General features: G+C 54.4%; 48 protein-coding genes (2 of these 48 only partly in view). 25 read left to right on the top strand and 23 right to left on the bottom strand.

Annotated features, from left to right (window positions below; genetic code table 11):
* Positions 1–392, top strand: partial view of a 1,6-anhydro-N-acetylmuramyl-L-alanine amidase AmpD gene (ampD, locus tag F3J30_RS16160; RefSeq protein WP_166717891.1) — the 3' portion only. It extends 172 nt beyond the left edge of the window; 392 of the gene's 564 nt are visible here — the last part of the coding sequence; its start codon lies off the left edge, out of view; the stop codon is at positions 390–392.
* Positions 389–1,243, top strand: a complete 855-nt coding sequence (ampE, locus tag F3J30_RS16165; protein ID WP_014068917.1) for a beta-lactamase regulator AmpE — start codon at positions 389–391, stop codon at positions 1,241–1,243. Before ampD ends, ampE begins: the two co-directional genes overlap by 4 nt.
* A gap of 21 nt (positions 1,244–1,264) precedes the next feature.
* On the opposite strand, the gene F3J30_RS16170 is transcribed toward ampE, so the two are convergent.
* From F3J30_RS16170 to aroP, 3 genes are all read right to left on the bottom strand, one after another.
* On the bottom strand, positions 1,265–2,215 hold the full coding sequence (locus F3J30_RS16170) for a family 43 glycosylhydrolase (RefSeq protein WP_166717892.1): 951 nt from the start codon (positions 2,213–2,215) through the stop codon (positions 1,265–1,267).
* Positions 2,216–2,233: 18 nt separating this feature from the next.
* Positions 2,234–3,631 (bottom strand): MFS transporter, encoded by a 1,398-nt coding sequence (locus F3J30_RS16175; RefSeq protein WP_014068919.1) that lies wholly within the window; start codon positions 3,629–3,631, stop codon positions 2,234–2,236.
* A gap of 167 nt (positions 3,632–3,798) precedes the next feature.
* Positions 3,799–5,169: an aromatic amino acid transporter AroP gene (aroP, locus tag F3J30_RS16180; RefSeq protein ID WP_014068920.1), complete on the bottom strand. Its 1,371-nt coding sequence runs from the start codon at positions 5,167–5,169 to the stop codon at positions 3,799–3,801.
* A 537-nt stretch (positions 5,170–5,706) separates the two neighbouring features.
* Here aroP and pdhR point away from each other — a divergent pair.
* The 5 genes from pdhR to traT all read left to right on the top strand — a co-directional run bounded on the left by pdhR (position 5,707) and on the right by traT (position 13,702).
* The gene (pdhR, locus tag F3J30_RS16185) at positions 5,707–6,471 is read left to right on the top strand and encodes a pyruvate dehydrogenase complex transcriptional repressor PdhR (RefSeq protein WP_014068921.1); all 765 of its coding nucleotides are present in this window, start codon (positions 5,707–5,709) and stop codon (positions 6,469–6,471) included.
* A gap of 129 nt (positions 6,472–6,600) precedes the next feature.
* Positions 6,601–9,264, top strand: coding sequence for a pyruvate dehydrogenase (acetyl-transferring), homodimeric type (gene aceE / locus F3J30_RS16190; RefSeq protein ID WP_014068922.1), 2,664 nt, complete (start codon positions 6,601–6,603; stop codon positions 9,262–9,264).
* A gap of 14 nt (positions 9,265–9,278) precedes the next feature.
* Positions 9,279–11,174, top strand: a complete 1,896-nt coding sequence (aceF, locus tag F3J30_RS16195; protein ID WP_014068923.1) for a pyruvate dehydrogenase complex dihydrolipoyllysine-residue acetyltransferase — start codon at positions 9,279–9,281, stop codon at positions 11,172–11,174.
* 175 nt (positions 11,175–11,349) lie between these two features.
* Positions 11,350–12,774 carry a dihydrolipoyl dehydrogenase gene (lpdA, locus tag F3J30_RS16200; protein WP_014068924.1) on the top strand — a complete coding sequence of 475 codons (1,425 nt, stop codon included), beginning with the start codon at positions 11,350–11,352 and terminating at the stop codon, positions 12,772–12,774.
* Positions 12,775–12,970: 196 nt separating this feature from the next.
* Entirely contained in the window at positions 12,971–13,702 is a 732-nt protein-coding gene (gene traT / locus F3J30_RS16205; protein ID WP_014068925.1) for a conjugal transfer complement resistance protein TraT, read from the top strand.
* Between the two features lie 61 nt (positions 13,703–13,763).
* Here the strand turns inward: traT and F3J30_RS16210 are convergent, their stop codons facing one another.
* Positions 13,764–14,558, bottom strand: coding sequence for a DUF2950 domain-containing protein (locus tag F3J30_RS16210; protein WP_166717893.1), 795 nt, complete (start codon positions 14,556–14,558; stop codon positions 13,764–13,766).
* Between the two features lie 10 nt (positions 14,559–14,568).
* A complete protein-coding gene (locus tag F3J30_RS16215; protein ID WP_166717894.1) occupies positions 14,569–16,161 on the bottom strand; it encodes a DUF3300 domain-containing protein in 1,593 nt (530 codons plus the stop codon).
* Positions 16,162–16,651: 490 nt separating this feature from the next.
* On the opposite strand from F3J30_RS16215, the gene acnB reads away from it, so the two are divergent.
* Together acnB and yacL are read left to right on the top strand one after the other, a co-directional pair.
* On the top strand, positions 16,652–19,249 hold the full coding sequence (gene acnB, locus F3J30_RS16220; RefSeq protein WP_166717895.1) for a bifunctional aconitate hydratase 2/2-methylisocitrate dehydratase: 2,598 nt from the start codon (positions 16,652–16,654) through the stop codon (positions 19,247–19,249).
* 190 nt (positions 19,250–19,439) lie between these two features.
* A complete protein-coding gene (gene yacL, locus F3J30_RS16225; RefSeq protein ID WP_014068929.1) occupies positions 19,440–19,802 on the top strand; it encodes a protein YacL in 363 nt (120 codons plus the stop codon).
* 31 nt (positions 19,803–19,833) lie between these two features.
* Here the strand turns inward: yacL and speD are convergent, their stop codons facing one another.
* The 3 genes from speD to F3J30_RS16240 form a co-directional block, all read right to left on the bottom strand.
* The gene (speD, locus tag F3J30_RS16230) at positions 19,834–20,628 is read right to left on the bottom strand and encodes an adenosylmethionine decarboxylase (protein WP_014068930.1); all 795 of its coding nucleotides are present in this window, start codon (positions 20,626–20,628) and stop codon (positions 19,834–19,836) included.
* Positions 20,629–21,498: a polyamine aminopropyltransferase gene (gene speE, locus F3J30_RS16235; RefSeq protein WP_014068931.1), complete on the bottom strand. Its 870-nt coding sequence runs from the start codon at positions 21,496–21,498 to the stop codon at positions 20,629–20,631.
* A gap of 114 nt (positions 21,499–21,612) precedes the next feature.
* Positions 21,613–21,960 (bottom strand): YacC family pilotin-like protein, encoded by a 348-nt coding sequence (locus F3J30_RS16240; protein ID WP_014882582.1) that lies wholly within the window; start codon positions 21,958–21,960, stop codon positions 21,613–21,615.
* Between the two features lie 145 nt (positions 21,961–22,105).
* On the opposite strand from F3J30_RS16240, the gene cueO reads away from it, so the two are divergent.
* Positions 22,106–23,674, top strand: a complete 1,569-nt coding sequence (gene cueO, locus F3J30_RS16245; RefSeq protein WP_166717896.1) for a multicopper oxidase CueO — start codon at positions 22,106–22,108, stop codon at positions 23,672–23,674.
* Positions 23,675–23,801: 127 nt separating this feature from the next.
* Here the strand turns inward: cueO and F3J30_RS16250 are convergent, their stop codons facing one another.
* Entirely contained in the window at positions 23,802–26,192 is a 2,391-nt protein-coding gene (locus tag F3J30_RS16250; RefSeq protein WP_166717897.1) for a glucose/quinate/shikimate family membrane-bound PQQ-dependent dehydrogenase, read from the bottom strand.
* A gap of 206 nt (positions 26,193–26,398) precedes the next feature.
* Here F3J30_RS16250 and hpt point away from each other — a divergent pair, with 206 nt between their 5' ends.
* Positions 26,399–26,935, top strand: coding sequence for a hypoxanthine phosphoribosyltransferase (gene hpt / locus F3J30_RS16255; RefSeq protein ID WP_014068935.1), 537 nt, complete (start codon positions 26,399–26,401; stop codon positions 26,933–26,935).
* 79 nt (positions 26,936–27,014) lie between these two features.
* Here hpt and can read toward each other — a convergent pair whose 3' ends face one another.
* The gene (can, locus tag F3J30_RS16260) at positions 27,015–27,677 is read right to left on the bottom strand and encodes a carbonate dehydratase (RefSeq protein ID WP_014068936.1); all 663 of its coding nucleotides are present in this window, start codon (positions 27,675–27,677) and stop codon (positions 27,015–27,017) included.
* 107 nt (positions 27,678–27,784) lie between these two features.
* Here can and F3J30_RS16265 point away from each other — a divergent pair, with 107 nt between their 5' ends.
* From F3J30_RS16265 to F3J30_RS16280, 4 genes are all read left to right on the top strand, one after another.
* A complete protein-coding gene (locus F3J30_RS16265; protein WP_166717898.1) occupies positions 27,785–28,711 on the top strand; it encodes an ABC transporter ATP-binding protein in 927 nt (308 codons plus the stop codon).
* Positions 28,708–29,478, top strand: coding sequence for an ABC transporter permease (locus tag F3J30_RS16270; RefSeq protein ID WP_166717899.1), 771 nt, complete (start codon positions 28,708–28,710; stop codon positions 29,476–29,478). Before F3J30_RS16265 ends, F3J30_RS16270 begins: the two co-directional genes overlap by 4 nt.
* A gap of 104 nt (positions 29,479–29,582) precedes the next feature.
* Positions 29,583–30,023 (top strand): PTS sugar transporter subunit IIA, encoded by a 441-nt coding sequence (locus F3J30_RS16275; RefSeq protein ID WP_166717900.1) that lies wholly within the window; start codon positions 29,583–29,585, stop codon positions 30,021–30,023.
* A 63-nt stretch (positions 30,024–30,086) separates the two neighbouring features.
* Positions 30,087–31,334 carry a polysaccharide deacetylase family protein gene (locus tag F3J30_RS16280; protein WP_166717901.1) on the top strand — a complete coding sequence of 416 codons (1,248 nt, stop codon included), beginning with the start codon at positions 30,087–30,089 and terminating at the stop codon, positions 31,332–31,334.
* Between the two features lie 6 nt (positions 31,335–31,340).
* Here the strand turns inward: F3J30_RS16280 and panD are convergent, their stop codons facing one another.
* The 9 genes from panD to thpR form a co-directional block, all read right to left on the bottom strand.
* The gene (gene panD, locus F3J30_RS16285) at positions 31,341–31,721 is read right to left on the bottom strand and encodes an aspartate 1-decarboxylase (protein WP_006810068.1); all 381 of its coding nucleotides are present in this window, start codon (positions 31,719–31,721) and stop codon (positions 31,341–31,343) included.
* A gap of 56 nt (positions 31,722–31,777) precedes the next feature.
* Positions 31,778–32,629 carry a pantoate--beta-alanine ligase gene (gene panC / locus F3J30_RS16290; RefSeq protein ID WP_014068941.1) on the bottom strand — a complete coding sequence of 284 codons (852 nt, stop codon included), beginning with the start codon at positions 32,627–32,629 and terminating at the stop codon, positions 31,778–31,780.
* A gap of 11 nt (positions 32,630–32,640) precedes the next feature.
* Complete coding sequence (gene panB / locus F3J30_RS16295; protein WP_014068942.1) at positions 32,641–33,432, bottom strand: 3-methyl-2-oxobutanoate hydroxymethyltransferase; 792 nt, start codon at positions 33,430–33,432, stop codon at positions 32,641–32,643.
* Positions 33,433–33,553: 121 nt separating this feature from the next.
* Positions 33,554–34,033: a 2-amino-4-hydroxy-6-hydroxymethyldihydropteridine diphosphokinase gene (gene folK / locus F3J30_RS16300; protein WP_166717902.1), complete on the bottom strand. Its 480-nt coding sequence runs from the start codon at positions 34,031–34,033 to the stop codon at positions 33,554–33,556.
* The gene (gene pcnB, locus F3J30_RS16305) at positions 34,030–35,427 is read right to left on the bottom strand and encodes a polynucleotide adenylyltransferase PcnB (protein ID WP_166717938.1); all 1,398 of its coding nucleotides are present in this window, start codon (positions 35,425–35,427) and stop codon (positions 34,030–34,032) included. The genes folK and pcnB overlap by 4 nt, the downstream gene beginning before the upstream one ends.
* Before the next feature lie 42 nt (positions 35,428–35,469).
* Positions 35,470–36,360, bottom strand: coding sequence for a tRNA glutamyl-Q(34) synthetase GluQRS (gene gluQRS, locus F3J30_RS16310; RefSeq protein ID WP_166717903.1), 891 nt, complete (start codon positions 36,358–36,360; stop codon positions 35,470–35,472).
* A gap of 57 nt (positions 36,361–36,417) precedes the next feature.
* Positions 36,418–36,873 carry an RNA polymerase-binding protein DksA gene (gene dksA / locus F3J30_RS16315; protein WP_001155232.1) on the bottom strand — a complete coding sequence of 152 codons (456 nt, stop codon included), beginning with the start codon at positions 36,871–36,873 and terminating at the stop codon, positions 36,418–36,420.
* Positions 36,874–37,050: 177 nt separating this feature from the next.
* Positions 37,051–37,755 (bottom strand): DNA/RNA nuclease SfsA, encoded by a 705-nt coding sequence (gene sfsA / locus F3J30_RS16320; RefSeq protein ID WP_166717904.1) that lies wholly within the window; start codon positions 37,753–37,755, stop codon positions 37,051–37,053.
* Positions 37,745–38,299, bottom strand: a complete 555-nt coding sequence (gene thpR, locus F3J30_RS16325; RefSeq protein WP_166717905.1) for an RNA 2',3'-cyclic phosphodiesterase — start codon at positions 38,297–38,299, stop codon at positions 37,745–37,747. The genes sfsA and thpR overlap by 11 nt, the downstream gene beginning before the upstream one ends.
* 73 nt (positions 38,300–38,372) lie before the next feature.
* Here thpR and hrpB point away from each other — a divergent pair, with 73 nt between their 5' ends.
* The 6 genes from hrpB (at position 38,373) to fhuB (ending at position 49,643) form a co-directional block, all read left to right on the top strand.
* Positions 38,373–40,802 (top strand): ATP-dependent helicase HrpB, encoded by a 2,430-nt coding sequence (gene hrpB, locus F3J30_RS16330; protein ID WP_166717906.1) that lies wholly within the window; start codon positions 38,373–38,375, stop codon positions 40,800–40,802.
* Between the two features lie 157 nt (positions 40,803–40,959).
* Positions 40,960–43,482, top strand: coding sequence for a bifunctional glycosyl transferase/transpeptidase (gene mrcB, locus F3J30_RS16335; RefSeq protein WP_166717907.1), 2,523 nt, complete (start codon positions 40,960–40,962; stop codon positions 43,480–43,482).
* A gap of 236 nt (positions 43,483–43,718) precedes the next feature.
* Entirely contained in the window at positions 43,719–45,929 is a 2,211-nt protein-coding gene (fhuA, locus tag F3J30_RS16340; RefSeq protein ID WP_166717908.1) for a ferrichrome porin FhuA, read from the top strand.
* Between the two features lie 50 nt (positions 45,930–45,979).
* Complete coding sequence (gene fhuC / locus F3J30_RS16345; protein ID WP_014068955.1) at positions 45,980–46,777, top strand: Fe3+-hydroxamate ABC transporter ATP-binding protein FhuC; 798 nt, start codon at positions 45,980–45,982, stop codon at positions 46,775–46,777.
* On the top strand, positions 46,777–47,664 hold the full coding sequence (fhuD, locus tag F3J30_RS16350; protein ID WP_166717909.1) for a Fe(3+)-hydroxamate ABC transporter substrate-binding protein FhuD: 888 nt from the start codon (positions 46,777–46,779) through the stop codon (positions 47,662–47,664). The genes fhuC and fhuD overlap by 1 nt, the downstream gene beginning before the upstream one ends.
* Positions 47,661–49,643, top strand: coding sequence for a Fe(3+)-hydroxamate ABC transporter permease FhuB (fhuB, locus tag F3J30_RS16355; protein ID WP_166717910.1), 1,983 nt, complete (start codon positions 47,661–47,663; stop codon positions 49,641–49,643). Before fhuD ends, fhuB begins: the two co-directional genes overlap by 4 nt.
* A gap of 95 nt (positions 49,644–49,738) precedes the next feature.
* Here fhuB and hemL read toward each other — a convergent pair whose 3' ends face one another.
* Positions 49,739–51,019, bottom strand: coding sequence for a glutamate-1-semialdehyde 2,1-aminomutase (gene hemL, locus F3J30_RS16360; RefSeq protein WP_166717911.1), 1,281 nt, complete (start codon positions 51,017–51,019; stop codon positions 49,739–49,741).
* A gap of 178 nt (positions 51,020–51,197) precedes the next feature.
* Between hemL and clcA the strand changes: the two genes are divergently transcribed.
* A complete protein-coding gene (clcA, locus tag F3J30_RS16365) occupies positions 51,198–52,598 on the top strand; it encodes a H(+)/Cl(-) exchange transporter ClcA (protein ID WP_166717912.1) in 1,401 nt (466 codons plus the stop codon).
* Between the two features lie 86 nt (positions 52,599–52,684).
* Positions 52,685–53,032, top strand: a complete 348-nt coding sequence (gene erpA, locus F3J30_RS16370; protein WP_014068960.1) for an iron-sulfur cluster insertion protein ErpA — start codon at positions 52,685–52,687, stop codon at positions 53,030–53,032.
* A gap of 37 nt (positions 53,033–53,069) precedes the next feature.
* Here erpA and F3J30_RS16375 read toward each other — a convergent pair whose 3' ends face one another.
* Genes F3J30_RS16375 through mtnN form a run of 3 tightly spaced genes read right to left on the bottom strand, consistent with a single transcriptional unit; the run spans position 53,070 to position 55,221 of the window.
* Entirely contained in the window at positions 53,070–53,693 is a 624-nt protein-coding gene (locus tag F3J30_RS16375) for a TRIC cation channel family protein (protein ID WP_014068961.1), read from the bottom strand.
* Between the two features lie 36 nt (positions 53,694–53,729).
* Positions 53,730–54,530, bottom strand: a complete 801-nt coding sequence (gene btuF, locus F3J30_RS16380; RefSeq protein ID WP_166717913.1) for a vitamin B12 ABC transporter substrate-binding protein BtuF — start codon at positions 54,528–54,530, stop codon at positions 53,730–53,732.
* Positions 54,523–55,221 (bottom strand): 5'-methylthioadenosine/S-adenosylhomocysteine nucleosidase, encoded by a 699-nt coding sequence (gene mtnN, locus F3J30_RS16385; RefSeq protein ID WP_166717914.1) that lies wholly within the window; start codon positions 55,219–55,221, stop codon positions 54,523–54,525. The genes btuF and mtnN overlap by 8 nt, the downstream gene beginning before the upstream one ends.
* An 82-nt stretch (positions 55,222–55,303) precedes the next feature.
* Here mtnN and dgt point away from each other — a divergent pair, with 82 nt between their 5' ends.
* Positions 55,304–56,818, top strand: coding sequence for a dGTPase (gene dgt / locus F3J30_RS16390; protein WP_166717915.1), 1,515 nt, complete (start codon positions 55,304–55,306; stop codon positions 56,816–56,818).
* A 131-nt stretch (positions 56,819–56,949) separates the two neighbouring features.
* Positions 56,950–57,671: the start of a serine endoprotease DegP gene (degP, locus tag F3J30_RS16395; protein WP_014068965.1), read on the top strand. Its footprint extends 724 nt past the window's final position; the window shows 722 of its 1,446 coding nt (coding positions 1–722); its start codon is at positions 56,950–56,952; the stop codon falls past the right edge of the window.

Below are 57,671 nucleotides of genomic sequence, written 5' to 3' on the forward strand. Positions count from 1 at the left end.
CCAATGCTCATCCCTTTTTTGCAGAAATCGCCCATCTGCGGGTATCGGCACATTGCCTGATCCGTCGTGATGGGGAGATTGTTCAGTATGTTCCTTTTGATAAGCGCGCCTGGCATGCGGGGGTGTCGGTTTATCACGGACGCGAACGCTGTAATGATTTTTCAATCGGGATTGAGCTGGAAGGCACGGATACCACGCCGTATACCGATGCGCAGTATCAGCAACTGGTTGCCGTGACGCAGACCCTTATCGGGTTGTATCCTGCGATAGTCGATAATATAACGGGGCACAGTGATATTGCTCCGGTAAGGAAAACGGACCCCGGCCCGGCATTCGACTGGTCGCTGTTTCACGCCATGCTTACCGCATCGTCAGATAAGGAGATAACATGACGCTGTTTACCATGCTGCTGGTTATCGTTGCGGAACGTCTGTTCAAGCTCGGTGAACACTGGCACCTGGATCACCGGCTGGAAGTCCTCTTCCGCCGTATCAAACACTTTTCTCTGCTCCGCACGCTGCTGATGACCGCTGGCGTGATGCTGATTACTTTCCTGCTATTGCGTTCGCTACACGGCCTCTTTTTCAATGTGCCGTTGCTGGTGGTGTGGATCCTGCTCGGCGTTTTGTGCATTGGCGCGGGCAAAGTCAGGATGCATTATCACGCCTATCTGAAGGCGGCATCCCGGGATGATGCCCATGCGCGAAGTGCAATGGCGAGCGAGCTCACCATGATCCACGGCGTTCCGCCTGATTGTGACGAGCGTGATTTTCTTCGTGAGCTGCAAAATGCCCTGCTGTGGATTAACTTCCGCTTTTATCTGGCGCCGCTTTTCTGGTTTGTAGTGGGCGGCCCGTGGGGACCAGTTTTGCTGATGGGCTATGCATTTTTACGCGCCTGGCAGACCTGGCTTGCCCGATACCTCACCCCACATGAGCGTCTGCAATCCGGGATTGATGCCATTTTGCATGTGCTGGACTGGATCCCGGTGCGGTTTGTGGGTGTGGTGTATGCGTTGATTGGGCACGGCGAAAAAGCGCTGCCAGCGTGGTTTGCCTCTTTGGCTGACCGCCACACTGCGCAGTATCAGGTGTTAACGCGTCTGGCGCAGTTCTCACTGGCGCGCGAGCCGCACACCGACAAGATAGAGACGCCTAAAGCGGCTGTGTCGATGGCGAAGAAAACATCCTTTGTGGTGGTGGTGGTTGTGGCGCTGCTGACTATTTACGGCACGCTGGTGTAGCCCAGCGCGCCGTCACTTCGGTTAAAGCGTATCAGCAGGCGGGATGCCAAAATCTGGCATCCCGTTTTTGTCCCAGTGGACAAGCTTCAGGCGGGTATGGCGATTGGGATCGTAAAGCGGATCGCCTTCAATTTCGGTGTAGTTACGTGCGTGATACACCAGCACATCTTCCCCATCCGGCGTTTGCGTAAAGCTGTTGTGCCCCGGCCCATACTGGCGATTCTCATAGCTGGTGGTGAATACCGGGCGTGGAGATTTCTGCCAGTTTGCCGGGTTTTGCGGATCGGCGTTCATATCGATCCACAATAGCCCCATGCAGTAGTTCTCATCGGTTGCGCTGGCGGAGTAGCTGATAAACAGCCTGTCATTGTGCACCAGTACCGCCGGGCCTTCGTTAACCCAAAATCCGCGACACTCCCAGTCATATTCCGGTTTGCTGAGCATTACCGGCTCACCTTTGAGCGTCCAGGGATTCTCCATTTCACACAGATAGAGGTTGGAGTTTCCGGAGATATCCGGGGCTTTTTGCGCCCACAGATACCAGCGTTTACCCTGATGAATAAAGGTGGTGGCGTCCAGCGCAAAGGTGTCGAACTGGCTTTTAATCTGCCCCTTTTCTTGCCATTTTCCGGTGAGGGGATCCGGGTCTGCGCACTCCAGGGCGAACATGCGATGCTGGAACATCCCGAGATTATCCAGCGCCTGGGTGTGCGTGGCGGCAAAATAGATGTACCACTTCCCGTCGATGTAATGCAGCTCCGGTGCCCAAATCAGCTGGCTCATCGGTCCGGTATCGGGTTTACGCCACACGACAACCTCGTCGGCGCTGCGTAACCCTTCCAGCGTGTCAGCGCGGCGGATTGCCAGCCTGTCGTACTCTGGCACCGAGGCAATAAAATAGTATTGCCCCTCATGATGCAAAATATAGGGATCGGCTCGTTGTTCGATAAACGGGTTGGGCCAGGTTTGCATTCGGCTTTCCTTATTTCGTCATTTCGTCTCAGCGGCTTTGAGTTCCTGATAATCGTTCAGCTCGCGGTAGTTATTGCGACGCTTCTCCAGGTCTTCCTGGATCTGCTTCATGGTTTCACGGTCAACTTTCAGCAGACGCACTACACCGGCGGTAATCAGATACCCGACGCCCGGAATCACCGTGAACAGCAGCACAATACCGTTGATGGCGTCTGCGCTTTGCGCTTTTGCCCCGGCGTTATAACCGTACCAGGAGAGCAGGAAGCCCACCATTGCACCAGCAATCGCCAGCCCCAGCTTGAGGAAGAAGATATTGCCGGAGAAGCTGATCCCGGTGATGCGTTTACCGGTTTTCCACTCGCCGTAATCGTCCACATCGGCCATCAGTGACCAGTGCAGCGGGGAAGGGATCTGGTGCAGGATATTCAGCAGGAAGTAGAGCACCACGATGGTGGTTGTTGCTTTCGGGTCGAAGAAGTAAAACGCGCAGGAGAAAATCGCCAGCACGATATTGGTCCAGAAGAAGACTTTCAGCTTACACCAGCGGTCGGTTAACACTTTCGCCAGCATACTGCCGAACATCATGCCGACCACGCCCAGGCTGATAAACAGGGTGGCGAAGTGGGTGCTTTGCCCCATCACCCAGGTCACATAATACATGGTAGCGGCCATGCGGATAAAGCCCGGGCAGACGTTGCAAAGCGTGAGCAGCAGAATGCGTACCCACTGGTCGTTCTTCCACACGTCTTTAAGATCGTTCTTCAGCTCGTCATTGGTCTGTACTGCCGGGCGGATGCGCTCGCGCACGGTTGAGAAGCTGAACAGGAACATGCAGGTGCCAATCAGCGCCAGCACGGTCATCGCCATCTGGTAGCCTTTAGCTTTGTTATCCCCACCGAACCAGTCGGCCATCGGCAACAAGGTGAGAGACAGCAGTAGCGTCGCGATACCCACCATGACGAAGCGATAAGACTGACAGGCAACGCGTTCTTTAGGATCGTTAGTAATCACACCACCCAGCGAGCAGTAAGGAATATTGATGGCGGTGTAGGTCAGCGACAGCAGGAAATAAGTGACAAAGGCATAGATAACTTTGCTGTTATAGCTCCAGTCTGGCGTGGTGAACATCAGGATACTGAACAGCGCATAGGGGAAGGCTATCCACAACAGCCATGGACGAAACCGACCATATTTACTGCGGGTACGGTCAGCGATAGCCCCCATAATAGGGTCTGTTACGGCATCAATAACGCGAACAGACAGCAGCAATACGCCGACCAGTGCAGGCGCCAGACCAAAAATATCTGTATAAAAATAGTTAACAAACAACATGATGGCGCCGAAGATGATATTACATCCCGCGTCTCCCATCCCATAGCCGATCTTTTCTTTTACTGACAGTTTGTTGTTATCCATTGACTGCTCTCCGGGTTTCGGTATGGAGAGAATTATTTGCTGGCAAAGGAATTTTTGCGTTGCAGTATAAGGTCGGTGATATGGATAAAATTGCTGTAGGCGGGAATTTGTGAGGAAGGTAACAACACTCTGCACGCCTGAAAAGACGTGCAGAGTGGAAGAGTAAATTAGTGTGCTTTCACCGCGTTGGCATTTTTCTGTTTAACCAGATAGCCCACGCCGAGGATCGCAATCCACACCGGGATCAGGTACACAGAAATCGCCATGCCCGGGGTGATTAACATGATAACCAGCACTGCCGCCATGAACAGCAGGCACACCCAGTTACCCAGCGGGTAAAGCAGGGCCGGGAAGCGAGTGGCCACACCTTGCTGCTGCTTGGCGCGGCGGAATTTGATGTGCGCCAGGCTGATCATTGCCCAGTTGATTACCAGAGCTGAAACCACCAGTGCCATCAGCAGACCGAAGGCAGATTCCGGGGCCAGGTAGTTAATCAGCACGCACAGTGCCGTCACAACAGCCGAGACGATAATGGTGTTTACCGGCACGCCGCGCTTGTCGACGTTGAGCAGTGCTTTCGGGGCGTTACCCTGCTGAGCCAGACCAAACAGCATACGGCTGTTGCAGTATACGCAACTGTTGTAAACGGACAGCGCAGCGGTCAGCACCACGATGTTCAGGGCGTTTGCCACGAAGGTATCGCCCAGCTCGTGGAAGATCAGTACAAACGGGCTGGTATCTGCGGTAACACGCGTCCACGGCAGCAGGGAGAGCAGCACGGCCAGTGAACCCACATAGAAGATCAGAATACGGTAGATAACCTGGTTAGTGGCTTTCGGGATGCTCTGCTCCGGGTTGTCGGCTTCAGCGGCAGTGATACCCACCAGCTCCAGCCCACCGAAGGAGAACATGATGATAGCCATCATCATGACCAGGCCGCTCATACCGTGCGGCAGGAATCCGCCCTGTTCCCACAGGTTACGTACGGTCGCCTGCGGGCCACCGTTACCGCTGAACAGCAGCCAGCCACCGAAGATGATCATGGCCACAACGGCGATGACTTTGATGATGGCAAACCAGAACTCCATCTCACCGAACACTTTTACGTTGGTCAGGTTGATGGCGTTAATGATGACGAAGAAGGCCGCAGCAGAAGCCCAGGTTGGGATCTCCGGGTACCAGAACTGAATGTACTTACCGACGGCGGTAAGCTCAGCCATGGCAACCAGAACGTACAGTACCCAGTAGTTCCAGCCGGAGGCGAAGCCCGCAAAGCTTCCCCAGTACTTATAAGCAAAGTGGCTGAATGACCCGGCTACCGGCTCTTCGACCACCATTTCGCCTAACTGACGCATGATCAGAAAGGCAATAAAACCCGCGATTGCGTAACCCAAAATAATGCCAGGGCCGGCAGACTGGATAACGGATGCGCTTCCCAGAAACAGGCCGGTACCGATAGCACCACCCAATGCGATGAGCTGAATGTGGCGGTTTTTAAGGCCACGCTTTAGCTGATCGCCGTGCTGTTGAGCTTCCATTTGAAACCTCGTGTGTGGTTGTTATGTTCACGCTGTGCGTGTGTAATTATGAACATCCGTTTTCTGTATTTAATTCTTTACGGTTAACGAGACCGAAAAAAGCGGAGATGACTTCCGTAAGCGCCAGAATAGTGGTAAGCGACCGTGAATGCACCTGCTTTATGAAGGGCTGATGACGAGTTGAATAAAAAGAAAGCATTTGTAAATTGGCCTGTAATTCCTTCCTACCCCAACCTATAGAATAAAAATGCTCCATAAGTGGGCGAATTTTCATTATTTGCGTTGTTGAATCGCTTCAGATTGCAAAACCCCTCGTTTCATTAAGGTTAAAACTGCCTCTTTATGGGTAATCAACTCATTTGTGCAAAGTTACATTTCTGAAACGTTATTTCTGTAAGGTTGTTAAAATGTGCAGGGTTTACTGATTTCAATCAAAACCAATATGGACAGAAGGTGAATACTTTGTTACTTTAGCGATACGAACTTGAAATTGGTAAGACCAATTGACTCCGGGCAAAAAGGCGTAAGACAGGGAATATGGCCTACAGCAAAATTCGCCAACCAAAACTATCCGATGTGATTGAGCAGCAGCTGGAGTTTTTAATCCTCGAAGGGACTCTGCGCCCTGGTGAAAAACTCCCGCCTGAACGCGAGCTGGCAAAACAGTTCGACGTTTCCCGTCCCTCGCTGCGTGAGGCAATTCAACGCCTCGAAGCAAAGGGCTTGCTGCTTCGTCGCCAGGGCGGCGGAACCTTTGTGCAAAACAGCCTGTGGCAGAGCTTCAGCGATCCGCTGGTAGAACTTCTCTCTGACCACCCAGAATCCCAGTTTGACCTGCTTGAGACCCGTCACGCGCTTGAAGGTATTGCGGCCTATTACGCCGCCCTTCGCAGCACTGATGAAGATCGCGTGCGTATCCGCGAACTGCATCAGGCCATTGAACGGGCACAGCAGTCCGGCGACTTAGACGCCGAGTCCGATGCCGTCGTCCAGTATCAAATTGCCGTCACCGAAGCGGCACATAATGTGGTGTTGCTACACTTGCTTCGCTGCATGGAGCCGATGCTGGCCCAGAATGTTCGTCAGAATTTTGAATTGTTGTATGCCCGTCGGGAAATGCTTCCGCTGGTCAGCAACCATCGCACCCGAGTATTCGAGGCGATAATGGCCGGGGAACCGGAGCAGGCGCGCGAAGCGTCGCACCGACATCTGGCTTTCATTGAGGAAATCTTGCTGGACCGCAGCCGTGAACAATCGCGTCGCGAACGTTCATTACGCCGCATACAGCAACGAAAGGATTAAGCGCCAGGTTTTTTTAGAGCGCGGCAACTAAACGCAGAACCTGTCTTATTGCGCTTTTAGTTTTCGAAAAAAGTGCAATGGGACAGGTTCCAGACAAATCAACGTATTAGATAGATAAGGAATACCCCCATGTCAGAACGTCTCCAAAATGACGTGGATCCGATCGAAACTCGCGACTGGCTACAGGCGATCGAATCGGTCATCCGTGAAGAAGGTGTTGAGCGTGCTCAGTATCTGATTGATCAGCTGCTTTCTGAAGCCCGTAAAGGCGGTGTGAAAGTGGCTTCAGGTGCAGGGGCTAACAACTACGTAAACACGATTGCCGTCGAAGACGAACCGGAATACCCGGGCAATCTGGATCTGGAACGTCGTATTCGTTCTGCAATCCGCTGGAACGCCATTATGACCGTTCTGCGCGCATCCAAGAAAGATCTGGAACTGGGCGGCCACATGGCTTCCTTCCAGTCTTCTGCAACCGTTTACGAAGTGTGCTTCAACCACTTCTTCCGTGCAGCTAACGAGAAAGACGGCGGCGATCTGGTGTACTTCCAGGGCCACATCTCTCCGGGCATCTATGCACGTGCATTCCTGGAAGGTCGTCTGACTGAAGAGCAGATGAACAACTTCCGTCAGGAAGTTCACGGTAAAGGTCTGTCTTCTTACCCGCACCCTAAACTGATGCCAGAATTCTGGCAGTTCCCGACCGTTTCTATGGGTCTGGGTCCAATCGGTGCGATCTACCAGGCTAAATTCCTGAAATATCTGGAACACCGTGGCCTGAAAGACACCTCTGAGCAAACCGTATACGCCTTCCTGGGCGACGGCGAAATGGATGAACCAGAATCTAAAGGTGCGATCACCATCGCGACCCGTGAGAAGCTGGACAACCTGTGCTTCATCATCAACTGTAACCTGCAACGTCTGGATGGTCCGGTAACCGGCAACGGCAAGATCATCAACGAACTGGAAGGCATCTTCAGCGGTGCTGGCTGGAACGTGATTAAAGTCATGTGGGGCGGTCGTTGGGATGAGCTGCTGCGTAAAGATACCAGCGGTAAACTGATCCAGCTGATGAACGAAACCGTTGACGGCGACTATCAGACCTTCAAATCCAAAGACGGTGCCTACGTTCGTGAGCACTTCTTCGGCAAATATCCTGAAACCGCAGCACTGGTTGCAGACTGGACTGATGAGCAGATCTGGGCCCTGAACCGTGGTGGTCACGATCCGAAGAAAGTCTACGCTGCACTGAAAAAAGCGCAGGAAACCAAAGGTAAAGCGACTGTAATCCTGGCCCACACCATCAAAGGTTACGGCATGGGTGATACCGCAGAAGGTAAAAACATCGCTCACCAGGTTAAGAAAATGAACATGGACGGCGTGCGTTATATCCGCGACCGTTTCAACGTTCCAGTAACCGATGAGCAGGTAGAAAACCTGTCTTACCTGACCTTCCCGGAAGGTTCTGAAGAGCACAAGTACCTGCACGAACGTCGTCAGGCGCTGAAAGGCTACCTGCCAGCTCGTCAGCCTAACTTCACCGAGAAACTGGAACTGCCAGCGCTGGAAGACTTCTCTCAGCTGCTGGAAGAGCAGAACAAAGAAATCTCTACCACTATCGCTTTCGTTCGTGCCCTGAACGTGATGCTGAAGAACAAGTCGATCAAAGATCGTCTGGTTCCAATCATTGCTGACGAAGCGCGTACTTTCGGTATGGAAGGTCTGTTCCGTCAGATCGGTATCTACAGCCCGAACGGCCAGCAGTACACCCCGCAGGACCGTGAGCAGGTTGCATACTACAAAGAAGACGAAAAAGGTCAGATCCTTCAGGAAGGTATCAACGAACTGGGTGCTGGCGCATCCTGGCTGGCTGCTGCGACCTCTTACAGCACCAACAACCTGCCAATGATCCCGTTCTACATCTACTACTCGATGTTCGGTTTCCAGCGTATCGGTGACCTGTGCTGGCAGGCAGGCGACCAACAGGCTCGCGGCTTCCTGGTAGGTGGTACTTCCGGTCGTACTACCCTGAACGGTGAAGGTCTGCAGCACGAAGATGGTCACAGCCACATTCAGTCTCTGACTATCCCTAACTGTATCTCTTACGACCCGTCTTACGCGTACGAAGTGGCTGTCATCATGCACGACGGTCTGACCCGTATGTACGGTGAAGCACAAGAGAACATTTACTACTACATCACCACGCTGAACGAAAACTACCACATGCCGGCAATGCCAGCAGGTGCCGAGGAAGGTATCCGTAAAGGTATCTATAAACTCGAAACCGTTGCAGGTAGCAAAGGCAAAGTTCAGCTGCTGGGCTCCGGTTCTATCCTGCGTCACGTACGTGAAGCAGCACAGATCCTGGCGAACGACTACGGTGTCGGTTCTGACGTGTACAGCGTAACCTCCTTCACTGAACTGGCGCGTGATGGCCAGGATTGTGAGCGCTGGAACATGCTGCACCCAATGGAAACTCCGCGCGTTCCGTACATCGCTCAGGTGATGAACGACGCTCCAGCGGTCGCTTCTACTGACTATATGAAACTGTTCGCTGAGCAGGTTCGTACTTACGTACCAGCTGATGATTATCGCGTACTGGGTACTGATGGCTTCGGTCGTTCTGACAGCCGCGAAAACCTGCGTCACCACTTCGAAGTTGATGCTTCTTACGTGGTTGTAGCAGCACTGGGCGAACTGGCTAAACGTGGCGAAATCGATAAGAAAGTGGTTGCGGATGCAATTACCAAATTCAACATCGATGCAGAAAAAGTTAACCCGCGTCTGGCGTAAGAGGTAAAAGAATAATGGCTATCGAAATCAATGTACCGGACATCGGGGCTGATGAAGTTGAAATCACCGAGATCCTGGTCAAAGTAGGCGACAAAGTTGAAGCTGAACAGTCGCTGATCACCGTAGAAGGCGACAAAGCCTCTATGGAAGTCCCGTCTCCTCAGGCTGGCATCGTTAAAGAGATCAAAGTCTCTGTTGGCGATAAAACCGAGACTGGCAAACTGATCATGATTTTCGATTCCGCCGACGGTGCAGCAGCTGCTGCACCTGCGCAGGAAGAGAAGAAAGCCGCTCCGGCCGCTGCTGCACCAGCAGCTGCCGCGGCAGCGAAAGAAGTTAACGTGCCTGACATCGGCGGTGACGAAGTTGAAGTCACTGAAATCCTGGTGAAAGTGGGCGATACCGTTGCGGCTGAGCAGTCTCTGATCACCGTTGAAGGCGACAAAGCCTCTATGGAAGTTCCGGCTCCGTTCGCGGGTACCGTTAAAGAGATCAAGATCAACACCGGTGACAAAGTGTCTACAGGTTCCCTGATCATGGTCTTCGAAGTGGCGGGTGCTGCACCTGCTGCTGCGCCTGCACAGGCAGCTGCTCCGGCGGCCGCGGCTCCAGCTGTTGCTGGCGGCGCGAAAGACGTTAACGTACCAGACATCGGCGGTGACGAAGTTGAAGTGACCGAGGTGATGGTGAAAGTGGGCGACAAAGTTGCCGCTGAACAGTCACTGATCACCGTTGAAGGCGACAAGGCTTCCATGGAAGTTCCTGCGCCATTCGCCGGTACCGTTAAAGAGATCAAAATCAGCACCGGCGACAAAGTGTCTACCGGCTCTCTGATCATGGTCTTCGAAGTGGAAGGCGCTGCGCCTGCTGCTGCTCCGGCGGCCGCGGCTGCTCCAGCACCTGCTGCTGCACCGGCTCAGGCTGCTAAACCTGCTGCGGCACCAGCTGCAAAAGCAGAAGGCAAATCTGAGTTCGCTGAAAACGATGCTTACGTCCACGCGACTCCACTGATTCGTCGCCTGGCGCGCGAATTCGGTGTGAACCTGGCGAAAGTCAAAGGTACTGGCCGTAAAGGTCGTATCCTGCGCGAAGACGTGCAGACTTACGTGAAAGACGCGGTGAAACGCGCTGAAGCGGCTCCAGCTGCTGCCACCGGTGGCGGTATCCCGGGAATGCTGCCATGGCCGAAAGTGGACTTCAGCAAGTTCGGTGAAATCGAAGAAGTTGAACTGGGTCGTATCCAGAAAATCTCTGGTGCTAACCTGAGCCGTAACTGGGTGATGATCCCGCACGTTACGCACTTCGACAAAACTGATATCACCGATCTGGAAGCGTTCCGTAAACAGCAGAACGCCGAAGCTGAGAAGCGTAAACTGGACGTGAAATTCACCCCAGTGGTCTTCATCATGAAAGCGGTTGCTGCGGCTCTGGAACAGATGCCACGCTTCAACAGCTCTCTGTCCGAAGATGGCCAGAAGCTGACGCTGAAGAAATACATCAACATCGGTGTTGCGGTTGATACGCCAAATGGTCTGGTTGTTCCGGTCTTCAAAGACGTGAACAAGAAGAGTATCACTGAGCTGTCCCGTGAACTGACCGTGATCTCCAAGAAAGCGCGTGATGGCAAGCTGACTGCTGGCGAAATGCAGGGCGGTTGCTTCACCATCTCCAGCATCGGCGGCCTGGGTACGACCCACTTCGCGCCGATTGTTAACGCGCCGGAAGTGGCCATCCTTGGTGTGTCCAAGTCCGCGATGGAGCCTGTGTGGAATGGCAAAGAGTTCATGCCGCGTCTGATGATGCCAATCTCTCTGTCCTTCGACCACCGCGTGATCGACGGTGCTGATGGTGCGCGTTTCATCACCATCATCAACAACACCCTGAGCGACATTCGCCGCCTGGTGATGTAATCGAAAAGCCGGCCAATCGGCCGGCTTTTTTCTGATAATCTCATGGGGTTTGTGAGGTTATTGGCGAAAGCGACAATTCGTGAGCCGTTTGTTGTTTCAAAATTGTTAACAATTTTGTAAACTGCGGGCGGATAGAACGACCCGGTGGACGACGGGTATAAATTAAGAGGTCATGATGAGCACAGAAATCAAAACTCAGGTCGTAGTACTTGGGGCAGGCCCGGCAGGTTACTCCGCAGCATTCCGCGCCGCGGATTTAGGTCTGGAAACCGTCATCGTAGAACGTTACAGCACCCTCGGCGGTGTTTGTCTGAACGTCGGCTGTATCCCTTCTAAAGCGCTGCTGCACGTAGCCAAAGTTATCGAAGAAGCCAAAGCTCTGGCTGAACACGGTATCGTCTTCGGCGAGCCGAAAACCGATATCGACAAAATTCGTACCTGGAAAGAGAAAGTTATCACTCAGTTGACCGGCGGTCTGGCGGGTATGGCCAAAGGCCGTAAAGTGAAAGTGGTAAACGGTCTGGGTAAATTCACCGGCGCGAACACCCTGGAAGTGGAAGGCGAAAACGGCAAAACCGTGATCAACTTCGACAACGCGATCATCGCGGCGGGCTCTCGTCCAATCGAACTGCCATTCATTCCACATGAAGATCCACGCGTGTGGGACTCCACCGATGCGCTGGAACTGAAAACCGTTCCAAAACGCCTGCTGGTTATGGGTGGCGGTATCATCGGTCTGGAAATGGGTACTGTGTACCATGCGCTGGGTTCAGATATTGACGTGGTTGAAATGTTCGACCAGGTTATCCCGGCTGCTGACAAAGACATCGTTAAAGTCTTCACCAAACGCATCAGCAAGAAATTCAACCTGATGCTGGAAACCAAAGTGACTGCCGTTGAAGCGAAAGAAGACGGTATTTACGTTTCCATGGAAGGCAAAAAAGCCCCTGCGGAACCACAGCGTTACGACGCCGTGCTGGTCGCTATCGGCCGTGTGCCGAACGGTAAAAACCTCGACGCGGGCAAAGCTGGCGTGGAAGTGGACGACCGTGGCTTCATCCGCGTTGATAAACAGCTGCGCACTAACGTGCCGCACATCTTTGCAATCGGCGATATCGTCGGTCAGCCAATGCTGGCACACAAAGGTGTTCACGAAGGCCACGTTGCCGCTGAAGTTATCGCGGGCATGAAACACTACTTCGATCCGAAAGTGATCCCATCTATCGCTTACACCGAGCCAGAAGTTGCCTGGGTTGGTCTGACTGAGAAAGAAGCGAAAGAGAAAGGCATTAGCTACGAAACCGCCACCTTCCCGTGGGCTGCTTCTGGCCGTGCTATCGCTTCCGACTGCGCAGACGGTATGACCAAACTGATCTTCGACAAAGAGACTCACCGTGTGATCGGTGGTGCGATTGTCGGCACCAACGGCGGCGAGCTGTTGGGTGAAATCGGTCTGGCTATCGAAATGGGTTGTGACGCTGAAGACATCGCGCTGACCATCCATGCTCACCCAACTCTGCATGAGTCTGTGGGCCTGGCGGCAGAAGTGTTCGAAGGTAGCATCACCGACCTGCCAAACGCGAAAGCGAAGAAGAAGTAAGTTTCTTCACGATTGCTAAACGCCTCCCCGGAGGCGTTTTTTTTTGTCTGAAAACTACCCATTCTGGTAGTCATCTTATTGATATTATCGCTAAAAATTTTCTTCGGGCTGCCGATACTTTTTTCACCATTGTGTGGCTACTGGCTGCGCTATTTAGGGGTTCTGGACTCTTTATTACACGAAAAAAGGAAAACACATGTCTTTGAAGAAAGTTGCGGTGATTGGCTTAGTGGCAGCGGCGATGACGCTGACCGGGTGTGGCGCGATGACCACCGCGGTGAAAAAACGCAATCTGGAAGTGAAAACCCAGATGAGCGAAACCGTCTGGCTGGAGCCATCAAACGAAAAAACGGTCTACATCCAGGTTAAAAATACCTCTGATAAAGACATGAGCAACCTGCAAACCCTGCTGGCTAACGATCTCGTTGCCAAAGGCTATAAGGTGACCAGTTCTCCTGACGGCGCCTACTACTGGGTACAGGCTAACGTTCTGAAAGCGGACAAAATGGATCTGCGTGAATCTCAGGGCTATCTGAAAACTGGCTACGAAGGTGCTGCTGTAGGTGCTGCACTGGGCGCAGGTATCACCGCGTATAACAGCAACTCTTCCGGTGCCGCACTGGGCGTGGGTCTGGCGGCTGGTCTGATTGGTATGGCGGCGGATGCCATGGTGGAAGACGTGAACTACACCATGGTAACCGACTTGCAGATCTCTGAGCGTAGCAAAGCGAAAGTCACCACTGATAACATCGCGGCGCTGCGTCAGGGAACATCCGGCGTGAAAGTGCAAACCAGCACCGAGCAGGGCGATCGCGCGAAATATCAGACCCGCGTAGTGTCTAATGCCAACAAAGTTAACCTGAAGTTCGAAGAAGCGAAGCCGGTACTGGAAGCCCAACTGGCAAAATCAGTCGCAAATATTCTGTAAGTTAAAAAGCCGGGTGGCGTCTTCGCCTTACCCGGCCTACAAAACCCCTGGCCGCCAGCCGTCAGGGGGCAACGGCCTCCCAGGATTTATCCGGGCTGTACGCCGTTAAGGCTGCGGCTTTTTGCTCAGAATCCTTGCCCAGATCGCTCTGATAAACAGTATCATCCTGATTGATCATAAAGCTCATCACGCCCGTTTGTCCGTAGCTGACAGGCCAGGCGACCATCGCAAAACCGTGGTTTTTATCGGGCAAAATACGGAAGCGATATCCGTGATAGCCCGCCCCAGGCTCTGACGGGCTGAATGCCGGGCCAAGCGGGCTGGGCGCTTCCCCTGGCGTAATCGGCCAGTACAGGCCATCTTTTTTCCCTTCTGAACTGACAATTTTCTGCGCGTACGTCTGGTTCATCTCGTAATAACTTTGCTGCGCGTCCACATAAGCGTGGAGAGCTTCTATCGCGGCGAGTTCATTACGGCCAATTTCACGGGTCAGGATCTCTTCGGAAGCTTCCTTAATATCAAATTGCCAGCCGTTTGCGGTCTTAATAACCGGGATCGGAAGCTGCCAGTCGCTATCGCCCACCACCAGATGCGCGACATCACCCTTAGTCACGGTGTTATGCCGGGCTTTCCAGTCCCGCAGGAAGCGATCAACGGCATCAGGATCGACCCCTTCAGGCGGCAGGAAATCGCGCCAGTTTTCCCCGAGCAGTTTGCCCATTGCATCTTCATTTTGCTCGCTGATCGCATTTACCAGCGCGTCGGTCGCTTTGTCGGGAGTGTCGAAATGTTGTTGCGCCTGTGCGATGGCCGACACCATGAGCAACACCATCCCGCTGAGTAATTTAATGTTCATGTCGGCTCCCTTAACGATGACGGATTTCACGGTGTTCAAACCGTGCGCCAGAGGCTTGTCGCTGCGGCTGATTACGCGAGGCAACCTGACGGCTCTGGGCACCACGCTGCTGCTGAGCTTGCCAGTTCGCGGAGCGGCTATCATTACCGCTCAGGGCATTGGCGCGCGGCTGGCTTGTGCGCTGCTGAGCATTACGTTGTTGCACATTACGCTGCTGTGCCGTTTGCGATACCCGCTGTTCCTGTCTTTGCGTCGTCGCTTTACGATTTTCTCGCTGCTGAGTGTTGGCCTTTTTCGCGGTTTGCGTTTTGTTGGTGTCGTAGCCCCGATAGTTATTACGCTGCGAAATCTGCTTCAGCTGCTGATTCGACGCCTGACGCTGGGCATCTTTTGTGCCGGTGCGTGCCGTTTGCGGGAAGGTTTTCCCGGTCGATTTTTCCATCTGCGCCATTGCTGCCTGACGCTGGTTATCACGATTAACCGGTTTTTGCTGGGTCGCGCTCAGCCCCGTTGCCGTGTTGGTGGCGTGGAAACGGTTATTCAGCTGACTATTTGGGTATGGCACCCCTTCACGATAAGCCGGGTTATGCTGCCAGGTACGGTTAGCATCCGTCAGACGCTGGCCGCTGATTTTATTGAAGTTATCCACGTTAATATTGATGTTGTTATCACCGTTACGGTTGTAGCCGCCATGGTGATCCCAGTCATCATCATGATGATGATCCCAATCGTCATCGTCCCAGTCGATGCTGCTGAAGATGGCATAGGTGGTTGCCACGCCCAGGCTGAAACCTAAGCCGTTCACGAAACTGTTGCCGAACTGCTCGCCGGTGGTTGGCGGGAGATAGGTTGGCGGATAGGCGGTGTTTGGCCAGGTCCCGTAAACCGTATTCGGGTTATAGGTAGGAACATAAACCACCTGCGGATCGGCGGATTCAATCTTGATCACCGTGGGGCTTGTGGTGGTAGTGGTCGTGGTTGTCGACTCGCTGGTGACGGTTTTCGCCGGGGCAGGTTTTGTCTCGGTGGTAACCGTCTGCTGTGGTGTCGATTTTAATGCACCGGTTTGCTGAGCCAGCAAACGCAGACGCTGTACGGAGTCCATCACGTCTTTCGGTTGCGCGAGGAAGGCATCGCCCAGGCTTTGCACCCACGGCGGATTTTCACCCATCAGCGACATGAGTTGAGGAAACGCCACCAACGATTTCACGCTGGGGTCCCAGGGTTGGCTTGCCACGGCCTGGATGGCAGCATCACCCTGCATTTTGGGGTTGTCCTTTGACCATTGCGCAGCCTGGATAACATTCGCAGGGTAGGTTGATGCCATCAATATTTGCGACAACAGGGCATCAGGATAAAGCGCAATAGGCGCTACCCACTGATCGATTTGCGCGGCACTGTAGGTTGGCGGTGCGACAGGTGCAGTTTGCACGGCTGGCTCTGGTGTGGCAGCAGGAGCGGGTGTGACCGGTTGTTGAGTGACGGGGGCCGGGGTGACGGGGGTTTCCGTTGCACGGCTTTTGACGAACATCACGCCAGACGCGGCAAACAGCCCGGCACTGCATAAAAGGACAAGCAGATGTGGCTTAAAGGGCAACTTCATAAAATGACTCCAACGAGACAAACGCTGTGCCGTGAGGCGTTTCTGTTGCCGCGAGTATTATTCACCCGTGTCTTACAGTTTTGACTTTTCTTGGGAAACCACCCGGAGTGTCCGGATAAAGAGTGTGAGCATTTATTACACAATTATATCTTAAGGTTGAAAAGCCGCTGGGATATGCAGAATGGCTTGCGGTAAATCTGCCAGACCGGTGTGCTACCACCGTGAGGTAACAAATTAACTGCTTTAAGGCGGTTTTTTTGTGCCCAAAATTCGAATCACCTCCCCGCTATACCATCCTTAACGATTCAGCAAATTTTTTAATGTTGCTTTTTTGTAAACGGATTAACACTGTGCAGAAATCCTGCTATGCTGCCCGACGCGGTATCGGGCATTTACCCTACAAACTGCTGTCTCACAGGAGCGTGAAGAGATTCGCCCACATACACACTGTGTATGCCGCAATATGACAATGAGAGCGAGGAGAACCGTCGTGCTAGAAGAATACCGTAAGCACGTAGCAGAACGTGCCGCCGAGGGAATTGTACCCAAACCTTTAGATGCAACCCAAATGGCCGCGCTCGTCGAGCTGCTGAAGAATCCGCCTAAGGGCGAAGAAGAATTCCTGTTAGATCTGTTGATCAACCGCGTACCGCCTGGCGTAGATGAAGCTGCCTACGTAAAAGCCGGTTTCCTTGCAGCCATTGCCAAAGGCGAAGCAACCTCCCCACTGGTGACTCCTGAAAAAGCCATTGAACTGCTCGGTACCATGCAGGGTGGCTACAACATTCATCCGCTGATTGACGCGCTGGATAACGAAAAGCTGGCTCCAATTGCCGCCAAAGCGCTCTCTTCAACGCTGCTGATGTTCGATAACTTCTACGATGTGGAAGAAAAAGCCAAAGCGGGCAACGAATACGCGAAGCAGGTTATGCAGTCCTGGGCTGATGCCGAATGGTTCCTGAACCGTCCTGCACTGGCTGAAAAAATTACCGTCACTGTGTTTAAAGTGACCGGTGAAACCAACACCGATGACCTCTCTCCAGCTCCGGATGCGTGGTCCCGCCCTGACATCCCTCTGCACGCGCTGGCGATGCTGAAAAACGCCCGTGAAGGTATCGAGCCGGATCAGCCTGGCGTGGTTGGCCCAATCAAGCAGATCGAAGCACTCCAGAAGAAAGGTTTCCCGCTGGCCTACGTGGGCGACGTTGTGGGTACCGGTTCTTCCCGTAAATCTGCAACCAACTCCGTGCTGTGGTTCATGGGCGATGATATCCCTCATGTGCCGAACAAACGTGGTGGCGGCCTGTGCCTGGGCGGCAAAATTGCCCCTATCTTCTTCAACACCATGGAAGATGCTGGCGCACTGCCAATTGAAGTGGACGTGAACAACCTGAACATGGGTGACGTGATTGACGTTTATCCGTTCAAAGGTGAAGTGCGTAACCACGAAACCAACGAGCTGCTGGCAAGCTTTGAGCTGAAAACCGATGTTCTGGTCGACGAAGTCCGCGCTGGTGGCCGTATTCCGCTGATCATTGGCCGTGGCCTGACCACCAAAGCGCGTGAAGCGCTGGGTCTGCCGCACTCCGAAGTATTCCGTCAGGCGAAAGACGTGGCGGAAAGCAACCGTGGTTTCTCTCTGGCACAGAAGATGGTTGGCCGCGCGTGCGGCGTAACCGGTATTCGCCCGGGTGCGTACTGCGAGCCGAAGATGACTTCCGTAGGCTCTCAGGATACCACTGGCCCAATGACCCGTGACGAACTGAAAGACCTGGCGTGCCTGGGCTTCTCTTCTGACCTGGTGATGCAGTCCTTCTGTCACACTGCGGCCTATCCGAAGCCGGTTGACGTAACCACACACCACACGCTGCCAGACTTCATCATGAACCGCGGCGGTGTGTCCCTGCGTCCGGGTGATGGCGTTATTCACTCCTGGCTGAACCGTATGCTGCTGCCAGATACCGTGGGTACCGGTGGTGATTCTCATACCCGTTTCCCGATTGGTATCTCCTTCCCGGCGGGCTCTGGTCTGGTGGCGTTTGCTGCTGCGACCGGCGTGATGCCGCTGGATATGCCGGAATCCGTTCTGGTGCGCTTCAAAGGCAAAATGCAGCCGGGTATCACCCTGCGCGACCTGGTTCACGCCATCCCGCTGTATGCTATCAAACAAGGCCTGCTGACCGTTGAGAAGAAAGGTAAGAAAAACATCTTCTCTGGTCGCATCCTGGAAATTGAAGGTCTGCCGGACCTGAAAGTAGAACAGGCGTTCGAACTGACCGATGCTTCTGCTGAGCGTTCCGCTGCTGGCTGTACTATCAAGCTGAATCAGGCGCCAATCGAAGAGTACCTGACCTCTAACATCGTATTGCTGAAGTGGATGATCTCAGAAGGTTACGGCGATCGTCGTACGCTGGAACGTCGTGTTCAGGGTATGGAGAAATGGCTGGCGGATCCGCAGCTGCTGGAAGCCGATGCTGATGCAGAATATGCGGCAGTGATCGACATCGATCTGGCGGATATCAAAGAGCCAATCCTGTGTGCACCAAACGATCCGGACGATGCTCGTCTGCTCTCTGACGTTCAGGGCGATAAGATCGACGAAGTGTTCATCGGTTCTTGTATGACCAACATCGGTCACTTCCGTGCTGCCGGTAAGCTGCTGGATACCCATAAAGGCCAGCTGCCAACCCGTCTGTGGGTGGCTCCGCCAACCCGTATGGATGCCGCTCAGCTGACTGAAGAAGGTTACTACAGCGTGTTCGGTAAGAGCGGTGCGCGTATCGAAATCCCTGGCTGTTCCCTGTGTATGGGTAACCAGGCGCGTGTAGCAGACGGTGCGACGGTAGTCTCTACCTCTACCCGTAACTTCCCGAACCGCCTGGGGACTGGCGCTAACGTTTATCTGGCCTCTGCGGAGCTGGCGGCGGTTGCCGCGCTGATTGGCAAACTGCCAACCCCGGAAGAGTACCAGACTTATATTGCTCAGGTTGATAAGACTGCGGTGGATACCTATCGCTATCTGAACTTCGACCAGCTGTCTCAGTACACCGAGAAAGCTGACGGCGTTATCTTCCAGACGGCAGTATAAACAGCAAAACCGTCTCTACGAGACGGTTTTTAGTGTTTGCACCCTCTCCCACGGGAGAGGGACGGGGTGAGGGCATCAGGCCGCAGGGTCTTGCTCTCACCTTTTTATTTTCATTCCTCCCACCTCTCACGCTTTTTTTCTTCCTCGCTGCTGCGATAATTACCTTAATGGCTTTGCAGAGGAAAACACTATGGATTACGAATTTCTGCGCGACATCACCGGAGTGGTGAAAGTGCGTATGTCGATGGGCCACGAAGCCGTAGGACACTGGTTTAACGAAGAGGTGAAAGAGAATCTCGCGCTTCTTGATGAAGTTGAACAGGCGGCAAATACGGTGAAAGGCAGTGAGCGCTCCTGGCAACGCGCCGGGCATGAATACACGCTGTGGATGGACGGTGAAGAGGTTATGGTCCGTGCCAACCAGCTTGAATTCTCGGGTGACGAGATGGAAGAGGGGATGAGCTACTACGATGAAGAGAGTCTGTCGCTGTGCGGCGTTGAAGACTTCCTGAAGGTGGTGGCGGCGTACCGCGAGTTCATGAAACAGAAATAGCACACCGGAGCGTCCTTGCTCCTTGCGTCTCTTACATGGCCGGAATGTTACGGCCATAGTAGATTTCGCGCATCTCTTTCCAGATAAGGTCGGTGATGGCCTTACGCTCTTCGTCGCTCAGGTCTTCCGGTTTGGTGTGGAACATGTAGTGCTTAAGGTCAAACTCCTTAAGCAACATCTTGGTATGGAAGATATTTTCCTGGTACACATTCACGTCCACCATGTCATACAGCGCTTTCATGTCCTCGGACATAAAGTTCTGAATGGAATTGATCTCGTGGTCGATAAAGTGCTTCATCCCATTGATATCACGGGTAAAACCACGTACGCGATAGTCAATGGTCACGATATCGGATTCCAGCTGGTGGATTAAGTAGTTCAGCGCATTCAGCGGTGAAATCACACCGCAGGTCGACACTTCGATATCGGCGCGGAAGGTACACAGCCCGCCTTCAGGATGGCTTTCCGGGTAGGTGTGCACGCAGATGTGGCTTTTATCGAGGTGAGCCACCACCACTTCTGGCAGCGGGCCAGGGTGTTCGGTTTTGTCGATAAGCTGCGGGTCGACCGGCTCTTCGCTGACCAGGATAGTCACGCTCGCACCCTGAGGGTCGTAATCCTGGCGGGCAATATTCAGGATATTCGCACCAATGATAGAGCAGGTTTCTGACAGGATCTCCGTCAGCCGGTTGGCGTTGTAGAGTTCATCGATATAGGCAATATACCCATCGCGCTCTTCTGCTGTTTTGGCATAGCAGATATCGTAAATACAAAAACTCAGGCTTTTTGTCAGGTTGTTAAAGCCATGCAGTTTAAGCTTTTTCAATTAGTTCACCCCCTGAGAGGACAACGCGTCTTGCAGATACTGCGGTAAGGCAAACGCGGCGGTATGGACTGCCGGATTGTAATATCGGCACTGAAGACCGGCCTGGTGGAAACGGGCCTGAATGATTTCGGTGGAGAGATGGCGCAGCACTTCGTTATCCGTTGCCCAGGCGAAGGTCATAATCCCGCCGTAGTAAGTCGGAATCGCGGCCTGATAGAAACTGACATCGCCAAAATAGGTGCTTAACTTGCGGTGGCTGTCGATGGCTTCATCCTGTTGCAGGAAGCAGACGCCATTCTGCGCCACGAAGATCCCGCCGGGCTTAAGGCAACGTTTGCAGCCTTCGTAAAAGGATGAGGTAAACAGCGATGCGCCCGGGCCGATTGGGTCGGTGCAGTCAGAGATGATCACATCAAAGGTTTGTGTGGTCTGGTTAACAAAGTTGACCCCATCGTCAATCACCAGACTAAAGCGCGGATCGTCATAGCTGCCGGCATTATGATTGGGCAGATACTGGCGGCAGAAAGAGACAACGCCTGCGTCGATTTCCACCATGGTGATGGATTCGACAGATTTATGGCGGGAGACTTCACGCAGCATGGCGCCATCACCCCCGCCGATAATCAGAACGTGTTTTGCCTGTCCGTGTGCCAGCAGCGGTACGTGGGTCATCATCTCGTGATAGATAAACTCGTCACGCTCGGTGGTTTGCACCACGCCGTCCAGCGCCATCACGCGGCCAAAAGCAGCGTTTTCGAAAATGATCAGATCCTGATGATCGGTTTTCTCATGATAAAGCACGTTATCAACGGCAAAGTACTGACCAAACTGATCATGCAGTGTTTCATGCCACAACGCGTTGTCGGCCATAAGCAGACGCCTCCTTTGTTAACATCCGTTTTCCCACGAAAAATGAGCAAAACATGATAGCTAACTATAACCGTGCTTGCACGGCTATAGGGTCAACAAGGGGCGTCGGGGAGGTTATTTTACGTAGGCGAGCAGGCTAAGGGAGTCGCGAGCCAGCGCTTTGCATTTCTTTGCAGTGGGAATGCCAATGCCGCTTAAATCGCGGTAGCTGTCTTCACCGAGCGCCTTCATGTCAAAGCTGTCGTAGTTGCTGAGATCCCACTGGTTCTGCTGGGCAAAAAAGACCAGTGCGCGACGAATCTGCCCGTTGGGTAAATTCTGGTAACCGCAATCATTTTTCAGGAATACAAAAACCGCCGTTAAATCGGCCATATCTTCTGCTTCATTTTCACTCAGCGCATAACTGTTCGCACACATAGCCATCAGGCTGCCGAACAAAATTGTCCTGAAAAACGTCTTCATTGCTTCTACCACTGCGTCACGGAAAATTAACGTTAGCATACTTGATGCCAGGGCGACGATCTTTATTATTGCCGCTTTGCTTGACCTTCCGGTAAGGGGAGGGTTTATGCTCAAAATATCGCCTGCTGGATATAAGGAAATGAACATGCAACGTCGTGATTTTTTAAAGTATTCCGTCGCACTGGGGGTTGCCAGCGCATTACCGCTGTGGAGCCGTGCAGTTTTTGCCGCCGACAGGCCCGCCTTACCCATCCCTGACCTGCTCACCGCGGATGCCCGCAGCCGCATCCAGCTTGTCGTTCAGCCAGGTAAAACCACCTTTGGTGAGCATACGGCGACAACCTGGGGGTATAACGGCAATCTGCTCGGCCCCGCGATTCAGTTACGCAGAGGAAAAGCGGTCACTGTAGACATTCACAATTCGCTGGCGGAAGAGACAACATTGCACTGGCACGGTCTGGAAGTCCCGGGTGAAGTGGATGGCGGGCCACAGGGGGTGATTAAAGCCGGCGGTAAGCGCAGCGTCACCTTTACCCCGGACCAGCCTGCGGCGACCTGCTGGTTCCACCCGCATCAGCACGGCAAAACCGGACGGCAGGTTGCGATGGGCCTGGCGGGGCTGGTGCTCATTGAAGATGACGAAAGTCGCCTGCTGCGCCTGCCAAAACAGTGGGGCATCGACGATGTGCCGGTGATTGTGCAGGACAAAAAGTTCACCTCAGACGGACAAATTGATTACCAACTGGACGTGATGAGCGCGGCGGTAGGTTGGTTTGGCGATACGCTACTGACCAACGGTGCGATTTACCCGCAGCACGCTGCGCCGAAGGGCTGGCTGCGTTTACGCCTGCTTAATGGCTGTAACGCGCGTTCGCTGAATTTTGCTGCCAGCGATAAACGCCCGCTGTATGTGGTGGCGAGTGATGGCGGTCTGTTGCCTGAGCCGGTTAAGGTTAACGAATTACCGATGCTGATGGGCGAACGTTTTGAAGTGCTGGTGGATATCAGCGACGGCAAGGCGTTTGACCTGGTGACCCTGCCGGTAAGCCAGATGGGCATGGCCGTTGCGCCATTTGATAAGCCGCATCCGGTGCTGCGCATTCAGCCGCTTCAGGTCACAGCATCGGGCATCCTGCCGGATACCCTGGCGAAGGTGCCTGCGTTGCCTGCGCTTGAGGGGCTAACTCAGCGCAAGCTTCAGCTCTCGATGGATCCAATGCTCGACATGATGGGGATGCAGGCCCTGATGACGAAATATGGCAATCAGGCGATGGCCGGGATGCATCACGGGCAGATGATGGGCCATATGAACATGGATCACGGTAGCATGGGTGGAATGGGGAAAATGAACCATGGGGGCCAGGGTTTTGACTTCCATAACGCCAACATGATCAACGGCAAAGCGTTCGATATGAATACGCCGATGTTTGCCGCCACAAAAGGGCAGTTTGAGCGTTGGGTGATTTCGGGTGAGGGCGACATGATGCTGCATCCGTTCCATATTCACGGCACGCAGTTCCGTATTCTCTCAGAGAATGGTAAAGCGCCAGAGGCGCATCGTTCCGGCTGGAAAGACACGGTGCGGGTTGAAGGTGGAGTGAGCGAAGTGCTGGTGAAGTTCGCGCACGACGCGCCGAAGGAGTTCGCCTATATGGCGCACTGCCATCTGCTGGAGCATGAAGATACGGGGATGATGCTCGGGTTTACCGTATAAGAAAAGCCGGGTGGCGGCTGCGCCTCACCCGGCAATAAAGGTGCGGCCTGATGCCCTCACCCTGGCCCTCTCCCACAGGGAGAGGGAACAAACACTAAAAACGGCAACTTTCGTTGCCGTTTTGCTTTTATTTTGCGTCATCCGGCAACGCATACGCGACAATATAGTCGCCCATCTTCGTGCCAAACGAACCATGACCACCCGCAGAGATAACAACGTACTGCTTGCCATTCACTTCATAGGTCATCGGTGTTGCCTGTCCGCCTGCTGGCAGACGGCCTTGCCACAGTTTCTCACCGTTGGTCATGTTGTACGCGCGCAGGTAGTTATCTGCGGTTGCCGCGATGAACAGCACGTTACCGGCGGTAGAGATTGGGCCACCCAGCATTGGCATCCCCATATTGAACGGCACAGGAACAGGCATCGGGAACGGCATACTGTCCTGAGGTGTACCAATACGTTTTTTCCACACGATCTGGTTGGTTTTCAGATCCAGACCGGAGATGTAACCCCAGGCAGGCTGTTTACACGGCAGGCCAAACGGTGACAGGAACGGGTTCAGGGTTACGCCAAACGGCACGCCATACTGCGGCTGAATACCGGATTCGGTCCCGGTACCTTTCGCGTCTTTCGGCGGTTCGATTGGGTTACCCGGGCCGCGTGGGATCAGTTTAGAGACAAACGGCAGCGCCATTGGGTTGGCAATCGCCACCTGGCGGTTCGGGTCAACGGAGATCCCGCCCCACTCGAACATCCCCAGGTTACCCGGGAAGACCAGTGTGCCCTGCTCAGAAGGTGGTGTGAAGATACCTTCGTAGCGCAGCTGATGGAACATCACGCGACAGACCAGCTGGTCAAACATGGTGGCACCCCACATGTCTGCGCCGCTCAGGTCTTTCTTCGGACGGAAGCTCAGGTCAGAGAACGGTTGCGTTTTGCTGACGTAATCCCCTTTTGCTGCCCCCTGCGGAACCGGTTTTTCCGGCGCAGGAACGACCAGCTTACCGTTGCTGCGATCCAGCACGAAGATGTTACCGGTTTTCGCTGGTGCGTAAATCACCGGAACGGTTTTGCCGTTAACGGTAATGTCAGCAAGCGTCGGCTGGGAAGGCATATCCATATCCCACAGATCGTGGTGAACGGTCTGATAGCTCCATGCCAGTTTACCGGTGGTCGCGTTCAGCGCCACGATAGCACTCGCGTAACGCTCTTGCTCCGGCGTGCGGTTACCGCCCCAGATATCCGGCGTGGTCACACCCATTGGCAGGTAGACCAGGTCCAGCTTCGCGTCATACGCGGCCGGTGCCCAGGAGTTTGGTGAGTTAAAGGTAAAGGTGTGTTCATCCGACGGGATCGCGTTTGGATCTTTCGCGCCCGGATCGAAGGCCCACAGCAGTTTACCGGTGTTCACGTCAAAACCACGGATAACGCCAGAGGTTTCGCGGGTAGAGAAGTTATCCGTTACCGAACCGGCAATCACGATAGTTTTATCGGTGATGATCGGTGGCGAGGTCGGTTCATACAGACCCGGTGTGGTATCCGGCATGTTGGTTTGCAGATTCAGGACACCTTTGTTGGCAAAGGTTTCGCACAGCTTGCCCGTTTCGGCGTTAACCGCAAACAGTCGACCATCGTTCACCGGTAGCATAATGCGGCGCGGGCAGTCGGCAATGACTTCCGGGCTGGCATTATCGGCACGTGCTTCGTGGTAAGAAACACCACGGCAGGTCACATGCTGGAATGACGGGTTGGAGTTGAGCTGTGGATCGAAGTGCCATTTCTCTTTACCGGTGGCCGCATCAAGCGCGAACAGACGCTGGTGCGCGGTACACAGATAAAGCATGTTGCCAACTTTAATTGGCGTCACTTCGTTGGTCAGTTCACCCGGATCGTTAGGCATCTTCACATCGCCGGTACGGAAGACCCAGGCTTCTTTCAGATCCTTCACGTTGTCGGCGTTAATCTGCTTCAGTGGAGAGTAACGCTGACCTTCCTGATTACGACCATAGGCAGGCCAGTCGCTATCGGCAACCTGAGAGATAGCTGCGGCAGGCGTGGATTCCGTGTTCAGCGTGCCTTTAATCTCCTGTGGGTCGTTGAAGCCAGCCCAGGTGAGGATACCACCGCTGATAAGCAGGGTAATCACCAGTGCGGCGACTGCGCCACTGGAAGGGACAATCAGGCGACGCCAGACAAACGGCAGGATCAGCCAGATACCAAAGAACACGAGGATGTCGCTGCGCGGCGTCAGTGCCCAGAAGTCAAAACCGACTTCCCAGACGCCCCAGATCATAGTGGCAAGAAGGAGTGCGGCATACAGCCACAGTGCGGATTGTTTTCTACGCAACAGCAGGATGGTTACGCCAACCATAACCAGACCCGCAATTGGATAGTACCAGGAGCCGCCAAGGGCGACCAGCCAGACGCCACCGATCAACAAATACAGCGCGCAGAAAGCTGCGAACGCCGCTGTTAATGTCACCAGTAGACGCGACTGTTGAGTTTTTGTTTCAGCCATAGAAAAGTACTCGTCAGTTTTGTTAATTATTTGCTAGCAATTAATTATAGGTATTAACAAGTGTGATCGGAATCACAAAATTTGCTTTTTATAACTCATACGCCAGGGCTATCCATTTGCTGTTATAATGGCTGGCTTGTGAATCGATGCCGGACGCAGATTCATCCGCATTGAGCGATTTTTATTAAAATCATATGGTTAGTAATATGAAACATACTGTTGAAGTGATGATCCCGGAAGCGGAGATCAAAGCGCGTATCGCCGAATTGGGTCGTCAAATCACCGAACATTACAAAGACAGCGGCAGCGAAATGGTGCTGGTTGGTTTGTTGCGTGGCTCTTTTATGTTCATGGCAGACCTGTGCCGTGAAGTTCAGGTGTCACATGAGGTCGATTTTATGACCGCCTCCAGCTACGGCAGCGGCATGTCCACAACCCGTGATGTGAAAATCCTTAAAGACCTGGATGAAGATATTCGTGGCAAAGATGTGTTGATCGTTGAAGACATCATCGACTCCGGCAACACGCTCTCTAAAGTGCGCGAGATCCTGAGCCTGCGTGAACCAAAATCCCTGGCGATCTGTACCCTGCTGGATAAACCTACCCGTCGTGAAGTGCAGGTGCCGGTTGAGTTTGTAGGTTTCTCTATCCCTGACGAATTTGTGGTGGGTTACGGTATCGACTACGCCCAGCGTTATCGCCATCTGCCGTATGTCGGCAAAGTGGTGCTGCTGGACGAGTAATACTCGTTGGATGCGGGCTGATGCCCTCACCCCGACCCTCTCCCACAGGGAGAGGGAGAAAAGCCCTGCGGGGCTTTTTTTATTTATGGTTTACGTGCTTGAGTTTGAGGTTGGCAATGCCGGACCGATAGCGCTGTTCCAGCGTTTCGCGGTTGGTGGCGGTCACTTCCAGGTTACGCAGTAACCCGTCATGAATACCGTACGCCCAGCCGTGAATGGATACCTTCTGCCCACGTTTCCAGGCAGATTGCATAATCGTGGAGTGGCCCAGGTTATAAACCTGTTCCATCACGTTCAGCTCGCACAGGGTGTCAAGACGGCGTTCTGGCGGCATTTCGCCGAGCAGTGAGCTATGTTTGAACCAGATATCGCGGATGTGCAGCAGCCAGTTGTCGATTAAGCCCAGCTCCGGATTTTCTACCGCCGCCTGGACGCCGCCGCAGCCGTAGTGGCCGCAAATGATGATGTGCTCGACTTCCAGTACATCAACGGCATACTGAACAACTGAGAGACAGTTAAGATCCGTGTGAATGACCAGGTTGGCCACGTTACGGTGAACGAATAATTCGCCCGGCTCGAGGCCGGTCAGACGCTCTGCCGGAACGCGGCTATCGGAACATCCAATCCATAGAAAGCGCGGGTTTTGCGCTTGTGCCAGTTTCCCGAAAAATCCCGGGTCTTCTTCAACCAGCATCTTTGACCATAGTGCATTGTTGCTGATGAGTGTATCTATGTCATTCATGGACGATAACGGCCTGTAACCAAGTAATTGCGTTGCGCTACTATAGGGTAACCCGACTTTTAATGAAACCACACAACGTGTGTCAGAACTATAGGTAAGTCTAATTCATGGCGATTGCACTGGAGCTTGAACAGCTTAAAAAAACCTATCCGGGCGGCGTTCAGGCGCTGCGCGGAATAGATCTCAAAGTAGAGGCGGGTGATTTCTATGCGCTTCTGGGGCCGAATGGCGCAGGGAAATCCACTACCATCGGGATTATCAGTTCTCTGGTGAACAAGTCATCCGGCAGGGTGAGCGTGTTTGGTTACGACCTGCAAAAAGATGTCGTTAACGCCAAGCGCCAGCTCGGGCTGGTGCCGCAGGAGTTCAACTTTAACCCTTTCGAAACCGTACAACAGATCGTAGTGAACCAGGCGGGTTACTACGGCGTTGAGCGCAAAGACGCGCTTGAGCGCAGCGAAAAGTACCTCAAACAGCTCGATCTGTGGGAAAAACGTAACGAACGTGCGCGGATGTTATCCGGCGGGATGAAGCGTCGTTTGATGATTGCGCGCGCGCTGATGCATGAACCAAAACTGTTGATCCTCGATGAACCAACCGCTGGTGTGGACATCGAACTTCGTCGCTCAATGTGGGGGTTCCTGAAAGATCTTAACGATAAAGGCACCACCATTATTCTGACGACCCACTACCTCGAAGAAGCCGAAATGCTCTGTCGCAATATCGGTATCATCCAGAACGGGGAGCTGGTGGAAAACACCTCGATGAAAGATCTGCTTTCTAAGCTGAAATCAGAAACCTTTATCCTCGACCTGGCGCCGAAAAGTCCGCTGCCAAAACTGGAAGGGTATCAATATCGTCTGGTCGATACCTCGACGCTGGAAGTGGAAGTGCTACGCGAGCAGGGGATCAACAGCGTGTTCTCCCAGTTGAGTGCGCAGGGCGTGCAGGTATTAAGTATGCGTAACAAAGCCAACCGACTGGAAGAGCTGTTTGTCTCTCTGGTTCATGAGAAACAAGGAGACAAGGCATGACGCATCTTTACTGGGTCGCGCTGAAAAGCATCTGGGCAAAAGAGATTAACCGTTTTATGCGCATCTGGGTGCAAACCCTGGTGCCGCCGGTGATCACTATGACGCTGTACTTCATCATTTTCGGCAACCTGATTGGTTCGCGAATTGGTGAAATGCACGGCTTCACCTATATGCAGTTTATCGTTCCGGGCCTGATCATGATGGCGGTGATCACCAACGCTTATGCCAACGTGGCGTCATCATTCTTTAGCGCCAAGTTCCAGCGCAACATTGAAGAACTGCTGGTGGCACCAGTACCCACGCATGTGATTATTGCTGGTTACGTGGGCGGTGGCGTGGCGCGTGGTCTGTGCGTGGGGATCCTGGTCACGGCGATTTCGCTGTTCTTTGTCCCGTTCCAGGTGCATTCATGGCTGTTTGTCGCGCTGACTCTGCTGCTGACGGCGATCCTGTTCTCGCTGGCTGGCCTGCTTAACGCCGTGTTCGCCAGGACGTTTGATGACATCAGCCTGATCCCGACTTTCGTGCTGACGCCGCTGACCTATCTGGGCGGGGTGTTCTACTCCCTGACGCTGCTGCCGCCGTTCTGGCAGGCGCTGTCGCACCTGAACCCGATCGTGTACATGATTAGCGGTTTCCGCTTTGGCTTCCTCGGCATTACCGATGTGCCGCTGTTTACCACCGTTGCGGTGCTGGTGGTGTTTATCATCGCCTTCTACATGTTGTGCTGGTATCTGATCCAGCGCGGGCGCGGTCTGCGCAGCTAACCTTCAGCCCGGCGACAATCCGTTGCCGGGCGCTTTTCTTTGACTGTTATCACCGTAAGCTAACCTTCACTGAGCTAAACTACTCGCCTGCTAAGGAGGGAGTTATGCTGGGATGGGTCATCACCTGCCACGATGAACAGGCGCAGGACATGTTGATAAAACTCGAAGCCCGGTTTGGGCCACTGGTGCAATGCCGTGCAGTGAATTACTGGCGTGGACTGAGCACTAACATGCTCGGCAGAATGATGTGCGATGCCCTGCATGAAACCGACTCTGGCGACGGCGTTATCTTTTTGACGGATAAATCGGGTGCGGCCCCTTATCGCTCTGCGGCATTGATGAGTCACAAGCACGATTGCTGCGAAGTTATCTCCGGAATTAGCCTGCCGTTGCTGGAAGTCATGTTCCCGCAGCGGGAAACCCTCAGCAGCGCCGAATTTCGTAATGCTATCGTGGCGCAAGGTTTACCTGGCGTCAGTAGCTTGTGGCATCAGCAACAGAAAAATCCTCCTTTCATCCTGCATCACGGCCTGTATAAGAATTAAACATTGGTATTGATGTCTCTTTTGCTACAATGACATCAGTTTTTTCGTATCGATAACGATCCAATGCTAACGCGTCTACTATTCCTGCTGTTGTTGTTCGTTTCAGGCATCAGTTCTGCCAGTTTATTAAGTCAGCAAAGACTGCCAGCTCAGTACATGCAAACCACCGAAGATGCGGCGATCTGGGCGCAGGTTGGAAATGAAGTGGTCAACGTTGGCAACGTGCGTGAAGGGCAGATCCTGGCCGTGGTACCTGCTGCGGCAGATTACTATGAGTTCCGCTTCGGTTTCGGCACGGGTTTTATCGATAAGGAGCACCTGGAGCCGGTTCAGGGCAAGATGCGCGTTGAAGATGGCCTGGGCGATCTCAATAAACCGCTCAGTAATCAAAATCTGGTCACCTGGAAAGACACGCCGGTTTATAACGCTGCCGACAACCGCAGCGCGCCTTTCGGGACGTTAAGCGCTAATCTCCGCTACCCGATCCTGAGTAAACTTAAAGACCGCCTGAACCAGACCTGGTTTCAGATCCGCATCGGTAATCGCCTGGCGTGGGTAAGCAGTCTGGATGCGCAGGAAGATAACGGCATCCCTATTCTGACCTACCATCACATTCTGCGTGATGAAGAAAATACGCGCTTTCGCCATACTTCTACCACCACCAGCCTTCGCGCATTTAGCAACCAGATGGCCTGGCTGCGCGATCAGGGTTACACCACGCTGACGATGTACCAGGTTGAAGGGTATATCCGCAACAAAATAAATCTGCCAGCACGCGCGGTGGCTATCACCTTTGATGATGGCCTGAAATCGGTCAGCCGTTATGCCTATCCGATCCTGAAAGAGTACGGGTTCAATGCTACGGCGTTCATCATCTCCTCGCGTATTAAACGTCAGCCGCAGAAATGGGCACCCAAGTCGTTGCAGTTTATGAGTGTGTCGGAACTAAAAGGTATTCAGGATGTATTTGATATTCAGTCCCATACCCATTTTCTGCACCGCGTCGATGACAACAAGCACCCGATATTACTGAGCCGTAGCTATCATGTGATCTTGTTTGATTTTCAGCGATCCCGACGGGATCTGGCACAGTTCAACCCGCATGTGCTTTATCTTTCTTACCCGTTTGGGGGATACAACGATAACGCGGTGAAAGCGGCAAATGACGCCGGTTTTCATCTGGCGGTCACGACGGTGAAAGGGAAGGTAAAACCGGGGGATAATCCGTTCTTACTCAAGCGTCTATATATCTTAAGAACGGATTCTCTGGAGACCATGTCGCGGCTGATCAGCAATCAGCCGCAGGGGTAACAGCTATCAGGCAACCTGAACCGGGATCGCTTTCGCGGTACGTTTCATGTCGTTGTCGCCTTCGAAATAGGCGACTTTTGGCTGCCAGCGGCGCGCTTCTTCGTCAGACATCATGACGAAGCTTGCGATAATCACGATATCACCCACGTCAGCACAGTGCGCGGCAGCGCCGTTGACGGAGATGATTTTGGAACCGCGTTCAGCGGCGATGGCGTAAGTAGAGAAGCGTTTGCCGTTGTTCACGTTCCAGATATCAATCGCTTCGTTTTCAAGAATACCCGCCGCATCGAGGAAATCCTGATCGATCGCGCAGGAGCCTTCATAGTGCAGGTCGGCCTGAGTCACTTTCACACGGTGAAGCTTACCTTGCAGCATTTTGCGAATCATTACGTCTACCTTTCATCGTTCGTTACCCCCTCTCGTGAGAGGGGAGGGTGATAAAATTACGCCAGCTCAACCACTTTATTGTCGATAAGACGCGCCTGTCCCAGCCATGCTGCCACCAGGATAACGGCCCGTTTGCTGGACTCGGTCAGCTCCAACAGGGTATCGGCATCGCGGATCTGCACATCGTCAGAGCGGAAGCCTTTATCGTTAAGCGCCTGTTCGGCCAGAGCGATAATCTCTTCTGCGGTCAGCTCTTTCGCCAGCAGTTGCTCAGCCATGGTGTTCATGACCTTGCTCACGCCCGGCGCGATTTTACGCTGGTCTGCGGTTAAGTAACCGTTGCGGGAGCTCAGCGCCAGGCCATCTTTTGCCCGCACAATCGGCACGCCAACGATTTCAATGTCGTAACCCATATCCGCAACCATCTTGCGGATCAGTGCCAGTTGCTGGAAGTCTTTCTCACCAAAGCAGGCGATATCTGGCTGTACCAGGTTGAAAAGCTTGCTGACGATGGTTGAGACGCCACGGAAATGACCCGGACGGCTTGCACCTTCCAGCATGGTCGAAATCCCCGGGACATCCACGTAGGTCGCTTCTTCTGTCCCCTGCGGGTACACATCGGCAGGTGCCGGAGAGAAGACGATGTCTGTATGGCGTTTCTTCAGTTTTTCGCAATCTTCCTGAAGGGTGCGCGGGTAGCGCGCCAGGTCGTCAGCGCGGTCAAACTGCATTGGGTTAACGAAAATACTGACCACCACGATGTCTGCACGGGCTCTCGCCTCATCGACCAGCTTCATGTGGCCGTCATGCAGGTTGCCCATGGTGGGGACCAGTGCGATACGTTTACCTTCCTGACGTGCTCTGCGGATATGCTGGCGCAGCAGCGGCAGGGTTTCAATGATTAGCACAACGAGACTCCTTAATGGAAACTGTGTTCTTCACCCGGATACACACCGGATTCAACGTCGGCAATATACTGCCTGACTGCCGCGCGCATGTCGCCCGCATCGGTCAGGAAATTTTTGGCAAATTTAGGGATATGCCCGCCAGTGATGCCAAACGCGTCATGCATGACCAGGATCTGACCATCGGTGACGTTGCCTGCGCCAATACCAATAACCGGAATGGAGAGCGCCTCGGTAATGCGTTTTGCCAGCTCGACAGGAACGCACTCCAGCACCAGTAGCTGCGCCCCCGCGGCTTCTAGCGCCACGGCATCATCAAACAGCGTCTGCGCGGCATCGCCGCGGCCTTGTACTTTGTAGCCGCCAAAGATGTTAACCGACTGCGGCGTCAGGCCCAGGTGCCCGCACACGGGCACGGCACGTTCGGTCAGCATTTTCACGGTGTCCACAAGCCAGGCACCGCCTTCGATTTTGACCATATTGGCGCCCGCGCGCATCACTGCCGCTGCATTTTCAAACGCCTGCTCAGGTGTGGCATAGGCCATAAACGGCAGGTCGGAAAGAAGCAGACAAGCCGGCGCACCACGGCGAACAGCGCGGGTGTGGTAGGCAATATCCTCTACCGTTACCGGCAGGGTGGAATCATGTCCCTGTACCGTCATCCCTAACGAGTCTCCGACTAGCATGACATTGATCCCTTCTTCGGCAAACAGTTTGGCGAAGCTGTAGTCATATGCAGTGATGGTAGCGAAGCGTCTCTTTTCCTGTTTGCATTTTTGCAGCAAGGAGATGGTGGTTGGTTTCATACGGTTTCCTGATAGCCAAAGCGAATCTTTGCGCATTCTATCAGTAACATTCGGGGGAACAATGATTTTAGGCAATCGATTAACCACAATTGTTTAGCGGTTAATCGATAAAAAAACGGGGTTACCAGCGGGCGGGTTTTTCCGCGTTAATGTTGTCCAGAATGGTTTTAAGGGAAATACCATCAGGGAAGGTCAGGTCTGGGGCAACTTCAAACAGCGGCCAGAGCATAAACCCGCGGTTTTTCATATCGTAATGCGGAACTGTCAGACGCTCGGTGGAAATGACGTCGTGGCCGAACAGCATAATATCGAGATCCAGTGTCCGTGGTCCCCAGCGTTCAGCTTTGCGAACGCGACCCTGCTGCAATTCGATTCGCTGGGTGTTGTCCAGCAGCGTTTCGGCGGTAAGGGCGGTTTCCAGCACCACGGCGGCATTCAGGTAATCGGGTTGATCCTGCGGCCCCAACGGGGGCGTGCGGTAGAACGAGGATACCGCGATGATGCGGCTTTCCGGGAGCTCGCCCAGCGCCTGAACGGCAGCATTCACCTGCTCCAGTGGAGAGGCGAGATTGCTGCCGATGGCGATATACGCAAGGGTCATGCCGTGCCTTCGCGACGTGGCGCGCGCTTACGCGGGCGACGGTGGCGACGACGTGGTTCTGGCTCTTCATCCAGACTGGTCAGCATCCCTTTTTGCTCAGGCGGTGCAGAGACCTGGAATTCGCCCCACCACTGTGCCAGGCGTTGCAATTCCTGATTCTTCTCAACTTCAGCGCGCAGGGATAACAGGTCGAACGCGGCGCGGAACTTAGGATGCTCCATCAGCTTCCAGGCGCGTTTACCCTGACGACGGGACATACGCAGCTGAAGCTGCCAGATATCACGCACCAGCGTGGTAATACGTTTTGGAATGGCCAGCGTCCGGCAGCCTTCGTCGAGCACGTCATTTGCGGCCAGCGCAAACGCATCGTAATAGGCCAGACCGCTTTCCTGGGCAATCTTCTGCGCGGTTTCCAGTAACGGATACCAGAACATGGCGGCAAACAGGAACGCCGGGTTCACGCGCATATCATTGTGAATGCGGGTGTCAGTATTCTTCAGCACCTGCGCAATAATGCGCTCCATCGGGCTGTCGCCATTTTCCGTGAAGTAACGGGTAATGGTCGGGAACAGCGGCTGGAACAGGCTGTATTCGCGCAGCAGGTTGTAGGTGTCGAACCCGTAACCGGCTTGCAGCAGTTTCAGCGCTTCTTCAAACAGGCGTGCAGGCGGGACATCGTTAATCAGCGTTGCCAGGCGCGGGATCGGCTCACCGGTTTCCGGGCTGATACGCATATTCAGCTTGGCAGCAAAACGTACGGCACGCAGCATTCGCACCGGATCTTCACGGTAGCGTGTTTCTGGCGTACCGATCAGGCGAATCAGACCGGCTTTCAGGTCCTGCATTCCACCCACGTAATCACGGACGGTGAAATCCGCCACGCTGTAATAAAGGCTGTTAATGGTGAAATCGCGACGCTGGGCATCTTCTTCAATAGAGCCAAAGATGTTGTCGCGAAGCAGCATTCCGTTCTGGCCGCGCTGAGACGTGGTTCGGTCTGCGGGGTTGCCTTCGTGATGACCACGGAAGGTGGCAACTTCAATAATTTCAGGCCCAAACATAACGTGAGCAAGACGGAAGCGGCGGCCCACCAGCCGGCAGTTGCGGAATAATTTACGCACCTGCTCCGGCGTGGCGCTGGTCGTCACGTCGAAATCTTTTGGTTTTTTGCCCAGCAGTAAATCGCGAACCCCACCGCCAACGAGATAGGCCTCGTAGCCTGCTTTATTCAAACGATAGAGCACCTTGAGGGCATTTTCACTGATATCTTTGCGAGAAATATTGTGCTGCTCACGCGGAATAACCGACATATGGGTTTGTGCAATAGCCTCTTCAGCCATGCTCTCTTCCCGGCTTAGCACCTTACGGCAAAAATTAGCGACTCGGGTAAAAATAGTACACCTCGTAGTGTGTTTTGTTATGAAAAAAGCGGCTAATCATAGCTCAGCATAACGCATTTGAGAATGCTGGATTTTTGGCACGGTTTTCAGTGTCCAGTTAGCAACGGCTAATTTCAGCAATTCATCAATACTCAGGTCCTGCCATTCGCTCGTTATATTCTGGTTGAGAAATCGCAGCGCGTCGATCAAAACGGGGCGCGGATCGCCCTCTGGTAGAGCAGGGGCGTGGTTTTGCTTCGACAGTTTATTTCCCTGCGCATTCAGCGCCAGCGGTAAATGAATATATTCCGGGGCAGCCCAGCCAAATTGTTGGTACAGCGATATTTGCCGTACCGTTGGCTCAATTAAGTCTGCGCCGCGAACTATTTCTGTCACTCCCTGAAAATGGTCGTCCACGACAACGGCTAAATTATAAGCAAATAAACCATCGCGACGGTGGATGATGAAATCCTCGCGCGCCAGGCGTTCATCTGCCTGAATGTCGCCCGATAATTGATCGTGGAAATGGGTCACAGGAAAATGCTGGACCAGGCGGACGGCGGCGTTTTCCGGGCCATGACCGAGCGTACGGCAATGGCCATCATAGACGCCGCCCACGCTCTGAATACGTGCGCGGGTACAGGTGCAATAGTACGAAAGCCCTTGCTCATAGAGCCAGGCCAGACGTTCGCGATAAGCATCGTGCCGTTTTGACTGCCAGAGAACGTCGCCGTCCCAGTGAAGGCCGTAATGTTCCAGCTGACGCAGGATCGTGTCTGCTGCACCGGGAACTTCACGCGGAGGATCAATATCTTCGATGCGGACACGCCAGACGCCCTGGTTTGCACGAGCTTGCAGGTAGCTGCCAAGGGCGGCTATTAAAGAGCCGAAGTGTAATTCACCGGAAGGAGATGGCGCAAAGCGCCCAATATAGTGTGATTCAGACATATCAACAGTAACAAGGCGGGAGAGACTCCCGCCTTTACAGTAAATACAGGGCTGGGATTAACCGGCCATCTGTTTTTCGCGGATTTCAGCCAGCGTTTTACAGTCGATGCACAGATCGGCGGTTGGACGCGCTTCCAGACGGCGAATACCGATTTCAACACCGCAGGATTCGCAGTATCCGAAATCTTCGTCCTCGACCTTTTTCAACGTTTTCTCGATCTTTTTGATCAGTTTGCGTTCGCGGTCACGGTTACGCAGTTCGAGGCTGAACTCTTCTTCCTGAGCGGCACGGTCTACCGGGTCCGGGAAGTTTGCAGCTTCATCCTGCATATGTGTAACGGTGCGATCGACTTCATCCCTGAGTTGATTACGCCATGCTTCAAGAATACGCTTGAAGTGCGACAGCTGGGCTTCGTTCATATACTCTTCGCCCGGTTTCTCTTGATACGGCTCCACCCCAGCGATGGCGAGAATACTCAGGGACGATGTTTTACGGTTTTGCCCTTCTTGCATGTTGCTTCTCCTTAACACGCACTATCGATCCCCGTGTTGGGGGAAAAATCAGGTCGCTATAAATAGCAGATGCTTTTCCGAATGGCAATTATCTATACGTAACACTTGACAAGCCTGTGAGGAAAAGCGTATTTGCGCACGCGACCAGAACACATAATAATCAATCGACTACTCCCTTTATAAGACCACGGGGAGAGAGGATCTCAGAGTCATATTATCGGCAGAAAGTTCCGCTTTATAAGCGAAAACCTCCACCCCCTGCTTTTGTGCCTCATTCAACAATTGCGCGTATTTGGGATCGATATGACGGGCAGGAGAAAATCGTTCAATTGCCGAGTGCAATACCGCAAACAGCAATACGGCGCGCTTGCCCGCCGCCGCAACACTCATCAACTCCCGCAGATGCTTTTGTCCACGTAGCGTTACTGCATCCGGGAAGTAGCCGTTTTCATGTTCCGCTAACGTCACTGATTTTACTTCAATATAGCACTCAGGACGATCTTCCGCCTGTAACATAAAGTCAATTCTGCTGCCTTCTTCGCCATATTTCACTTCGCTTTTTTGAACGCTGTAACCCACAAGTTCAGGAATATTCCCTTCAATCAGAGCTTCCTTAACTAATTGGTTCGCTCGCAACGTGTTGACACAAATAAATGCCCCTTGTTGCGTCTGCGTCATCTCCCAGGTATGGGGATATTTGCGTTTAGTATTTTCTGATGTCGAATACCAGACAGTGTCACCGGGGGTTGCGCATCCGGTCATTGCACCGGTATTGGGGCAGTGCAGCGTCAGTTGCTCTCCTTCAGGCGTCACAACGTCCGCGAGAAAGCGTTTGTAGCGTTGAATGAGCGTGGCGTGTTGCAGCGCGGGGCTAAACTTCATCGGAATTCCTTAAGGTGTCGCCCAGCGTCCAGCGCTGTAAAGGCGTGTATCGGGTGCGTCCTTGTGCAAAGACAGATTCATAAAGCGCGAACGTCGTCACCGGAAAAGACCAGTGGAAACCCGGCGGCGGAATGGCCACGGCATGGCTGGCGTCGCGCAGCAGGGTGATGTGGGGATGAAAAGGCTGCGGGCTTTGGTAGCAACCGCTGCGCGCGGCCTGTGCCCGGAGCATGTTGGCCAGCTGCAACAAACCGCGGGGCGGCTGGCGAGTCCCGAGCCATACCACGCGGGAGCGCAGCCACTGGCCGGCATCATCCAGGTGCAGCGTAAAACCGGGCTGGCTAATACGTCCGGCCATCGACGCTAAGGCGCGCTGTTTTTCAACGCTGACATCGCCCAGAAAGGCCAGCGTTATGTGCAGGTTTGCCGCGGCAACAGGTCGGCCCGCTTCTTGTGGGAACTGGCTTGCCCGCCAGCGAACAATCTGGCGCTGAATAGTTGGGGGCAGCTCAATGGCGAAAAACAGTCGTTTCGACTCAGACATACGGGGGACTCGGTAATGATATGTGGCGATGCTACAATGTACGCCGACTAATGTTAACCCTCTGGAGCTGTTAGTGTCCTCATTGCCAGTCGCCGTCGTACTTCCTGAGCTGCTTGCTGCTTTACAACATGCCCCGCAGGTATTGCTCAACGCGCCCACGGGGGCGGGAAAATCAACCTGGCTGCCGCTACAGATCCTCAAAGACGCAAATCTGCACGGGAAAATCATCCTGCTGGAGCCGCGAAGACTGGCTGCGCGCAATGTGGCACAGCGTCTGGCAGAGCTGCTGAACGAAAAACCGGGTGAAACGGTGGGCTATCGAATGCGTGCCGAAACCTGCGTTGGCCCGGCCACGCGGCTGGAAGTGGTCACCGAAGGTATTCTCACCCGGATGCTGCAAAACGATCCTGAACTCACCGGCATCAGTCTGGTCATTCTGGATGAATTCCATGAGCGTAGCCTACAGGCCGATTTGGCCCTGGCACTGCTGCTGGATGTGCAGCAAGGGCTGCGCGACGACCTCAAACTGCTGATTATGTCGGCCACGCTGGATAACGAGCGATTACAACAAGCCTTACCTGATGCACCGGTTATCGCCTCTGCCGGGCGCGCTTTCCCGGTTGAACGTCGATATCAGCCGCTGGCCACGCATCAGCGTTTTGACGAAGCCGTCGCGATTGCCACCGCAGATCTCCTGCGACAGGAGCCGGGCTCGCTGCTGCTGTTTTTACCCGGGATGGGGGAAATCCAGCGCGTGCAGGAACAGCTGGCAACCCGCGTGGGAAGCGATGTGGCGCTCTGCCCGCTGTACGGTGCGTTGTCGTTAAATGAACAGCGTAAGGCTATCCTTCCTGCCCCAGCCGGCCAGCGTAAAGTGGTGTTGGCAACCAATATTGCCGAAACCAGTTTGACCATTGAAGGTATTCGTCTGGTGGTGGATTGCGCCCAGGAGCGCGTCGCCAGTTTTGATCCGCGTACCGGGCTGACAAAGCTGCTTACGCAACGGATAAGCCAGGCATCGATGATCCAGCGGGCTGGGCGCGCAGGGCGACTGGAGCCCGGGATCTGTTTGCATCTCACCAGCGCAGAACAGGCCGAGCGTGCGGTGCAGCAAAGTACGCCTGAGATTCTACAAAGCGATCTTTCCGGCCTGGTCATGGAGCTGTTGCAGTGGGGCTGCCCGGATCCGGCTCAACTGACCTGGCTGAATCCGCCACCGGCGGTGAATCTGACGGCCGCCCGTACCTTGCTGACCCGGCTGGATGCGCTGGATGGCAGCCGCTTAACGGCGCAGGGGAAGAAAATGGCCGCGCTGGGCAATGAGCCTCGTCTGGCTGCCATGCTGGTAGCGGCAAAAGATGATGATGACATTGCCACGGCGGCAAAGCTGGCGGCGATTCTGGAGGAGCCACCGCGTGGCGGAAACAGCGACCTGGCCATAGCGTTTTCACGCAACCAGCCAAACTGGCAGCAGCGGACGCAGCAGCTTTGCCGGCGGCTCAACAGCCGTGGCGGAACACCAGACAGCAGCCGTATTGCCAGCGCGCTGGCGCAGGCGTTCCCGGACAGAATCGCCCGGCGTCGCGGGCTGGACGGGCGTTACCAGCTGGCTAACGGCATGGGGGCGATGCTGGACAGTGATGATGCTCTGACCCGGCACGAATGGCTTATCGCGCCGCTCTTATTGCAGGGCAGCCACTCCCCGGACGCGCGGATCTTACAGGCCATTGCGGTCGATATTGATGCCCTGACGCGGACGTGTCCGCAATTGCTTCAACAATCCGATACCGTTGAATGGGATGATGCGCAGGGGACGCTGAAGGCGTTTCGTCGCAGCCAGATTGGCAAACTCACCCTCGGCACAAAACCGCTGGCCAAACCGTCAGAAGACGAGCTGCATCAGGCAATGCTTAACGGCATTCGGGAAAAGGGGCTGAGCGTGCTGAACTGGACGCCAGAGGCTGAACAGTATCGCATTCGCCTGCACTGTGCGGCGCAGTGGCTGCCGGAGGATGACTGGCCCGCGGTTGATGATGAGACGCTTCTGGCTTCTCTGGAGCGCTGGCTACTGCCGCAAATGAGCGGTGTACACTCGCTGAAGGCGCTAAAAGCTCTGGATGTTAAGGACGCGTTACATAATTTACTGGACTGGTCATTACGTCAACGTCTGGATAGTGAACTGCCTGGGCATTACACTGTGCCGACCGGAAGCCGGATTGCTATTCGTTATCACGAAGATAATCCCCCTGCGCTGGCCGTCAGGATGCAGGAGATGTTCGGCGAGGCGCAAACACCGTCCATTGCAAAAGGGCGTGTGTCACTGGTGCTGGAGCTGCTGTCTCCTGCGCACCGGCCTTTGCAGATAACCCGCGACCTGAGCGCGTTTTGGGCGGGGAGTTACCGTGAAGTGCAAAAAGAGATGAAGGGGCGTTACCCCAAACACGTATGGCCGGATGACCCGGCGAATACGGCGCCGACAAGGCGGACGAAGAAATATTCGTGAAAGGGGAGTGCGGCCTGAATAGTGCGGCCTGATGCCCTCACCCCGGCCCTCTCCCACAGGGAGAGGGGGAAAACAATTTTGAGAGATTTCTTCTTTCACAGGTGAGTGGAAGAAAAGAGAATCTGGCCTTTGCGCCTGAATGTTGCGGAGAAAAAGCATGGCGGGGAATGACCGCGAGCCAATAGGACGTAAAGGGAAACCTGCGCGTCCGGCGAAAGAAAAGGTGAGCCGTCGTCGTAAAGATGAAGATTACGATGATGACTATGAAGACGATTATGAGGATGAAGATCCGATGCCGCGTAAAGGAAAAGGCAAAGGGCGTAAGCCTCGTGGAAAACGCGGCTGGTTCTGGCTGTTGGTGAAGCTGTTCATTGTTTTTGTTGTTCTGATGGCTATCTACGGCGTCTATCTGGATCAGAAGATCCGCAGCCGTATCGACGGTAAAGTCTGGCAGTTGCCTGCTGCAGTGTATGGTCGCATGGTGAACCTTGAGCCAGATATGTCGATCAGCAAGAACGAGATGGTGAAACTGCTTGAAGCCACACAGTATCGTCAGGTGTCGAAGATGACCCGTCCTGGCGAATTTACCGTGCAGGCGAAAAGCATCGAAATGATCCGCCGTCCGTTCGATTTCCCGGACAGTAAAGAAGGCCAGGTGCGTGCGCGTCTGACTTTTGATGGCGATCGTCTGGACACTATCGAGAACATGGATAGCAACCGCCAGTTTGGTTTCTTCCGACTCGATCCGCGTCTTATCACCATGCTCTCTTCTGCGAATGGCGAACAGCGCCTGTTCGTGGCACGTAACGGTTTCCCGGATCTGCTGGTGGATACACTGCTGGCAACTGAAGACCGTCACTTCTACGAGCATGACGGTATCAGCCTTTACTCCATCGGTCGTGCGGTGCTGGCCAACCTGACTGCCGGACGTACGGTGCAGGGGGCGAGTACCTTGACCCAGCAGCTGGTGAAGAACCTGTTCCTCTCCAGCGAGCGCTCCTACTGGCGTAAAGCTAACGAAGCGTACATGGCTGTGTTGATGGATGCGCGCTACAGCAAGGATCGTATTCTTGAGCTGTATATGAACGAGGTGTACCTCGGTCAGAGCGGTGATAACGAAATCCGCGGCTTCCCGCTGGCGAGCCTGTACTACTTTGGCCGCCCGGTTGAAGAGCTGAGCCTCGACCAGCAGGCGCTGCTTGTGGGCATGGTTAAAGGTGCGTCCATCTATAACCCGTGGCGTAATCCGAAGCTGGCGCTGGAGCGTCGTAACCTGGTGCTGCGTTTGCTGCAACAACAGCAGGTTATCGATCAGGAGCTGTACGACATGCTGAGCGCTCGCCCTCTGGGTGTGCAGCCGCGCGGTGGTGTTATCTCTCCTCAGCCAGCCTTTATGCAGATGGTTCGCCAGGAATTGCAAAGCAAGCTCGGCGATAAAGTGAAAGATCTCTCCGGCGTGAAGATCTTTACCACTTTCGATTCAGTGGCTCAGGATGCGGCGGAAAAAGCGGCCGTTGACGGTATTCCGGCACTGAAAAAACAGCGCAAGCTGAGTGACCTTGAAACCGCAATGGTGGTGGTTGACCGTAACACTGGCGAAGTTCGCGCGATGGTGGGCGGGGCAGAGCCGCAGTTTGCGGGTTATAACCGTGCCATGCAGGCGCGTCGTTCGATTGGTTCTCTGGCAAAACCAGCAACCTATCTCACCGCGCTCAGCCAGCCAAATCAGTACCGTCTGAACACCTGGATTGCCGATGCGCCAATCTCCCTGCGCCAGCCTAATGGCCAGGTGTGGTCGCCGCAGAACGATGACAAACAGTTCAGTGGTCAGGTCATGCTGGTGGATGCTCTGACGCGTTCCATGAACGTGCCAACGGTGAACCTGGGTATGGCGCTGGGCCTGCCAGCGATTACAGATACCTGGCAGAAGCTTGGTGTGCCTAAAGAGCAGCTGAACCCGGTTCCGGCGATGATCCTCGGTGCGCTGAACCTGACGCCAATCGAAGTGGCGCAGGCGTTCCAGACCATCGCCAGTGGCGGTAACCGGGCGCAACTTTCCGCCCTGCGTTCAGTCATTGCTGAAGATGGTTCTGTACTGTATCAGAGCTTCCCGCAGGCGGAGCGCGCGGTTCCGGCGCAGGCAGCCTACATGACACTCTGGACCATGCAGCAGGTTGTGCAGCGTGGTACGGGGCGCCAGTTGGGTGCTAAGTACCCTGGCCTGCATCTTGCAGGTAAAACCGGGACCACCAACAACAACGTCGATACCTGGTTTGCCGGTATTGATGGCCGTGAAGTGGTGATCACCTGGGTAGGGCGCGACAACAACCAGCCGACCAAGCTGTACGGCGCGAGCGGGGCGATGTCGATTTACCAGCGTTATCTGGCAAATCAGTCACCGGTACCGCTGAATCTGGTTGCACCGGAAGATGTCGTTGATATGGGTGTGGATGATTCCGGTAACTTTGTCTGTGGCGGCGGCGTGCGTTCATTGCCTGTCTGGACAACAAACCCGGATTCACTGTGCCAGCAAAGCCAGCCTCAGCAGCCGACGGGCAACCCGTTTGAGCAATCGTCTCAGCCGCAACAGCCGCAGCAACAACCGGCCCAGCAGCAGAATGAGAAGAAAGACAGCGATGGCGTCGCTGGCTGGATTAAAGATATGTTCGGCAGTAACTAACACCTTCAATACCCCCTTCCACGGAAGGGGGTATTTTTTCACCTGTATCCCTCATTTTGTTAACCCCAGTTTTAACTCTGATTAACCCTTCGTTTTCTCTTGATTAATTCTTAAACCCTTAATTCTTGTAGGGCCGCATACTGCTTGCTATACCGCCAGCGTTTCGCCTATTATGCTGCGGTCATAATAATAATTCTCGTTTACGTTATCATTCACTTTTACATCAGAGATTCAACATGGCGCTTTCCAATACTGCTCAGCCAATCAACACGTCGCTGCGTAAAATCGCAGTTGTCGTAGCCACAGCGGTTGCCGGCATGTCTGCTTATGCACACGCAGCCGAAACACCGAAAAAAGAAGAAACTATTACCGTTACTGCCGCGCCGGCTGCACAGGAAAGTGCCTGGGGCCCAGCTCCAACGATTGCGGCAAAACGCACCGCAACGGCGACCAAAACCGATACACCTATTGAGAAAACCCCGCAGTCTATTTCCGTGGTGACACGTGAAGAGATGGACATGAAACAGCCGGGTACGGTGAAGCAGGCGCTGGCCTATACGCCGAGCGTTTTTGCGACCCGCGGTGCATCTACCACCTATGACGTGGTTTCTATCCGTGGTTTCACCACCTCCAGTACCGTCAATACCAACCAATATCTGGACGGGATGAAGCTACAGGGCGATAACTATTCTGAAGCGTCCATGGATCCCTATTTCCTGGAGCGCGTTGAACTGCTGCGTGGCCCGACCTCCGTGCTGTACGGCAAAAGCCACCCGGGTGGCGTGGTGAGCATGGTCAGCAAGCGACCAACGACCGAGCCTCTGAAAGAAATTCAGTTCAAAATGGGCACCGATAACCTGTGGCAAACCGGGTTTGACTTTAGCGATGCCATTGATGACAACGGCGTGTGGTCCTACCGCCTGACCGGTCTGGGACGCAGTGAAAATGCGCAGCAGGAGATGGTGAAATCCACCCGCTATGCCATTGCCCCTTCCTTTAGCTGGCGCCCTGACGACAAAACAGATTTCACTTTCCTGAGCAACTTCCAGAGCGATCCGGATGCGGGTTATTACGGCTGGTTGCCGCGTGAAGGTACCGTTGTGCCTTACTATGATGCCAACGGCAAAGCGCACAAGTTGCCGACCGATTTCAACGAAGGCGAGGAAGATAACAAAATCTCCCGTCGTCAGAAAATGGTGGGCTACAGCTTCTCGCATCAGTTCGACGACACCTTTACCGTGCGTCAAAACCTGCGTTACACCAAAATCAATACGCTTTATCGTTCTGTCTACGGTAATGGCTATATTGCACCGGCACAAATCAGCCGCGCATACGTCCGCTCAGATGAAGATCTTAACTCCTTCACCGTTGATACTCAGCTTCAGTCCAAATTTGCGACCGGCGCCGTTGATCATACCCTGTTAACGGGTGTCGATTACCTTCGTATGCGTAATGACATTGATGCTGACTACGGCTCAGCTGACCCGATCAGCATGACGAAGCCTGCGTATGGCAACCCAAATGTTGACGTCTACTACCTGTACAAAGTGCTTAACCGTCAGGAACAAACTGGCCTGTATGCTCAGGACCAGGCTGAATGGGATAAGTGGGTGCTGACCATGGGTGGCCGCTACGACTTCGCTAAAACTTCTGCGCTGACTCGTACCACCGGAACCACCGCAGAAATTAACGATCAGGCATTCACCTGGCGTGGCGGTATTAACTACCTGTTCGACAACGGTATCACGCCGTACTTCAGCTACAGCGAATCCTTCGAGCCGATTTCAGGAACCACGCAGGGCGGTAAACCGTTCGATCCGGCGCGCGGCAAGCAGTACGAAGTGGGTGTGAAATACGTACCGAAAGATCTTCCGGTTGTCGTGACGGCGGCGGTGTACCAGCTGACCAAAAACAACAACCTGACGGCCGACCCGGCGAACCCAACCAGCGGCTTTAGCGTGCAGGGCGGTGAAATTCGTTCGCGTGGTTTCGAACTTGAAGCTAAGGCAGCCGTCAATGCCAACATCGATGTCACGGCATCTTATAGCTTCACCGATGCTGAATACACCCACGATACCTGGTATGAAGGTCGTCGTCCGGCGGAAGTACCACGTAACATGGCCTCCCTGTGGGCGGATTATACCTTCCACGAAACGGCACTGAGCGGCCTGACCGTTGGTGCGGGTACCCGTTACATTGGTAACACGGTATCCTACTATTCCGCGGCATCTTCAAAAGCTTACCAGTCATTTAACGTTGCAGGTTATGCCCTGGCAGATGCAACCGTGAAATACGATCTGGCGCGCTTTGGCCTGCCTGGCTCTTCCGTTGGCGTCAACGTGAATAACATCTTTGACCGTGAGTATGTCTCCAGCTGCTATAGCGAATACGCTTGCTACTGGGGCGCAGGACGCCAGGTTGTGGCTACCGCGACCTTCCGCTTCTAATCTCTCTTTGGGCACGGTTCGCCGTGCCCTGTTTATTTAAGTTGGCTGACATGCAGGATATTAAGACGCAATCCGACACCACTTTTACGCTCAATCATCTCTCCTTTCGCGTACCCGGGCGCACCTTGCTGCATCCGCTCTCTCTGACGTTCCCCGCAGGCAAAGTCACTGGGCTCATTGGCCACAATGGTTCCGGTAAATCAACGTTACTCAAGATGCTCGGGCGCCATCAGCCCCCTTCAGAGGGTGACATTCTGCTGGACGAACAACCGCTTGATAGCTGGAACAGCAAAGCCTTCGCCCGCAAGGTGGCCTATCTGCCGCAGCAGTTGCCGCAGGCTGAAGGGATGACGGTGCGTGAACTGGTGGCGATTGGGCGTTATCCGTGGCACGGCGCTCTCGGGCGTTTTGGCGTGGCCGACAGAGAGAAAGTCGAAGAGGCCATCGCGCTGGTCGGATTAAAACCGCTGGCGCACCGCCTGGTGGACAGCCTTTCCGGCGGTGAACGTCAGCGCGCGTGGATTGCGATGCTGGTCGCCCAGGACAGCCGCTGCCTGCTGCTTGATGAACCGACCTCTGCGCTGGATATTGCGCACCAGGTCGACGTGCTGGCGCTGGTGCATCGCTTAAGCCAGCAGCGTGGTCTGACGGTGATTGCCGTATTGCACGATATCAACATGGCGGCACGTTACTGCGACTACCTTGTCGCGCTGCGTGGTGGAGAGATGATCGCTCAGGGCACACCGTCTGAACTGATGCGTAGCGAAACGTTAGAGCACATCTACGGTATTCCAATGGGTATTTTGCCTCACCCTGCCGGGGCTGCACCGGTGAGCTTCGTGTACTGATGCTGGACTCAATGATTAGCCGCCGTCGCTTACTGACGGCGATGGCGCTCTCACCGCTGCTGTTAAAAATGAACACGGCGCGGGCTGCCGCGATCGACCCCCATCGTATAGTGGCGCTGGAATGGCTGCCGGTTGAGCTGATGCTGGCGCTGGGCGTTACGCCGTATGGCGTTGCCGATATCCCCAACTACAACCTGTGGGTGAACGAGCCAAAACTGCCTGCGTCGGTTATTGATATTGGCCTGCGAACGGAGCCAAACCTCGAACTGCTCACGCAGATGAAACCTTCATTTCTGTTCTGGTCTGCGGGATATGGCCCGTCGGAAGCGACAATGGCGCGCATTGCGCCCGGGCGCGGTTTTTCCTTCAGCGATGGCAAAAAGCCGCTAACAATGGCGAAAAATTCCGTCAACGAGATGGCGCGCTTCCTGAACCGCGAGGCGGCAGCGAAACAGCATCTCGACGAATTCGATGCCCTGATTGATAGCCTGAAACCACGCTTTGCTCACCGCGGTGAACGCCCGCTGCTGATGGTAACCCTGCTGGATGCCCGTCATATGCTGGTGTTTGGGCAAAACTGCCTGTTCCAGGAAGTGCTTGATAGCTTTGGTATTCGCAACGCCTGGGATGGGGAAATGACCTTCTGGGGCAGCACGACCGTTGGGATCGATCGCCTGGCGGCGTTTCGCGATGTGGATGTGCTGTGTTTTGATCACGGCAACGAACGAGAAATGCAAAAACTGATGTCTACCCCGCTCTGGCAGGCCATGCCGTTTGTACGCGAGCAGCGATTCCAGCAGGTTCCGGCGGTGTGGTTCTACGGTGCAACGCTTTCGGCCATGCACTTTGCCCGTGTACTGGATGGCGCGCTGGGAGGCAAAGCATGAGTTCGCGTATCGCGCGTTTTCCCGCGCTGTTGCTGACGGCCATTTTCCTTGTCGCACTGGCATTAACCGGGTTCAACCTGTCAACGGCACTCCCGCGTGAGCAGTGGGGCGCGGCGCTGGTTGCGCCAGATATCGACAATATTCAGCAAATGCTCTTCCACTACAGCCTGTTGCCGCGTCTGGCCATTTCACTGTTGGTGGGGGCAGGACTGGGGCTGGTGGGCGTCTTATTCCAGCAGGTCTTGCGTAACCCACTGGCAGAGCCAACCACGCTAGGCGTGGCGACAGGTGCCCAGCTTGGGATCACCATTACGACACTGTGGGCGTTGCCCGGCGCGTTAACCTCGCAATTTGCTGCGCTGGCGGGCGCATGTGTGGTGGGTGCGCTGGTCTTTGGCGTGGCCTGGGGGAAACGTCTTTCACCGGTCACGCTGATCCTGGCCGGGCTGGTGGTCAGCCTTTACTGTGGGGCGATCAATCAGCTGCTGGTGCTGTTCCATCACGACCAGCTGCAAAGTATGTTCTTGTGGAGTACCGGCACCCTGACCCAGACTGACTGGAGCGTTGTTGAGCGCCTGTGGCCGCAGCTGATTGGCGGTGTGCTGCTGACCCTGCTGCTGCTGCGTCCGTTAACGCTGATGGGGCTGGATGACGGCGTGGCGCGCAACCTGGGCCTGGCGTTATCGCTGGCGCGTCTGGCGGCACTGACGCTGGCGATTGTGCTCAGCGCGTTGCTGGTTAATGCGGTGGGGATTATCGGGTTTATCGGGCTGTTTGCGCCGCTGCTGGCGAAGATGCTCGGTGCACGGCGTCTGCTGGCGCGTCTGATGCTGGCCCTGCTGATTGGTGCACTGATCCTCTGGCTTTCCGATCAAATTATTCTCTGGCTGGCGCGCGTCTGGATGGAGGTGTCCACCGGTTCGGTGACGGCGCTTATCGGCGCGCCGCTGCTGCTGTGGTTGCTGCCGCGCCTGCGCAGCATCAGCGCCCCGGCAATGGATGCGGGCGATAAAGTGTATGCTGAGCGTCAGTCGGTGCTGTGGTTTAGCCTGGCGGGCCTGGCCGTGCTGCTGCTGGCTTCCTTTGCAGCGCTCTCTTTGGGGCGCGATGCAACAGGCTGGCACTGGGCCACGGGTGATTTGCTCAATGAACTGCTGCAATGGCGCTGGCCGCGCATCTTCGCGGCACTTATCGCTGGTGTGATGCTGGCTGTAGCGGGGTGCATTATCCAGCGTCTGACGGGTAACCCAATGGCGAGCCCGGAAGTACTGGGGATCAGCTCTGGCGCGGCGTTTGGCGTGGTGTTGATGCTGTTCCTGGTGCCGGGGAATGCCTTCGGCTGGTTAATGCCTGCGGGGAGTATGGGCGCGGCGGCCACGCTGCTGGTCATTCTGGTCGCTTCCGGGCGTGGCGGATTTTCCCCGCACCGTATGCTGCTTGCCGGGATGGCGCTCAGCACCGCGTTTACGATGCTACTCATGATGCTTCAGGCAAGTGGCGATCCCCGCATGGCGCAGATCCTGACCTGGATTTCCGGTTCAACCTATAGCGCCACTGGCAGCCAGGTGGTTCACACCGGTCTGGTCATGATTGTGTTGCTGGCGATTGTACCGCTGTGTCGCCGCTGGATGACTATCCTGCCACTGGGTGGTGAAACCGCCCGTGCGGTGGGATTGGCACTGACGCCAACGCGCGTGGCTCTGCTGCTGCTGGCAGCATGTCTGACGGCAACGGCCACCATGACCATAGGCCCATTGAGTTTTGTGGGGTTGATGGCGCCGCATATCGCCCGAATGATGGGGTTCCGCCGGACAATGCCGCATATCGTGATGTCTGCTCTGACGGGTGGGGTGATGTTGGTCTTTGCGGACTGGTGCGGCAGGATGGTGCTGTTCCCGTATCAGATCCCGGCAGGGCTGCTTTCCACCTTTATCGGCGCGCCATACTTTATTTATCTGCTCAGGAAGCAGAGTCGATAGTTAGTGCGGCCTGATGCCCTCACCCCAGCCCTCTCCCACGGGGAGAGGGTTCATATCGTAGGCCGGGTAAGCGTTAGCGCCACCCGGCAATGCCCTTAGAGCTTCGCAAACACCTTACGCGCTGCATCGATGGTGTTGTTGATGTCTTCTTTGCTGTGTGCCACAGACATAAAGCCCGCTTCAAAGGCAGATGGCGCCAGATACACGCCTTCTTCCAGCATCAGGTGGAAGAAACGCTTAAAGCGTTCAACATCGCACTTCACCACGTCCTGATAAGAGGTCACGGTTTTTGCGTCGGTGAAGAAGATCCCGAACATCCCGCCCACGTGGTTCACTACCAGTGGAATACCTGCATCTTCTGCTGCATTCAGCAGGCCGTTCGCCAGCTGCGTGGTCAAGTCGGTCAGCGTTTTGTGGATACCCGGTTGAGCCACTTCGTTCAGACAGGCGAAGCCCGCGGCCATCGCGATAGGGTTTCCAGAGAGCGTACCCGCCTGGTAAACCGGCCCGGTTGGCGCCAGCGCTTCCATCACGTCCTTACGACCACCAAACGCGCCGACCGGCATCCCGCCGCCGATGATTTTGCCCAGGCAGGTCAGGTCTGGTTCAACGTCGTAATAAGACTGCGCGCCCGCCAGTGCCACACGGAAACCGGTCATCACTTCATCGATAATCAGCAGCGCGCCGAATTCGTCGCACAGTGCGCGCAGGCCCGGCAGGAATTCAGGCTGAGGTGGAATGCAGTTCATATTGCCCGCAACCGGTTCAACGATGATGCAGGCAACTTCTTGCGGATACTGCTCGAATGCTGCGCGAACGGAGCTAAGATCGTTATAAGTGCAGGTCAGGGTGTGTTTAGCGAAGTCAGCCGGTACGCCCGGGGAGTTTGGCTGGCCCAGCGTCAGGGCACCAGAACCCGCTTTTACCAGCAGGCAGTCTGCGTGACCGTGGTAGCAGCCTTCAAATTTGATAATTTTGTCGCGGCCGGTAAAACCACGCGCCAGGCGGATCGCGCTCATGGTGGCTTCCGTACCGGAGTTCACCATACGCACCATATCCATGGTCGGCACCAGTTCGGTTACCAGCTCCGCCATTTTGACTTCCATCTCGGTCGGTGCACCGAAGCTCAGGCCGCGCTGAGCCGCTTCAATGACCGCATTGCGGATAGACGGATGGTTGTGCCCCAGCACCATTGGGCCCCAGGAGCCAACGTAATCAATATAGGCTTTGCCATCGACATCATACAGATACGCGCCGTCAGCACGTTCGATAAACAGTGGCGTACCGCCTACACCGGTAAAAGCGCGCACAGGCGAGTTCACACCCCCCGGGATAAGCTCGCGGGCTGCACTGTAGAGGTTTTCAGACTTGCTCATTGCGTCGTTCCTGGTTCGTAGAAATAAGTTAAGGCGGCTATTCTAAGTGATTCCCGGAAGGTTATGAAATTTTTGCCCCATTAATGCATAAACAATTGTTAAGGATTTTTCAGGGGGACACGACAGTCGTCTCTGGTAAAATCCTTGTGGCGATTTGTATGATTAAAAAGAACAGGTAATGAAATCAGATTCTCCCTCATTTGAAGAACAACAGTTTGCGCGTGCGCGGCACCGTATCAGCATCCGACGGCTGCTCAATCGCGACAAGACACCGCTGGCTATTTTGCTGGCTGCAGCCGTGGTGGGGACGCTTGCCGGGCTGGCCGGTGTGGCCTTCGAGAAAGCGGTGAATGCCGTCCTCAACTGGCGCATTGGTACGGTGGCAGGGTATGCGGATAGCGAATGGCTTGTCTGGGTGTTGGCATTTGGTTTGTCCGCCATTTTTGCCATGGCTGGTTATTTTCTGGTACGCAAATTTGCGCCAGAGGCCGGTGGCTCGGGGATCCCGGAGATAGAAGGGGCCCTTGAAGAGCTGCGCCCGGTGCGCTGGTGGCGAGTGATCCCGGTTAAATTTATCGGCGGTATGGGCACCCTGGGAGCGGGAATGGTGCTCGGACGTGAGGGGCCAACGGTGCAGCTCGGCGGGAACGTCGGGCGCATGGTGGGTGATATGTTCCGGATGCGCAGCGCCGAAGCGCGCCATACGTTGCTGGCAACTGGGGCTGCGGCCGGGCTTTCCGCGGCGTTCAATGCGCCGCTGGCGGGGATCCTGTTTATTATTGAAGAGATGCGCGCCCAGTTTCGCTACAACCTGATCTCGATTAAAGCAGTGTTCACTGGCGTGATTATGTCGAGCATTGTCTTTCGCATTTTTAATGGCGAAGGCGCGGTGATTGAGGTGGGTAAACTCACTAATGCCCCAGTGAATACCCTGTGGCTCTATCTGGTGCTCGGCATGGTGTTTGGTGTTGTCGGTCCTCTTTTTAACACCCTTATCTTACGTGCCCAGGATATGTTCCAGCGTATTCACGGCGGGAATACGACCAAATGGGTTCTGGTGGGCGGTCTGCTCGGCGGGATGTGCGGCATCCTCGGCGTGATTGAGCCTAATGCGGCTGGTGGCGGTTTTGGCCTGATCCCCATAGCGGCGGCGGGTAATTTCAGTGTGGGTCTGCTGCTGTTTATGTTTATTTCACGCGTGATCACCACGGTTCTCTGCTTCTCTTCCGGTGCACCGGGGGGCATTTTTGCGCCAATGCTGGCGCTCGGTACGTTGCTTGGGACGGCTTTTGGCTCCGCCGCTGCCGTGGGATTCCCGGCGTATCACCTTGATGCGGGAACATTCGCGATTGCCGGAATGGGGGCGCTGCTGGCTGCCTCTCTGCGCGCACCGCTGACCGGGATCGTGCTGGTTCTGGAAATGACAGACAATTACCAGCTCATTTTGCCAATGATCATTACCTGTCTCGGGGCGACACTATTAGCCCAATTCCTGGGTGGAAAACCGCTATACTCCACCATTCTTGCTCGTACCCTGGCAAAACAAGAGGCTGAACAGGCCTTGAAGCAGAATACTTGAATGAATTACCAGGGTATTAGATAATGAAAAAAAGAATTGGGTGATTTTTGCCCAATCGCAGTAAGCAGTATTCATGGGAGCATAAGATGAGTGATGACGTAGTCGCTGTGCCGCTGGAATTTACCGAAGCCGCAGCCAACAAAGTGAAAACCCTGATTGCCGACGAAGACAATCCGGATCTGAAACTGCGTGTATATATTACCGGTGGCGGCTGTAGCGGCTTCCAGTATGGTTTTACCTTTGACGACCAGGTTAACGATGGTGATATGACTATCGAGAAACAGGGCGTTGCGCTGGTGGTTGACCCGATGAGCCTGCAATATCTGGTGGGCGGTGCGGTTGATTACAGCGAAGGTCTGGAAGGTTCGCGCTTTGTGGTCACCAACCCGAACGCGACAAGCACCTGTGGGTGTGGTTCTTCTTTCAGTATCTGACACGAAAAACGGTAACCCTTGGGTTACCGTTTTGCTTTTACCTTCCGTTATCATCCAGCGCAAAGGTTGGCAATTTAAGGTGCCAGCGTATCGCCGCTAAACGTATCCCCAGCGTCACCACCATCCCCAGCATGGCTGAGATTTCCAGCGGTAAAGCAAAGGTGTAGTAGGCTGTGGCGTGAACAATTCCGCCAGCAATACAGGCCGTTGCGTAGATTTCTGTTCGCAGGATCATCGGGACTTCGCGTGCCAGAATGTCGCGGATGATCCCGCCACCGACGCCCGTTAAAACGCCCATGCAGATGGCGACCATTGGCCCCGTGCCCGCGTTGAAGGCTTTGTTAACGCCAATCCCGACAAACACCGCAAGACCCACGGCATCCAGTACCGGCAGTATCCATTTAGGCAGCCTGCGCGGCTGGCGCACCAGCACAATGGTGAGCAGGCAGGTGACCATCGCCACCACCAGATCGGTCGGATCCTTTACCCAAAACACCGGGCCATTTGCCAGTGCCATATCGCGGATCGTTCCTCCGCCGACGGCAGTTACCACGCCCAATACCAGCACGCCAAACGGATCCATGCGTAATTTCCCGGCCAGCAGAACGCCGGAGATAGCAAAAACGGCTGTGCCAAGAATATCCAGCCAATACACGAGCATCGTTAAATCCTCGAAATGATCAGGTCCACATCTACGTTAATGACTCTGTGCCAGTGCGGCGCAGAGCTGTTTTGCGGCGAGGATAATACGCGGGCTGGCGCGTTCAAACCAGTCACTGTTGAGTGGTATCACCGGTATTTTTAACTGGCCCTGCCAGAATTGTTCAACTTTAGGAATTTCGCTTGCACTTCCGACCACCACAATCGCCTGCGGCTGTCGCGCCAGGACCTGTTCCCGGCTGACCTGCGGCCAGGGCACCCGGCTCGCAGCAAAGATATTTTCACCGCCACACACTTCCAGCACCTGATTCTGGATAGAGCCTTGTCCGGTGGTAAACAGTGGCTGGCTGCCAAATTGCAGGAAGACGCGCTTTTTCGTGGTGGTATCGTATTTCGCTTTTAATGCCGCGTAGTCGCGAAGCATGTTTTGTGCGGCAAGCTCAGCTTTTTGCGGCGCAGGGCTATAAGGCGCCAGGTCGCGCAGCGCCTGAGCAACCTGCTCAATGCTGACCGCATCAATCCACATCACCTTAATCCCCAGCGAGCTCAGCTGGTTGACTTGCCGCTCTGCATTGCCTCCGCGCCAGGCAAGCACGACGTCTGGCTTAAGCGCCACAATGCGTTCAAGGTTCATACCTTGCCATGTCGAGACTTGCTCGATGCCTGCGGCCTGTGGCGGATAATCCGAAAAACTGCTTACGCCAACGGGCGTGATCCCGGCCGCAAAGGCCAGTTCAGTATTGGCGGGGGAGAGGGTAATCACGCGCGGCACAGCGTAGAGCCATGCCGGTGCGAGCAGAAGCAGGGCGCCCAGCGCCCTGAGGGTGTACTTACCCACGTGCCAGTTTCTGCACCAGGGTTTCTACCATCACGGTAGACTGTTTTGCCGCAACGGCCAGGAACTCGTCGAAGCTCAGGTGAGACTGCTGATCGGCAACATCGGAAATGGCACGAACCACCACGAACGGCACGCTGAAGTTATGGCAAACGTGCGCAATGGCAGTGGCTTCCATCTCAACGGCAACCGCCTGCGGGAAGTTGTGGCGAATTTTCGCCAGACCCACAGAACCGTTGATGAACGCATCACCGCTGACAATCAGACCGCGCACGGCGTTGAGGTTCAGTTCGGCAATGCAGCTTTCAGCTGCGGCAACCAGTTTGTCATCCGCTTTAAAACCTGCCGGGCAACCCGGAAGCTGGCCATATTCATAACCAAACGCAGTAACGTCGGCATCGTGGTAACGCGCTTCATCGGATACTACGATATCACCCACTTTCAGCGTTGGCGCCAGGCCACCCGCAGAGCCGGTGTTAATGATGACATCTGGCTTGCAGCGTTCCAGCAACAGCGTTGCGCCAAGCGCAGCAGCCACTTTACCGATGCCTGATTTCAGCAGAGCAACCTCAACACCATTCAGCTGGCCGGTATAGATCTCACAACCACCCAGAGAGAGGGTCTGACGGTTCTCAATTTTGTCACGCAGCAGCGTAACTTCTTCTTCCATTGCACCAATAATGCCGATTTTCATAGATTTACTCGCGATGTGCCTTGTTAAGATGCATAGTCTATCATGCGGTTAAGGGGAAACGCATTCTCACGCGGGGGAGCACATGGCACCAATCGATTTTCGCACCAAAATTAACTGGCATCGCCGTTTCCGTTCTCCGCAGGGAGACAAGAGTGAGCACGAAATCCTGCGCATTTTTGAAAGCGATCGCGGACGCATCATTAACTCGCCTGCGATACGTCGTTTACAGCAAAAAACGCAGGTATTTCCGCTTGAGCGTAACGCTGCGGTGCGTACGCGCTTAACCCATTCCATGGAAGTTCAGCAGGTGGGCCGCTACATTGCCAAAGAGATTTTAAGCCGTCTCAAAGAGCAGCGCTTGCTGGAAACATACGGTCTTGATGAGCTGACCGGCCCGTTTGAAAGCATCGTCGAGATGGCCTGCCTGATGCACGATATCGGGAATCCGCCTTTTGGCCATTTTGGCGAGGCTGCCATTAATGACTGGTTCAAACAGCGGCTTTTCCCTTCTGACGCCATCAGCCAGCCGCTAAGCGATGACCGCTGTGTTGTCCGGGACCTGCGTTTGCGGGAGGGCGAGGAAGCGCTTAACGAGCTGCGACGTAAAGTTCGCCAGGATCTGTGCCACTTTGAAGGAAATGCCCAGGGCATCCGGCTGGTGCATACCCTGATGCGCATGAACCTGACCTGGGCGCAGGTTGGATGCATCCTCAAATATACGCGGCCGGCATGGTGGATGGGTGACCCCCCGGCATCACACAGTTATTTGATGAAAAAGCCGGGCTATTATTTATCCGAAGAAGTTTATATTGAACGGCTGCGTAAAGAACTTTTACTGACGCCGAATGGCCGTTTCCCATTGACCTGGATTATGGAGGCCGCAGACGATATTTCCTATTGTGTCGCCGACCTTGAAGACGCCGTTGAGAAAAGAATATTCAGCGTTGAGGAGCTTTATCAGCATCTTTATGAAGCCTGGGGAAAACATGAAAAAGGGTCTTTATTTGCTCAGGTTGTCGAAAATGCATGGGAAAAGTCGCGCTCAAATTCACTGAGTCGCAGCACAGAAGACCAGTTCTTTATGTATTTGCGGGTCAATACATTAAATAAATTGGTTCCCTACGCGGCCTCGCGCTTTATTGATAACCTGCCGCTGATTTTTAGCGGAGAATTCAATCACGCGTTGCTGGAAGATGATAGTGGTTTTAGCCAACTTCTTGAGTTATATAAGAATGTGGCCATGCGCCATGTCTTTAGTCATCCCGATGTTGAGCAGCTCGAGTTGCAGGGGTACCGGGTGATAAGCGGTTTGCTGGAAATATATCGGCCATTGCTACAATTATCGGTCGACGAATTTAGCGAGTTGGTGGAAAAAGAACGCGTGCGCCGCTTACCGATTGAATCCCGGTTGTACCATAAACTCTCGACCCGGCATCGTCTTGCTTACGTTGAGGCGATTAGCAAGATTGACCGCCATTCTGCCCAGTGGCCGGTGCTGGAATATTATTATCGCTGCCGCCTTATTCAGGACTATATCAGCGGGATGACGGATTTGTATGCCTGGGATGAATACCGCAAGCTGATGGCGGTTGAATAATTTCGGAGTTTTGTAAAGACGACCAATAAATTTTTACTTTTTCCATAAACTTAATCCCGGAACTAAGCGGTATAAAACGAATCTGAGTTACACAGCAATTCTGCGTTATCTGTAAATCGAGATTGAGAAACATGAAAAAAACCACATTAGCAATGAGTGCACTGGCTCTGAGTTTAGGTTTAGCGCTGTCCCCTCTGTCTGCTTTTGCAGCCGAGACAGCGTCGTCGGCAGCAACCGCACAGCAGATGCCAAGCCTGGCACCGATGCTCGAAAAAGTGATGCCATCGGTGGTGAGTATTAACGTTGAGGGCAGCACGACCGTCAACACGCCGCGGATGCCGCGTAACTTCCAGCAGTTCTTTGGTGATAACTCGCCGTTCTGCCAGGACGGTTCGCCATTCCAGAGCTCCCCGTTCTGTCAGGGCGGTGGCGCAGGCGATGACAGCCAGGGCGGTAATGGCGGTGGCCAGCAACAGAAATTCATGGCGCTTGGATCCGGCGTAATTATTGACGCAGCAAAAGGCTATGTCGTCACCAACAACCACGTGGTTGATAACGCCAATAGCATCAAAGTTCAGCTGAGCGATGGCCGTAAGTTTGACGCGAAAGTCGTGGGTAAAGATCCGCGTTCTGACATCGCGCTGATCCAGATTCAGGATCCGAAAAACCTGACGGCGATTAAAATTGCCGACTCCGATGCCCTGCGCGTAGGCGACTACACCGTGGCCATTGGTAACCCGTTCGGTCTGGGTGAAACCGTGACCTCAGGTATTGTCTCCGCCCTTGGTCGTAGCGGCCTGAATGCTGAGAACTACGAGAACTTTATCCAGACAGATGCGGCTATCAACCGTGG

The organism is Enterobacter sp. Tr-810 (genome assembly GCF_011752765.1).
GTDB classification, from domain to species: Bacteria; Pseudomonadota; Gammaproteobacteria; order Enterobacterales; family Enterobacteriaceae; genus Enterobacter; species Enterobacter soli.

Bases quoted from the DNA above. Each gene is read 5' to 3' on its own strand.
- gluQRS (WP_166717903.1), bottom strand. From the start codon at position 36,360: ATGTCTGAATCACACTATATTGGGCGCTTTGCGCCATCTCCTTCCGGT.
- panD (WP_006810068.1), bottom strand. From the start codon at position 31,721: ATGATTCGCAAAATGCTGCAAGGTAAGCTTCACCGTGTGAAAGTGACT.
- F3J30_RS16275 (WP_166717900.1), top strand. From the start codon at position 29,583: ATGCTGGGATGGGTCATCACCTGCCACGATGAACAGGCGCAGGACATG.
- cueO (WP_166717896.1), top strand. From the start codon at position 22,106: ATGCAACGTCGTGATTTTTTAAAGTATTCCGTCGCACTGGGGGTTGCC.
- dgt (WP_166717915.1), top strand. From the start codon at position 55,304: ATGGCACCAATCGATTTTCGCACCAAAATTAACTGGCATCGCCGTTTC.
- hemL (WP_166717911.1), bottom strand. From the start codon at position 51,019: ATGAGCAAGTCTGAAAACCTCTACAGTGCAGCCCGCGAGCTTATCCCG.
- F3J30_RS16170 (WP_166717892.1), bottom strand. From the start codon at position 2,215: ATGCAAACCTGGCCCAACCCGTTTATCGAACAACGAGCCGATCCCTAT.
- F3J30_RS16270 (WP_166717899.1), top strand. From the start codon at position 28,708: ATGACGCATCTTTACTGGGTCGCGCTGAAAAGCATCTGGGCAAAAGAG.
- F3J30_RS16375 (WP_014068961.1), bottom strand. From the start codon at position 53,693: ATGCTCGTGTATTGGCTGGATATTCTTGGCACAGCCGTTTTTGCTATC.
- F3J30_RS16240 (WP_014882582.1), bottom strand. From the start codon at position 21,960: ATGAAGACGTTTTTCAGGACAATTTTGTTCGGCAGCCTGATGGCTATG.
- mtnN (WP_166717914.1), bottom strand. From the start codon at position 55,221: ATGAAAATCGGCATTATTGGTGCAATGGAAGAAGAAGTTACGCTGCTG.
- hpt (WP_014068935.1), top strand. From the start codon at position 26,399: ATGAAACATACTGTTGAAGTGATGATCCCGGAAGCGGAGATCAAAGCG.
- aroP (WP_014068920.1), bottom strand. From the start codon at position 5,169: ATGGAAGCTCAACAGCACGGCGATCAGCTAAAGCGTGGCCTTAAAAAC.
- aceE (WP_014068922.1), top strand. From the start codon at position 6,601: ATGTCAGAACGTCTCCAAAATGACGTGGATCCGATCGAAACTCGCGAC.
- F3J30_RS16280 (WP_166717901.1), top strand. From the start codon at position 30,087: ATGCTAACGCGTCTACTATTCCTGCTGTTGTTGTTCGTTTCAGGCATC.
- dksA (WP_001155232.1), bottom strand. From the start codon at position 36,873: ATGCAAGAAGGGCAAAACCGTAAAACATCGTCCCTGAGTATTCTCGCC.
- aceF (WP_014068923.1), top strand. From the start codon at position 9,279: ATGGCTATCGAAATCAATGTACCGGACATCGGGGCTGATGAAGTTGAA.
- sfsA (WP_166717904.1), bottom strand. From the start codon at position 37,755: ATGAAGTTTAGCCCCGCGCTGCAACACGCCACGCTCATTCAACGCTAC.
- pdhR (WP_014068921.1), top strand. From the start codon at position 5,707: ATGGCCTACAGCAAAATTCGCCAACCAAAACTATCCGATGTGATTGAG.
- panB (WP_014068942.1), bottom strand. From the start codon at position 33,432: ATGAAACCAACCACCATCTCCTTGCTGCAAAAATGCAAACAGGAAAAG.
- mrcB (WP_166717907.1), top strand. From the start codon at position 40,960: ATGGCGGGGAATGACCGCGAGCCAATAGGACGTAAAGGGAAACCTGCG.
- folK (WP_166717902.1), bottom strand. From the start codon at position 34,033: ATGACCCTTGCGTATATCGCCATCGGCAGCAATCTCGCCTCTCCACTG.
- can (WP_014068936.1), bottom strand. From the start codon at position 27,677: ATGAATGACATAGATACACTCATCAGCAACAATGCACTATGGTCAAAG.
- lpdA (WP_014068924.1), top strand. From the start codon at position 11,350: ATGAGCACAGAAATCAAAACTCAGGTCGTAGTACTTGGGGCAGGCCCG.
- F3J30_RS16210 (WP_166717893.1), bottom strand. From the start codon at position 14,558: ATGAACATTAAATTACTCAGCGGGATGGTGTTGCTCATGGTGTCGGCC.
- fhuA (WP_166717908.1), top strand. From the start codon at position 43,719: ATGGCGCTTTCCAATACTGCTCAGCCAATCAACACGTCGCTGCGTAAA.
- fhuB (WP_166717910.1), top strand. From the start codon at position 47,661: ATGAGTTCGCGTATCGCGCGTTTTCCCGCGCTGTTGCTGACGGCCATT.
- F3J30_RS16265 (WP_166717898.1), top strand. From the start codon at position 27,785: ATGGCGATTGCACTGGAGCTTGAACAGCTTAAAAAAACCTATCCGGGC.
- F3J30_RS16215 (WP_166717894.1), bottom strand. From the start codon at position 16,161: ATGAAGTTGCCCTTTAAGCCACATCTGCTTGTCCTTTTATGCAGTGCC.
- fhuD (WP_166717909.1), top strand. From the start codon at position 46,777: ATGCTGGACTCAATGATTAGCCGCCGTCGCTTACTGACGGCGATGGCG.
- yacL (WP_014068929.1), top strand. From the start codon at position 19,440: ATGGATTACGAATTTCTGCGCGACATCACCGGAGTGGTGAAAGTGCGT.
- erpA (WP_014068960.1), top strand. From the start codon at position 52,685: ATGAGTGATGACGTAGTCGCTGTGCCGCTGGAATTTACCGAAGCCGCA.
- speE (WP_014068931.1), bottom strand. From the start codon at position 21,498: ATGGCCGACAACGCGTTGTGGCATGAAACACTGCATGATCAGTTTGGT.
- F3J30_RS16250 (WP_166717897.1), bottom strand. From the start codon at position 26,192: ATGGCTGAAACAAAAACTCAACAGTCGCGTCTACTGGTGACATTAACA.
- ampE (WP_014068917.1), top strand. From the start codon at position 389: ATGACGCTGTTTACCATGCTGCTGGTTATCGTTGCGGAACGTCTGTTC.
- traT (WP_014068925.1), top strand. From the start codon at position 12,971: ATGTCTTTGAAGAAAGTTGCGGTGATTGGCTTAGTGGCAGCGGCGATG.
- fhuC (WP_014068955.1), top strand. From the start codon at position 45,980: ATGCAGGATATTAAGACGCAATCCGACACCACTTTTACGCTCAATCAT.
- F3J30_RS16175 (WP_014068919.1), bottom strand. From the start codon at position 3,631: ATGGATAACAACAAACTGTCAGTAAAAGAAAAGATCGGCTATGGGATG.
- thpR (WP_166717905.1), bottom strand. From the start codon at position 38,299: ATGTCTGAGTCGAAACGACTGTTTTTCGCCATTGAGCTGCCCCCAACT.
- clcA (WP_166717912.1), top strand. From the start codon at position 51,198: ATGAAATCAGATTCTCCCTCATTTGAAGAACAACAGTTTGCGCGTGCG.